This window comes from Porphyromonas sp. oral taxon 279 str. F0450, assembly GCF_000292995.1.
In the GTDB taxonomy this organism is placed as follows: domain Bacteria; phylum Bacteroidota; class Bacteroidia; order Bacteroidales; family Porphyromonadaceae; genus Porphyromonas; species Porphyromonas pasteri.
In genome coordinates this window covers 403700-461370 of record NZ_ALKJ01000019.1, presented here as the reverse complement: position 1 = coordinate 461370, position 57671 = coordinate 403700, and the positions used below count along the sequence as shown (strand labels likewise).

Below are 57671 nucleotides of genomic sequence, written 5' to 3'. Positions count from 1 at the left end.
AGAGCACGGTGATAGTCGTGGTGAAGCGACGGATAAGGCGTATCTGATCGATCGTGAGGGCTGTACCCGAAGAAGAGACGACGTTCTCAATCCCCGCCTGATACATGGATAGGACGTCGGTGTAGCCTTCGACGAGATAGCACTTGCCGAGCTTGGAGATCGCGCTCTTTGCCCAATAGAGGCCGTAGAGCTCACGGCTCTTTGAGTAGATGAGGCTCTCGGGGGAGTTGACGTACTTGGCTGTCTTAGCCGTCTTACTCATCACGCGTCCACCGAAGGCAACATAGCGCCCACTGAGGTTGCGCACAGGGAAGATGACGCGCCCACGGAAGCGGTCGATAGCCTTGCCGGGGTGGTCTTCATATTCGATGGATAGCCCGACTTCGGCGAGGCGCTTCAGCGGATAGCCCGACTTGATGGCTTGCTCCGTGAAGGCAGTCTTTGACTCGGGGGCGTAGCCGAGGCCGAAGCGCTCGATGGTCTCAGGGCGGATACCACGCTCGCGGAAGTAGGCAAGCCCCACTGTACGCCCTTCCTCGGTCTCGGTAAGCTGCGTCTGGAAGTACTTCGCTGCGTAGTCATTGATGATGAAGAGGCTCTCACGCTCGCTATTGCGCTGCTTCTCCTCTTCACTTTCTTCACGCTCGACGACCTCGATATTGTACTTCTTCGCCAGGTACTTGAGCGCATCCGAATAGGAGAGCTGCTCGTGCTTCATGATGAAGTTCAGCGGCGTACCGCCTTCGCCACAGGAGAAGCACTTGCAGATGTTCTTAGCGGGATTGACGTAGAAGGAGGGATTCCTATCGCTATGGAAGGGACATAGCCCGACGTAGCTCACTCCTTGGCGGCGTAGGCTGATGAAGTCGCTGACGACATCAAGGATCTGTGCGGAGTCGAGGATGCGCTGTCGGGTCTGCTGATCGATCACGGTCGGGAGGAGGCTATGGGGAGGGATTAGAGAGGAAGGCGCTTGAGGTCTTCGGGCGTATCGATGCCGATGGACTCTTGGTCAGAGAGCATGACACGGATGCGCAGCCCAGCCTCGAGCCAACGGAGCTGCTCGAGACGCTCGCTCTCCTCCAGCGGGGAGGCGGGAAGGCTCTGTATCGTCGGGAGGACGTGAGTGCGGAAGGCGTAGAGCCCGATGTGCTTGAGGAAGGTATGTTCCTTTGCCCAAGGCCTTTCGACTGAGCGGAGATAGGGGATGACGGAGCGACTAAAGTAGAGTGCATAGCCTGTGGAGGTGCTACGTACGAGCTTGACGGCGTTCGGGTTAGCCAGCTCTTCGTTGGTCGCCGTGGAGGGGAAGGGCTGGGCCAAGGTCGCCAGATCTACCGAGGGATCGTCGAAGGCCGAGATAAGGAGGCGGATCTGCTCGTCGGCGATGAAGGGCTCATCTCCCTGTAGATTGATCAAGACATCTGCGGGCTCTGCGAGGAGTTGGTAGGCTTCGAGGCAGCGCTCGGTGCCCGACTGGTGGTCGGGCGAAGTCATCACGGCGCGGTAGCCCTGCTCGGTGACCGTGGTGAAGATCCGCTTATCGTCGGTCGCGACGACGACATCGGAGCACACAGCGAGGGCACGCTCTACGACACGGATGATCATAGGCTTGCCCCCGATATCTACGAGGGGTTTACCAGGGAATCGGGTCGAGGCGTAGCGGGCGGGTATGATGGTCAGGATGCGCATAGCTTGAAGTTGCTTGATTGTCTTGTAGTCGGTGAAGCCTCTGCGGACTCACTGTGCAAAGATACTATCATTCGCGGAGCATCTCGCAGTGTAGGCTGATGTCGGGCTGAGGCGTGTGCAAAGCGAGCACATGCCCGCCGCTTTATCGCGTGAGAGAAGGTGAGGCGGAGTGCCCAAGGCTTGGAGACTGCCCGCTCTATATGCGGGCGGAAACATCTGTATATACGCAGGAAAATTTCCGTATATACGAAAATAAATTTCTGCATATACAAAAAAATATTTCCGCATATGCGAAATTTTATCGCCGTGCACACAGAGATTTATCGCCGCATATTCAGCGCCTTCTCTGCGGGTATGACTGCACCTTTTTTGCCTGCCTCTTCCCAGTCAGAAAGACCATCCCCCTGAAGCGCTCTGAGGAGCCTCCAGGGGGATGTGCTATTAGGGAGAGCCTTGCGCTTACTTGTACTCGGCCCAGCTCTTGATCTGCAGATCCTCGATGGGGAGCGTGCAGAAGGCGGTGATGAAGGCCGAAGCCAGACGAGCGTTGGTCAGCAGCGGGATGTTGAGGTCAATGGCCGCGCGACGCAGACGGTACCCGTTGGTGAGCTCGCCAGCGGTGAGGTTCTTGTTGATGTTCACCACCATGTCGATCTTGCGCTCATGCAGCAGGTCGAGGGCTTGGGGATGCTTCCCTTCGTCGGTAGGCCAGAAGACCAGCGTAGAGGGGATGCCGTTCTCAGCCAGCATGTCGTGCGTGCCCTGCGTAGCGTAGAGCGCATAGCCCTTGTTGTGCAGGAGCTGGGCTGCATCTAGCATGTCGACCTTCTGCTTGTAGCCACCCGTGGAGAGGAGGACGGAGCGCTCGGGGATGCGGTAGCCGACGGAGAGCATTGACTTCAGTACGGCCTCGTTGGTGTCGTCACCGAGGCAACCGACTTCACCCGTACTCATCATGTCGACGCCGAGCACAGGGTCGGCCTTCTGCAGGCGAGCGAAGGAGAACTGCGACGCCTTGATCCCTACATAGTCGAGGTCGAAGGCGCTCTTGTTCGGCTTCTCGACTCGCTGCCCGAGCATGATGCGCGTGGCGAGCTCGATGAAGTTAATCTTCAGCACCTTGCTCACGAAGGGGAAGCTGCGTGAGGCGCGGAGGTTACATTCGATGACCTTGATCTCGTTGCCCTTAGCTAGGAACTGGATGTTGAATGGCCCCGAGATGTGCAGTGCTTCGGCGATCTGGCGGCTGATGCGCTTGATGCGGCGTACCGTCTCGACGTAGAGCTTCTGACCTGGGAACTGAATCGTCGCGTCGCCCGAATGCACCCCAGCGAACTCGATATGCTCGCTGATGGCGTAGGCGATGATCTCGCCACGCTGGGCTACGGCGTCGATCTCGACTTCCTTAGCGTGCTCGATGAACAGGCTTACCACGACGGGGTGCTCCTTCGAGACATCGGCAGCTAGCTCGAGGAAGCGGTAGAGCTCTTCTTGGTTGGAGCAGACATTCATCGCTGCCCCCGAAAGGACGTAGCTGGGACGCACCAGCACGGGGAAGCCAACCTCGGAGATGAACTGGTCGATATCCGAGAGGCTCGTCAGCTCCTGCCAGCGGGGCTGGTCGATGCCGAGCTCGTCGAGCATGGCGGAGAACTTGTGGCGGTCCTCTGCATTATCGATGTCCTCAGCCTGCGTCCCGAGGATGGGGATGCGCTGCGAGTGGAGCTTGAGAGCGAGGTTATTGGGGATCTGTCCGCCCGTAGAGAGGATGACACCGCGTGGCGTCTCCAGATCAAGGATGTCAAGTACGCGCTCGAAGGTCAGCTCATCGAAGTACAGACGGTCGGTGATATCGTAGTCCGTGCTGACAGTCTCGGGATTATAGTTGATCATCACCGAGCGGTAGCCTTGCTCGCGGATCGTCTGCAGGGCGTTGACGCCACACCAGTCGAATTCTACCGAGCTCCCGATGCGGTAAGCACCTGAGCCGAGGACAACGACGGAGCGTCCGTCTCCCTCATAGTTGATATCGCTGTACGTGCCGCTATATGTGAGGTAGAGGTAGTTCGTCTCTGCTGGATATTCGGCGGCAAGCGTATCAATCTGCTTGACGACGGGGATGATGCCCAGTTGCTTGCGCTGGGAGCGCACGGCAAGGGCTTCCTTGTCCCCAGCCTTCATGCCCTTATCTGCGACGACGAAGCGTGCGATCTGGAAGTCGGAGAAGCCCTGACGCTTGGCGCGAAGCAGGAGCTCGTAAGGGAGCTTGTCTATAGCGGCTACTTCGCCGAGGCGCTGGGAGGTGCGGACGATACTCTGGAGCTTGTCGAGGAACCAGCAGTCGATCTTCGTCAGCGCATGGATTTGCTCGATAGTATATCCAGAGTGCAGTGCCTGACTGATGGCGAAGATACGCGTGTCGGTGGGTGCCTTGAGAGCCTTATCCAGCTCGTCAGCGGGGATCTCCTTCGTATTGTTGCCTACGAAGCCGTGCATACCTTGGCCGATCATACGCAGGCCCTTCTGCATCGCTTCCTCGAAGGTGCGGCCGATAGCCATGACTTCCCCGACGGACTTCATGCTACTGCCGAGCTCGCGAGATACGCCGTGGAACTTCCCTAAGTCCCAGCGAGGGATCTTGCACACGACATAGTCCAGTGCGGGCTCGAAGAAGGCGGGGGTAGTGCGCGTCACGGAGTTCTTTAGCTCAAAGAGGCCGTAGCCTAAGCCAAGCTTAGCCGCGACGAAGGCCAGCGGATAGCCCGTAGCCTTAGAGGCCAAGGCTGAGGAGCGTGATAGGCGTGCATTGACCTCGATGACGCGATAGTCTTCGCTCTCGGGGTCGAGAGCGTACTGCACATTACACTCCCCGACGATGCCGATGTGGCGCACGATGCGGATGGCGATCTCGCGGAGCTTATGGTATTCGTTATTTGTCAGCGTCTGTGAGGGAGCGACGACGATACTCTCACCGGTATGGATACCGAGCGGGTCGAAGTTCTCCATATTACAGACGGTGATACAGTTGTCGTAGCAGTCACGGACGACTTCGTACTCGACTTCCTTCCATCCCTTGAGGCTCTTCTCTACGAGGACCTGAGGGGAGAAGGCGAAGGCCTTACTACATAGCTCGTCAAGCTCAGCTTCGTTGTCGCAGAAGCCGCTACCCAAGCCACCGAGAGCGTAGGCGGCACGGATGATAACGGGGTAGCCCAGCTCTTGGGCTGCACGGCGTGCATCTTCGGTAGTCTCTACGGCGTGGCTCTGGATCGTCTTGACGCTGATCTCATCGAGCTTGCGAGCGAAGAGGTCACGGTCTTCGGTGTTCATGATAGCCTCGACGGGCGTACCCAGGACCTCGACGTTGTACTTCTCAAGGACGCCACTCTGGTGGAGCGCTACACCGCAGTTGAGCGCTGTCTGTCCACCGAAGGCAAGGAGGATGCCCTGTGGGCGCTCCTTCTCGATGACCTTCTCGATGAAGAAGGGGGTGACGGGGAGGAAGTAGATCTCGTCAGCAATGCCTTCGGAGGTCTGTACCGTGGCGATGTTGGGGTTGACGAGTACGGTGCGTATCCCCTCTTCGCGCATGGCCTTGAGTGCCTGTGAGCCGGAGTAGTCGAACTCACCAGCTTCACCGATCTTCAGTGCTCCCGATCCGAGGAGCAGTACCTTCTGTATCTTATTCTTGTCGATCATTGTCTCGTGCTATTGGGAGGGGTAATTAAAGCAGGTTGAGGAACTCCTCGAAGATGAAGAGCGTATCGGTCGGGCCACTGCAGGCCTCGGGGTGGAACTGAGCAGAGAAGAAGGGCAGGCGCTCGTGGCAGATCCCTTCGTTCGTGCCGTCATTGAGGTTGACATACTTCTCACGCCAGCCCTCACCGAGAGTGGAGGCATCTACGGCATAGCCGTGATTTTGGCTGGTGATGAAGCAGCGGTTCGTACCTACCTCGCGTACAGGCTGGTTGTGGCTACGGTGTCCGTACTTCATCTTGCTAATCTTTGCTCCTGCAGCTGCAGCGAGGAGCTGATTGCCCATGCAGATCCCGCAGATGGGCTTCTCCTTAGTGAAGGCCTTGCGGATGTGCTCGACGGTGACACTACACTTATTGGGGTCGCCAGGGCCATTCGAGAGGAAGAGCCCGTCGAAATCAATCTGATTAAAATCATAGTCCCAGGGTACGCGGTAGAGCGTGATCTCTGGACGGATGAGGTTGCGGACAATATTGTTCTTCGCACCGCAGTCTACGAGCACGACCTTCTTAGGTCCATTGCCATAGATCGTGACCTCCTTGGGAGAAGCTTCAGCTACGAGGTTACGTGCGTTGGGGTCATCAAACGGGATATCTTCGCAGCCCTCGAGAAGAATCTTCCCCTTCATCGAGCCCTTTTCGCGAAGGGTCTTAGCGAGCTCACGCGTATCAATGCCCGTGAGACCGAAGACCTTCTCACGGCGGAGCCAGTCTCCGAGTGAGCCCTCGGAGTTCCAGTGGCTGTACTCCTCGGAGTAGTCGGAGACGATGATCCCCAAGGGATGTATCTCATCGCTCTCGCGGAAGAAGGCTATACCGTTTTCATCGTGCTTGGGAGAGGGGACGCCGTAGTTGCCCACGAGAGGATAGGTCATCACGAGGATCTGGCCTCGGTAGCTGGGGTCCGTAAAGCTCTCGGTGTAGCCCGTCATGGCGGTGTTGAAGACAACCTCGCCTGCTACGGGGGCTTCGTAGCCGAAGGAATACCCCTCGAAGCGACTGCCGTCATCGAGGATTAGGGTAGCTCTCTTGTAGTCTTGCATAGGATGGATACTTTGTGAGAATGTAGTGTAGAAGGGATTGCTCGAGGCTTTTATAAAGAGAAAAGCCGTCTACCAAGCAGAGCTTGACATACGGCTTTCTTATATCTTGTGTCGCTCGTGGGGAGCGAAGACCTCAGTATCATTGACGTGATTAGTGATGCTACGCAGGGCCTCTTTAGCTCTGCTTTGCACGCAAAGATAGCTAAAAAAGCGGAACCGCCTCGCTCCTTGCTCCACGATTGAAGTGGTAGCGAGAGGGGCGAGGCGGTGTCAATAGGGGGATTAGAGACCGAAGCGCTGGCGGAGCGTGTCTACGTAGTCCAGCTTCTCCCAAGTGAAGAGCTCGACTTCGTGGGCGACATTGCCACGGCTATTCGTCGAGAAGTACTTCGTGATCTTGCGAGGCTCGCGGCCGAAGTGCCCGTAGCTGGCTGTCTCACGATAGATAGGAGCACGGAGCTTGAGGCGCTGCTCGATAGCATAGGGGCGGAGGTCAAAGACTTCGTCTACGAGCTTGGCGATCTCGGCATCGCTGAGAGAGACGTGGCTTGTCCCATTGGTGTTGACGAAGATGCTGATCGGCTCAGCGACCCCGATAGCATAGGCGAGCTGTACGAGTACTTCGTCAGCGACGCCAGCAGCGACGAGGTTCTTCGCTATGTGGCGAGCTGCATAGGCTGCAGAGCGGTCTACCTTAGAGGGGTCCTTGCCAGAGAAGGCACCACCACCATGGGCGGCCTTACCTCCGTAGGTGTCGACGATGATCTTACGCCCCGTGAGACCAGTATCTCCGTGAGGACCGCCGATGACGAACTTACCCGTGGGGTTGACTAAGAGCTTCGTCTCGCTGTCGAAGGCACGCTGTACATCCTCGGGGTAGCGCGCTAAGACACGAGGCAGGAGTACGCGACGGATATCCTCCGTGATACGTGCCTGCATCTCTGCATCAGCGATAGCCTGCGCTTCGGCAGTCGCATCAGTAGGCTGGATGAAGTCGTCGTGCTGGGTGCTGATGACGATCGTGTCGATACGCAGGGGCTTACCTTCCTCAGAGTACTCTACCGTCACCTGGCTCTTAGCGTCGGGGCGGAGGTAGGGCATGAGGTGAAGCTCTTCCTTGCGAATGCGAGCGAGTTCCTCCAGGAGGGCATGGGAGAGATCGAGGGTAAGAGGCATCAGAGAGGGAGTCTCACGGCAAGCATAGCCGAACATGATACCCTGGTCACCTGCACCCTGCTCCTCGGGGGCGGTGCGCTCAACCCCGCGGTTGATGTCGGCACTCTGCCCATGGATGGCTGAGAGTACACCGCAGCTATCGGCATCGAAGCAGTAAGCGCTCTTGTTGTAGCCGATCTCGCGGATGACGTCACGCGCGATGTCCTGCAGCTCTACATAGGCGTCGCTCTTGACTTCGCCTGCCAGCACGACTTGTCCCGTCGTGACGAGCGTCTCGCACGCTACCTTGGAGTGCGGGTCGAGAGCCATGAAGTGGTCAAGGATGGCGTCCGAGATCTGGTCGGCTACTTTGTCGGGATGTCCTTCTGAGACGGACTCAGAGGTGAAGAGATAACTCATCTTATATTGGTTGAATGGGTTGGTTAAATATGTCTCGTACCCTTAGGTGGATGCAAAAAGACCTCAGTTGTTTTAGGGAGGCAACCAAGGTCGAAGCGCTAAGTCTGTCGTAAGGGATGGGAGCTAAGGTATTGGCTCTATCTGGACGACGGGTTTAGCATTTTTTTCTCGTGGTTGCAAGCATCTCAAATCTATCCACGTCCCACCGATGGGGCACTATTTTCGCCTGCAAAGTTAACCTTTTCTTGTTATTTCACCTCCGTAGTGTAAAGAGTGTAGCGGCTCCGTATCAAAATGCGAGGGGTATATCGTGCCTGTTTCTACCACGAAAAAGTAGGTGCTTCGGTGAGATAGTCCCCTAAGAAGCGGAATGTCGTTCCTATCTGATATTCTTCCCCTTGTACTTGTAGTGGTGTGAACCTATATTGCTTGCTGCTCCGACCTATATAGGTCGACGCTGTGACCTATATAGCTTCGCAGGCTGACCTATATTGGTCAGCCCATCGACCAATATAGGTTGATACGACCCCTTCAGGGATGTGCTTCAGAATAGCCTATAGGAGAGGGCTGATGCCAAGCTCTTGCCCGATTCCAAAAGGAAACGCCCTGCTCGCACAGATGTGCGGGCAGGGCGCCGTCCTCTTCTTAGAAGAGATAGATCTGTGGAAGTGATTTACTTCTTCTTACAGCAAGACTTCGTGGAGTCTTGCTTCGTCATATCTTGGCGCTTACAGCAAGATTTTTTGCTGTCCTTCGAGTGCTTGCCTTCAGCTTTGCAGCAGGACTTTGTCGAGTCTTGTACTGCAGCGTGGTGTGCTTCGCATACCTTAGCTCCTTCGGGTGTCGAGCAGGCTGCACCTGCTTTGCAGTCACACTGCTTGCTCTTGCCTGAGCAGCATTTGGCTGTAGCTTCCTTCTTTACTGAGTCCGTCTTGGTGGGGCTTTGGGCGGAGAGGCTGGTGCCGAGCGCGAAGATACACGCTGCAGCGAGGATGAACTTCTTCATTATTCTTGGTAATGAATTATGTAATGAGTGATTAGAAATTATCTAAGGACAAAGGTAGTGAAATTGCTTAGCCGTGTTATCCTATTGGTAAATGGAGCCATTGATGCTATGTATAATGATACTATGAAAAACAATGAGGGAGCGGGTGACCTTCTTCCCTTGGAGAAGAAGGTCACCCGCTCCCTGTGTATGGTATGCTTTTGGGCGCAAATTGAAGCTAAAAGATGAGCGAGATGAGCTGGTAGACTACAGCCCCAGAGATATAACCAGCAAGAGCAAGCAGACTGAAGCGCTTGAAGTAGTAGCCGAAGCTGATTCCTTCGAGCCCCATCACTGTCACCCCTGTCGCCGAACCGATGATCAGCAGGCTACCACCTGTGACGGCACAGTACGCAAGGAAGACCCAGAAGGAGCCATTGACGACGAAGGGTGTGATCGCCCCCGATGTCTCCAGCGGATACATACCGAGGACAGCGGCCACAAGGGCAACGTTGTCAAGCATGGAGGAGAGTACCCCGATGATAGCAGCGAGCAGACCCGTATTGGGAATGAGGGCTGTGACGCGAGTGGAGGCTGCGGCGAGTTGTCCGCCTTCGATCAGTGCTGCCACGGACATCAGGATGCCGAGGAAGTAGAAGATCGTAGTGAGGTCAGCATGATTGAGGAGGGTCGTGACACGGAGCTCTGTTGCATTCTCGAGGCGCTTCTTGAAGCGGAAGAACATCAGCTCAGTGTAGATCCACACGATGACCAGACCAAAGATAACCCCCATGAAGGCGGGTACATCGAAGAAGGTCTGCCAGATAGGTACGAGCATCAGCGAGATGATCCCCAGGACGAGGACGATGATACGTGCGTGCTGAGGGAGGATATCATCCAGTGAGTCTTCGGGGACATCTGGTAGGGCACGCAGCTGAGCATTCTTCTTGAAGAGGAAGTAGTGCGCCAGAAGGGTGGGGACCACCATGTTCACGAAGGCGGGGATGACGAGGTGGAAGATCTGATAGTATGGCGTGATACGACTGTTGTTCCACAGCAAGAGGGTCGTCACGTCACCGATAGGCGACCAAGAGCCCCCTGCATTACAGGCGATGATGCTGATACAGGCATACTTCATTCGGTCCGTGGTGTCGGGGACAAGGCGACGCAGGATAGCGATGATGACGATCGCAGCAGCGAGGTTGTCCAGGAACGCCGAGAAGAAGAACGAGGCAATAGCTACACGCCACAGCAGCGCACGCTTATTCGTCGTAGCGACGATCTTAGCCACGGACTTGAAGCCCCCGTAGGTGTCGATCGTATTCACAAGGACCATTGAGCTGAGGACGAAGAAGAGCGTGCTCGAGACGTCACCGAGGTGCTCGGTGAGCTTGAGGGAGAGGTAGTCGGATAGGCCTCTCTCTTCGGCTGGCGAGAGAGCGCAGGAGGAGAGGAACTTATGAAAGCCCTCTGTCACCGAGGCAATATCCGTATCGATGAGTAGAATGGCCCAAAGCACGACGGCTGTGAGCAAAGCCGTAGCGGTCTTGTTGATCTTGATTTGCTCTTCGAGAGCAATGCCGATGATCCCTAAGACAAAGATCACGGGCATGAGGTAATACCAACTCATAGAATAATAGGATTGTAAGTGAGTAAAGGGCGAGGAGGAATCAGAGGTAGACCTCCAGTGCCGTGCCCCCATAGAACGAGACGGGACTGAGTCCGTACCTCCGCTGAGGGGTAGTAAGGTGATAGGACGAAGGATAGTAGTCCAGCCCGAGGGGTAGGCGCAGACCAAGCTCCTTCGTGAAGCGCCAGCGAGGCGCCAATTCGATACCCATGCCCACCGAGCTTGCGGGCATATACAGCGCAGGCTCATTAGCGGGGAATGTAGTAGCCCGCCCTACGTGCTTACGAAGTGCAGCCGAGGCGGATGCCGAGATATGAAAGCCTCGCCATAGGCGTAGGTCACGCCCGAGGCCTAAGCGTAGGGATAGGTAGTGGTCTTGAGCACTGCGTCCCAGACCATCGCCTCCCTCCTGACCACGGAAGGTCGATAGACCCACATTCCCCTTTAGGTATAGAGGCCACTGCGGGGGAGTGTACTCGATGCCCAGCGCAGCATGTCGCCCCTGGAGGCTCCATGTACCTTCACCCTGCGAAGGGGTAGCGCTTAGCGTAATGGGGGCATAGAGACGGAGGTGAGGAGTAGGCTCCTCATTGTAGTACTTCAGTTGACGTCCTGTGCTGCCAAAGAGGCGGTCGCTTATCCAGTAGCCGATGTGCCCTGAGAGGATGCCAAGTCCAGCCCCCGTGACGACATCACCTATCCAGTGGCGGTTATTGAGAATTCGCCCCAGCCCAGTGATAGAGGCGAGTCCGTAGCTTACGGGAGGAAGCCATGGATAGCGCTCGCCATACTCCAAGCTCAGTAGCGTCGCTGAGGTAAAGGCCATAGCGGTATGCCCTGAGGGGAAGGAGTTTCGAGACGATCCGTCAGGGCGTCTTACACGCGCGGTGTACTTAATCGCCGAGGTGACAGCGAGCATCGTAGCCGTTGCGGCAGCATCAGCCGTGAGCACCTGCCAGGGTGATTTACTTGTACCCTCCACACCCGCAATGCGTAGACCAAGTTGGGCTGCTAATGGGGCGAACTGGAGGTAGTCATCGTAGTGGTGACGGAAGTGAGGATAGTGCCCGTAGCGTATCGTGCGTATCTGCTCGTTGTGAATATTCTGCATCACTCCTATACCTACGAGTGGCGCTGCACTGAGCGCCCCCTGTAGGAGGAGTTGATTCGTTTTCTGCGCATTGCTCAGCGTGTCGGGGCGATATATAGCTGCCGTCGTGTAGCTGAGCGTATCGGCTGCACTCTGCGCTTCAGAGGGAAGAGCCGTGAGGAGGGATAGTAGAGCGAGTGGATAGGCTTTCTTATTCATAAGTCTATTCGAAGCGTCCGAGGGTAAGGGTCTGCCAGTACTCGGACTTGGCTTGGTGGAGGTCGTGGGTGACCATGAGCATCGTTGTCTCGGGGCGTACGACTTGCTCCAGTAGCGACTCGAAGCTTTCCTTATAAGACTTGTCAAGGAAGCTGAGTGGCTCGTCGAGGATCAGAAGCTCGGGATTAGATGCCAGCGCACGACCGAGCAGAGCTCGCTGGAGCTGACCACCGCTGAGCTTGCCGATGGGTTGTTGGAGGAGGTGCGTGAGTCCGATGGCTTCTGCGAGCTTCTCTACCTGCTCTCTACGCACACCGCGCCTCGTGGTGCCTTGGGGGAGACCAGAGTCAATAACCTCGTGGACGTGGATGGGGAAGTGGCGATCGATCTGATTGATCTGTGGAAGGTAGCTGGCGACCAGCTGGTCGGTAGTATGGCCCTCACGGTCATAGCGGAGGAGCTGTCCAGCTTGTAGCGGGATAAGCCCCAGCAGAGTACGCATGAGGGTGGTCTTACCGCTGCCATTCGGTCCCGTGATAGCCCAGCGCTCACCACGACGCACGCACCAGTTGAGGTGCTCAAGTACGACCTTGTCGGGATAGCCGAGGGTCGCATTATGTAGCTCTAAGAGTGGTTGCATAGGGGAGGTCATCTTGTAGGGATAGATGAGGTGGTATCGCTTAGTGCACGAGTGATGAGTAGAAGTTGCTCCTCCCAGTCCCCTCCCAGCGGGTTGATGACGACCATACGCGCGCCGAGCTCTTTCGCAATGCTCTCGATGAGCTTGGAGTCAAACTCCTGCTGGATGAAGACCACGCGTACGCCCAGCCTCCCAGCCTCTTCGATGAGTGCTTGTATATGCTGAGGCGTAGGCTCCTTGCCATCTTGCTCGATGACGAGCTGCTTGAGACCATACTCCTCTGCAAACTCAGAGAGGGACGGATGGTAGATAACGAAGGCACGCGAGGGTATATCGGAGAGTTGCTCTTTTATCGTCCGCTCTACGTGCTCCAGACGATGGACGAAGCGCTGGTAACCCGCATCATACTGTGCTCGGTGCGTCGTATCAATACGGCAGAGAGAGTTGTATATGCTCTTACCCATAGACTGAAGCCCGCGTACACTTGTCCAGTAGTGTGGGTCGTGAAGATGAGCGGAGCTACCGCTGTGGTGATGTGCAGGCCCTACCAAGTCCTGATCGAGACGTACGAGCTGCAGGGCTGGCTGCATCGTATGGATACGCTCCACCCAGCTACGCTCAAAGCCCAGATCACCCATGTAGAAGTAGGCTGTGCTGGAGGCGAGTGCTTGGATGGCCTGTGGTGTAGGCTCGTAATTCTCTGGATTATTCCCCTGGGGGAGTAGTGTCGTCACCGCAACCAAGCTATCAGCGATCTCCGTGATGACCTGAGCTGCTGGTGCTATCGTCGTGGCAATTTGGAGTCGGGTAGACCGCTGCTCGCCCTGCTGACAAGAGGAGGTGAGAAGCCCTATTCCCAGGAGAAGGGCACACAGGGGGCGGTGGAGTGAACTACATATCATCGGAGTAGGAACTGCAATCTGCTTACTTATGCACGAAGCCGTCCAGTGAGGCGGGCGATGAGACGCCCCAACTCACCGATCCAGAGTACTGGGCTAGTGGCTATGAGGAGTGCGATCCAGTAGCTGAATGGGAGAGGAGCTATCTGGAAGAAATCATACGCAAAGGTAGTAATTAAGAACTGCCCTACGAGGATGACAGCTGTGATCAGCAGGAAGTAGCGCGCTCGATCCATGCCTGCGAATGCACTGCGACCCGAGTGGAATGCCTTTGCGTTGAACATATTCCACAGCTGAAGAAAGACAAAGGTGGTGAAGAATACGGATAGGTCGAGTGCCGTAAGTTGCTCCTTCCCTTCAACCCACTGTCCCGTCGTGAGGTCCAAGTGCTCCAACATATAATGTAGAGCAAAGAGCAGAAGGAGGAACAGGCCCCCGACTCCGAATATCTGTCGTGCGAGCTGCGGTGTGATGATCCCAGCAGAGGCCTTGCGTGGACACTCCTTCATGAGATGGGGGCTGGGTGGTAGGGAGGCCAGCGCCAGCGACGCGAAGGTATCCATGATGAGGTTCACCCAGAGCATCTGTGTTACGGTGAGGGGAGACTCCTTGCCGAGGAAGGCACCTATAAGGACGGTGAGGCATGCCACGACATTGATCGTCATCTGGAATAGGATGAAGCGCTGGATATTCAGGTACAGTGAGCGCCCCCATAGTACGGCCTGCGCGATGCTGGCAAACGAGCTGTCGAGGATGGTGATATCGCTGGCTTCCTTAGCTACCGCCGTACCGTCGCCCATCGACAGCCCGACATGTGCTCTATTGAGGGCTGGGGCATCGTTGGTTCCATCTCCGGTGACGGCCACGACTTCGCCCAACTCTTGTAGCAGGCGTACGAGGCGCTCCTTGTCCATAGGGCGTGCGCGTGCCATGATCTTAAGGCGGGTAAGTAGTTCCTTGGCTTCGTCGTCTGTGAGAGCCTCAAAGTCTGCTCCTGTGATGATCTCATCGGTCGTAGAACGATCCGTCCAGAGGCCGATTTGTCGGGCGATCTCTTTAGCCGTGCCAGAGGTATCCCCTGTGATGATCTTCACGCCGATACCTGCCTCTCGGCACTGCTGGATAGCCGCGGGCACTTCGCTACGCACGGGATCCATGATGCCGAAGATGCCTTGTAGCTGTAGTCCTTCTTGGATCAGCTCGTCAAGAGGCTTCTCTTGATCTGTCGGACTCTCGACTATGTGGTAGCCAAGAGCGAGCGTTCGCATAGCGCGTGACTGATACTGCTGTAGTTGGGCTTCGTAGCGGGTACGTACCTCCGTAGGAAGATTACATAGGCTGAGCAGAATCTCTGGTGCCCCCTTGACATAGAGTACGGCCTTCCCTTCGAGCATTGCGGACTGGACTAAAGTTGCCATGCACTTGCGCTCTGTCGAGAAGGGGAGCTGTCGGATGATAGGGGCGGAGTCACGAAGGGTGAGGTAGTCGTACGCTTGCTCTCGTATCCAAAGTAGAAGAGCTCCTTCGGTAGGATTACCCATGACCTCGGGGTGCTGTCGGTCGTGTGTATTGAGGAAGGCGGTTGTGTTGGCTGCTACGGCTTCGGGGAGAAGGCTTTGTGCCTCAGTCGAGGCTTCGCTGAAGAAGCTCTCGACGCGCATTCGATTCTCCGTGAGCGTCCCCGTCTTGTCGGTGCAAATGACGGTGATAGCACCCATCGTCTCGCAGGCGTGCATACGGCGAACGAGGTTGTTGCTACGCATCATGCTACGCATGCTATAGGCCAGAGAGAGACTCACACTCATTGGTAGCCCCTCGGGGACAGCGACGACGATGACTGTCACGGCGAGCATGATCTTTCCGAGGAAGTAGGAGAGTGTAGCATCCCATGGAGCTGCAAAGCCCCCATCGAGAGCATAGATCAGGGTGCTGCCTACGAGGACAAGTGCCGCGAGGATATAGCTGATACGGGCTATGAGACTGCCGAGGTGATCAAGTTGCCGATTCAGTGGAGTATCTACGGAGGCATCTATCTGGATACCTTCAAAGATCTTCCCCTGTTCGGTCGCATCTCCGACGACCTGTACGCGACAGACGGCATGTCCCTCGAGGATGGTCGTGCCACGACATATATAATCGGTAGGGTAAGTGGCTTCGCTGTCTTGATCGTCAGGGTGTACGCTCTTGATCGTCATCGGCTCACCCGTGAGGGTTGACTCATCTACCGAGAGTGTGACAGCCTCAAGGAGCTTGGCATCGGCAGGGATCTCCTCCCCCGTCTCCAGATAGAGCAGGTCGCCGACGACGATCTCGCGCTTCGGGATCTGTATGATCTCACCATCGCGCATGACCTTGTAGCGCACCTCGTCGCCTACCTGGCTCAGGAGCTCGAACTCCTTCTCGCTCTTTAGCTCGAAATAGAAAGCTATGCCTGTGGAAAGTAGTATCGCTAAGAAGACTCCGACAGGCTCAAAGAATCCAGCTCCTGTGGGATCAGTCTTGGTGATAAAATACTCATAGCTGGCAGAGAGGAGGGAGAGTACCATAGCGATGAGCAGGATGATGATGATGGGATCCTCGAATTTCTCGAGGAAAAGCTTCCAGTGTGAGGTGCGTGGGCGGGGTGTCAGCTCATTGCTGCCGTGTTGTAGCCGGCTCTTTTGTGCCTGCTCGGAGGTTAGTCCTATATGCGGAGTAGGGATCTTGTCCATTATATATTAATGTATAGGGGTAGGGGTGAGAGATCGAAGTAGGGACCTCTCCTGCCATCTCCTTCGCCTGCAAAAATAGCGGAAGACCACCACATGATCATCCTATCACTTCTTAGACGGATTCAGAGACTTTCTTATACTCCTAAGATGTACCAGTACTGATTGATTTTACTCTTCTGCAAAGGTCTATTCTATAAGGGGAGGGGGATGTAGTGACAGATAGGGATAGGGGGGCTGGCATAACAAAGGCCTACCTCTTCATGAGACTGTTGCCGCGAGTCCTGCCCTCGATTCAGAGAGCTAAGGCATTGCGCACCCAGATCCCCGATATGCCTCTCCAAAGTGACCGAGCAAGCCCTTCACCTTACCGCACGTATTCCTCTTATCCAGCGGAGGGAAAAGTGTCCTTCTCGTGAAGAAAAAAGCGCCTTCACGCAGTGGTCTTCCTCTGTCTACGCACGTAGTCTTAAAGACCAGGCACATAAATCCAAATATCCACGTACGTAGATATTAGATCCACGTACGTAGCTCAAACTTATCTACCATTCGTCCACAACTTTTCTCCCTACGCGGACCAATAACCTAATAGAGGTCACTTCACAAAGCTATATAGGAATCAGTCCAGAGCTATATAGGAATCCAAGCAAAGCTATATGGCTTTCTTCGCCATCCTATATAGCTCTACCCACACCCCCATATACCTATATACGGAGCCATTGCGCAAGCCTACTTCTTCATTGCTTGTACCTTCTTGCCTCGAAAATCGGAGCCTTTAGGCTGAGAAGACCGAAGTTAGGAAAGTGTAAGCGGTGAAGAGATGGCCTTGCACAATGGTCTCTTCATGGGATCGGCTGGTGAAAATGGGAATTATTTGGAGGCTTGGAAAACTTATACTATCTTTGCAACGCAAATCAGCAAGCACGGTGTGGTAGTTCAGCTGGTTAGAATACCTGCCTGTCACGCAGGGGGTCGCGGGTTCGAGTCCCGTCCATACCGCCAAAGAAGAGAGCATAGTTAAAGCTGTGCTCTCTTTCTATATAGATACCTGTCACATCTTGATAACCTTAGCTGTTATTTACTCTAAGTATATAGTAGTCTCCTACTCACATTAAGGAATGTGTGGTGGTGGTGTTTGATGGGGTAACAAGCTAATACTAAGGCGGTAAACTTTGTAAGATATTTTTGTAAATCATTGAGGTACAACGAGCCTGCAAAATACCTACCTTTGGTACGCTGTAGATAGATCAGCGTACGACTACTATAACAATACTTAAGCTAACGTTCGCCAATGAACACCAATGACTTTTCCATCCGCCACATAGGCGTGGGGCAGCACGATGCCGATGAGATGCTTCGTACCATCGGGGTGAAGACCTTAGATGAGCTCATCAACCAGACTCTACCCTCCAACATCCGATTGGACAAGCCTCTGGATCTCCCCGAGCCTATGACTGAGCGGGAGTTTGCTGAGCATATCGCAGACCTTGCATCTAAGAACGAAGTCTATACCTCCTACATCGGCCAAGGCTGGTACGATACCGTACTCCCCCCGGTCGTCCAGCGTAATGTACTGGAGAATCCCGTCTGGTACACATCCTATACTCCCTATCAAGCAGAGATCTCTCAGGGTCGCCTTGAAGCGCTCTTCAACTTCCAGTCGGTCATCACAGACCTGACGGCACTCCCCTTGAGTAACTGCTCCCTCCTCGATGAAGCAACGGCTGGGGCTGAAACCGCCTTCCTCCTCTTCAATGAGCGCTCTAAGGCTAAGGTGAAGCTCGGTGCACGCAAGCTCTTCGTCGACAAGGACGTCTTTGCTTCCACTCGTGATGTCATCCTCACGCGCTGTATCCCTCAGGGGATCGAGGTTGTCCTCGGCAAGTGGAACGAGTTCGACTTCGGTGACGAGTTCTTCGGAGCAATCGTACAGTACCCAGGCTCACTCGGTGGTGTCAATGACTACTCTGAGTTTGTGACCAAGGCTCACGACGCAGATATCAAGGTTGGGGTCGCTGCTGACCTCCTCGGTCTTGTCCTGCTGACGCCTCCAGGAGAATGGGGGGCTGACGTCGTCTTCGGCTCAGCTCAGCGCTTCGGTGTGCCCATGTACTTCGGTGGTCCCTCGGCTGGATACATCGCTTGTCGCATGGAGTACAAGCGTACGCTACCAGGCCGCATCATCGGTCTGAGTAAGGACCGCCTGGGCAAGGAGTCCTATCGCCTCGCCCTGCAGACTCGCGAGCAGCATATCAAGCGCGAGCGTGCTACGAGTAATATCTGTACCGCTCAGGCTCTGCTGGCTTCGATGAGTGGCTTCTATGCCGTCTACCATGGTCCCGAAGGCCTGAAGAATATTGCACGCCGTGTCCATTCTTACACGGGCTTCCTCGCAAAGAAGCTTCAGGATCTCGGCTATCGCCTCCTGCATGAGAACTTCTTCGATACACTCTGCGTCATCCTCCCCGAGGAAGCAGGCTTTGCAGCTAAGCTCCGTGAGATCGCAGAGGAGTGTCGTGTGAACCTCTTCTATGCTCCCTGTGGTACGGTCGCTCTGCTTAGCATTGACGAAACGACACTGCCCGAAGACCTCAGCGTCCTCTGCTACATCTTCGCTTCTGCTCTTGGCAAGGAGAGCAACTTCAATGACGAAGTCGGCGAACACACGATCCACATTGATCGCAAGTTCGTACGTACCTCGCCCTTCCTCTCCTACGAAGTCTTCAACAAGTACCATACGGAGACCGAGATGATGCGCTATATCAAGCGTCTTGAGCGTAAGGATATCTCCCTGACGCACTCGATGATCTCTCTCGGCTCATGTACGATGAAGCTCAATGCTGCCACGGAAGTCATACCTCTCAGCAACCCAGCCTTCTGCAATATCCATCCCTATGCTCCTGCTGAGCAGGTACAGGGCTCCCTCGAGCTGCTGGAGAACCTCAAGGGTCTCTTAGCTACGATCACGGGGCTGCCCGTCGTATCGCTCCAGCCTAATTCGGGTGCTGCTGGTGAATATGCCGGTCTGCGTACGATCCGCTCTTACCACGAAGCTCACGGAGGTGGTCACCGCAGTAAGATCCTTCTACCTGCTTCTGCTCACGGTACGAACCCTGCTTCGGCTTCACAGTGTGGCTACCAGTGCGTCATCGTAGCATGCGATGCGCATGGTAATGTCGACTGGGAAGACTTCATGAAGAAGACCGAGGAGCATAAGGATGACCTCGCTGCGATGATGATCACTTATCCCAGTACGCACGGGATCTTCGAGACGAACATCATCGACCTCTGTAAGCGTATCCATGATTGTGGAGCCCTCGTCTACATGGATGGTGCGAATATGAATGCTCAGGTAGGTCTTACTAACCCTGGCTTCATCGGTGCAGACGTCTGTCACCTCAACCTGCATAAGACCTTCGCTATCCCTCACGGTGGTGGTGGTCCTGGTAGTGGTCCTATCTGTATGACCGAGGCTCTCGCTCCTTACCAGCCTACGCATGGCTATGGCGTCGACTACGAGCCCATCGAAGGGAACGTCGTCTCTGCTGCTCCTCTCGGTAGTGCTGGTATTGATGTCGTCTCCTATGCTTACATCCGCCTGCTGGGTACGAAGGGGCTTGAGCGTGCTACTCGCACGGCAATCCTCAATGCCAACTACATGGCTGTCCGTCTCAAGGATACCTATGGTATCGTCTACACGGGGGCAACGGGCCGCGTCGGTCACGAGCTGATCCTCGACTGCCGCAAGCTCAAGGAAACCTACGGTGTCGACGAGAGCGATATCGCTAAGCGCCTCATGGACTTCGGCTACCATGCTCCTACGCTTTCCTTCCCTGTACATGGCACGCTCATGATCGAGCCCACCGAAAGTGAAAGTAAGGCTGAGCTGGATCGCTTCCTTGATGTGATGCAGTGCATCTGGGGTGAAATGCAGGAGATCAAGGACGGTCGTACTGACGCCGAAGACAACGTGCTGAAGAATGCTCCTCACCCTGAGTACGAGGTAGTCTCTGACTCTTGGTCACACAGCTACCCTCGTGAAAAGGCTGCTTATCCGCTGCCTTACCTGCGTGAGAATAAGTTCTGGATCAATGTCGCTCGCGTAGACAATGGCTTCGGCGACCGCAATCTGATCCCCGCCTTCTGTGCTTGTATCGCTCCTACGATAGAGGAATAAGCACTAAGGTCTAAGTAAGTAATGCCCCTCCCTTCGTCCTATCGGGACGAAGGGAGGGGCTTCTTTTTGCACAGAACTTAAGGTGTAAGCTTGCGAATTATACATTGGTCGACTACTATCTCTCATGCTTGCTACTTTTATATAGAGGAGGAGGTCGCTGCCTCTATCCTTGGTAGTATTTCCCCTTCTCAAAATATTTTAGATATTCAGTCTCTATGTTAGCACCTATAGTGTGGTATAGAGTGGGGGAGAGAGCTAAGGGATGAGAGTAGCCCTATTGCGGTGCTATATGCTATGATTCAGTAGATTGTCTCCCTCTTTTTGATGACTCTTGAGGCCCTTTGAAGAGCTTCTTCGGAGCATCCCAAAAGAACTCTTGGGGAAAGCTTTGATATATAGATACAATTCTTATCTTTGCCTTGTAGAGATAAGAATACACTCAGTAAGTACAATAGCACGAAGCACAAGAGTACATCACTCAACTATATCCATCCAAACAATAACACGTAAGAAACTATGAACGACTCCGCTATCTTCACTCTGATTGAAGAGGAACGTCAACGACAACTCAAGGGTATTGAGCTCATTGCCTCTGAGAACTTTGTCAGTGAAGAAGTCATGAAGGCTATGGGTAGCTGCATGACCAACAAGTATGCAGAAGGCTATCCTGGTAAGCGCTACTATGGTGGTTGCGAAGTAGTAGACAAGTCTGAGCAGCTCGCTATCGACCGCATCAAGCAGCTCTTCGGTGCTGAATGGGCCAACGTACAGCCTCACTCAGGTGCTCAGGCAAATATGGCCGTTCTCCTCGCCTGTCTCAACCCTGGCGATACCTTCATGGGGCTGAACCTCGCCCATGGTGGTCACCTCTCCCACGGCTCTGCTGTCAATAGCTCAGGCATTCTCTACCATGCTATCGACTACAATGTCAGCGAAGAAACGGGTCGCGTGGACTACGATCAGATGGAGCAGCGTGCTCTCGAGCACAAGCCTAAGCTCATCATCGCAGGGGGCTCGGCTTACTCTCGCGAATGGGACTACAAGCGTATCCGTGAGATCGCAGATAAGATCGGGGCTATCTTCCTCGTCGATATGGCTCACCCCGCTGGGCTCATCGCTGCAGGTCTTCTCGATAATCCTGTCAAGTTCGCTCATATCGTCACCTCCACGACGCACAAGACGCTGCGCGGTCCTCGTGGTGGTATCATCCTTATGGGTAAGGACTTCGATAATCCTTGGGGCAAGACTACGCCTAAGGGTGAGATCAAGAAGATGTCCGCACTCCTCGACTCTGCAGTCTTCCCAGGTGTACAGGGTGGTCCTCTGGAGCACGTCATTGCAGCTAAGGCAGTAGCCTTCTACGAAGCTCTCCAGCCCTCATTCAAGGAATACGGTCGTCAGGTCAAGAAAAATGCTCAGGCTATGGCTGAAGCCTTCGTACGCCGTGGCTACGGTGTCGTATCTGGCGGCACGGACAACCACTGCATGCTCATCGACCTGCGTGGTAAGTTCCCCGAACTGACCGGTAAGGTGGCTGAAAAGGCTCTTGTAGCAGCTGACATCACGGTGAACAAGAATATGGTTCCCTTCGATAGCCGCTCGGCTTTCCAGACCTCGGGTATCCGTGTCGGTACGCCTGCTATCACTACTCGTGGTGTCAAGGAAGATAAGATGGAGTACATCGTCTCCCTCATCGACCGCGTCCTCTCTGCGCCCGAAGATGAAGCTGTCATCGCTGCTGTCCGCAAGGAAGTCAACGAAATGATGGCTAACTATCCTATCTTCGCTTGGTAGATCTTACCGATCAGGTCGGGCCAGTCGGCGTGAACCTGAGTTAACAAGTGACCCGAGGCTATTGCCCGGAGTAGTGTACGCTACTCCAGCGCAAGCCTCGGGCTACTCGTTTTTCCATATATTTGCATTACAGCGTTTGATGAGTCTTTCCTTAAGGCTTTATCAGTAGCGCTGATCATATCATTCAAATAGACTCAATGAAGAAGTTATTTACAAGCATGGCCTGTGCGTTGGCTCTCTGTATAGGAGGGACTGCTGCGTGGGCTGCCAGCGCTCTCTCTCGAGTGTCTATCCCCGTGCCTTCGTATGACAAGGGGATCAACATTATCCCTCGTCCTAAGCAACTCCAGGAGCTCAAGTTCCCTGCTTTTCGCCTGACAGCGACTACACCTGTCATTGCCTCTGGTGATTCAGCTGTGACGATCGCTCGCTTCTTCACCGAAAAGATTAATCGCTCTACGGGCTTCTCACTGCGTGTAGTACCTGGTGCTAAGGCTACTCAGCAGGCTATCTTCGTTCGCATTGATCCTAAGCTCGCCCTTGGCGATGAGGGCTATACGCTGAACTCTTCTTCCCGCGGTGTCGAGATCGTTGGTCGTTCGGCGAAGGCTCTTTTCTGGGGCTTCCAGAGCTTGATGCAGCTACTCCCTGCAGAGGTCGAGTCTGCAGTTAAGGTCGGGACTCTCCCCACGGCATCTTGGACGATCCCTGCCGTTCGTATTTCTGATGAGCCTGCCTTTGAGTATCGCGGTGTGATGGTCGATGTATGCCGCCACTTCCTCACGGTAGACGAGATGAAGAAGCACATTGATATCATCTCTATGTTTAAGATCAATAAGCTCCACTGGCACCTCACAGAGGACCAGGGCTGGCGTATTGAGATCAAGAAGTATCCCCGCCTTACTGAGGTCGGTGCTTGGCGTATCGAAGGAGATGGCAGTCGCTACGGTGGCTTCTATACGCAGGATCAGGTCCGCGAGATCGTTCGCTATGCACAGGATCGCTTTGTGACGATCATCCCTGAGATTGAGATGCCAGGTCACGGTATGGGTGCTATCGCCTCTTACCCTGAGCTTACCTGCTTCCCCAACCGTCGTAAGTATATCGTACGTAATATTTGGGGTATCGAAGATGATGTCTATTGCGCTGGTAAGGAGTCGACCTTTGAGTTCATCCAAAATGTACTCGACGAAGTCGTACCCCTCTTCCCAGGCGAATACTTCCACATCGGTGGGGACGAATGTCCTAAGGATCGCTGGAAGGAATGTCCCAATTGCCAGAAGCGCATCAAGGCTGAAGGTCTGAAGGATGAGCACGAGCTCCAGAGCTACGTCATCCGCCGTGCAGAGAAGATGCTCGCTAAGTATGGGAAGAAGCTTATCGGCTGGGATGAGATCCTCGAAGGTGGCCTTGCTCCTACGGCTACCGTTATGAGCTGGCGTGGTGAAGATGGTGGTATCCAGTCTGCCAATATGGGCCACGACGTGATCATGACCCCTGGTAGCGGTGGCCTTTATATTGACCACTATCAGGGTGACCCCAAGATCGAGCCCGTAGCTATCTGCTGCTATGCTCCTCTTGAGAAGGTCTACAACTACAATCCGATCCCCGAAGCTATCGCTCCAGATAAGCGTCACCACATCAAGGGGGCACAGACCAACCTCTGGGCTGAGTATCTCTATACCCCAGAGATCATGCAGTACCGTGCCTTCCCTCGTGAGATCGCTCTTGCAGAAGCCGTCTGGTCGCCCATCTCTGGTCGTGACTTCAAGGACTTCAATCGCCGTCTTGACAATGCGTATGTCCGCCTTGATATGCATGGTGCGAACTACCATATCCCTCAGCCAGAGCAGCCTCTGCCTAACGTAAATCCTAAGGATAGTTACGAGAAGACGGTTGCTTCGCTCAACTTCATCGCCTTCACCGATAGCGCTGAGCTGTCTCTCAAGACGACCCGCCCTATCCGTATCGTCTATACGCGTGATGGTAGCACGCCCACGCTGTCCTCTGAGAGCTACACCATGCCTCTCAAGGTCACCAAGAGCGAAGTCATCCGTGTAGCTTCTATCCTTCCCTCAGGTAAGACAAGCCCCGTACGTGAGATTACCTTTGAGAAGCAGACTCTTGCTCCTGCAGCTACCGTTGCTAACCTCAAGCCAGGTCTGGCTACGAAGACCTCTATTGGAGACTACTATCAGGCTACTGATCTTATTGGTGTGACGAACTGGACTAAGGGTATCGCCAAGCATCCTCAAGACCTTCGTCCTGACGTCGTTAAGAATCACATGGCAGAGATCAAGCCTAAGGCTGTCATCGGTGATGGCTATGTGAAGATTCCCAAGGATGGTGTCTATGTCTTCTCTACGGACCTTGATCAGATGTATATCGATGGCAAGCTCCTCATCGACAATAGCGGTGAAGTAGCTAAGTCGAGCCGTCGAGACAAGAGCGTAGCTCTGAAGGCTGGCTGGCACAAGATCCGCCTGATCTTCATCGGAGCAGTTCGTGGTGGCTTCCCCACGTATTGGGATGGTGCTGCTGTTGCCTACCGTAATATCAAGGACAACAAGTTCACCAACATCACCGAAGATATGCTGGCACATTAAGCCGCTTCGCACACCTCTTCCAATACTTTCGACTGAGCCCTCGCCTCTCTCCTTCCGCTGGAGAAGGGCGGGGGCTCAGCCTTCTCTACTACTTTCACCTTAGCATCTATGCCTTCCAGCCTTACTCCGACCGAGCGGACCTATACCATTGCACTCTCCCTCACTAAGTACGTCGGCCCTCGCTCTGCTATTGAGCTCATCGAAGCCCTTGGTTCTGCTACGGCTCTCTTCACTGATGCGGAGCTTCGTGCTCGTATCCTTCCCCGACTGCCTCAGCGTATAGCGCAGCAGCTGGCTTCGCCTACTATGGTTGAAGAGGCTCTGCGTATCGAGGAGCGTTGTCAGAGGGAAGGTATTCGCCCCATCTTCTTTCTTAGTGAGGACTATCCAGCGCCTCTTCGTGAGATTGCCGTTCCACCCATGGTGTTGTATGTGCGCGGGGAGTATGTAGCTTGGGCGGAGCGTAAGCATGTGAGTGTCGTCGGTACGCGAAGTATCTCCGACTATGGCCGTGTACTTACCCAGCAGGTGGTGAGAGAGCTGTCGGCTACTTGCCCTGCATCTACGATTGTCAGTGGGCTGGCCTACGGAGTCGATATACAGGCTCATGAGGTTGCGCTAAATCTGAGTCTTCCGACGGTGGCTGTGCTCGCCCATGGGTTGGATACGCTCTATCCGAGTGCGCACTGGCGGATCGCCGAGCAGATCCTGCGTGATGGAGGTGCTTGGGTAAGCGAATATCCGCCAGGGGTAAAGCCCTATCGTCAGGCTTTCGTTGCGCGTAACCGTATCATCGCCGGGCTAAGTGCCGCAACTATCGTCATCGAGGCGGGCGAACATAGTGGGTCGCTTTCTACGGCAAGCTATGCTCTGGAATCGGGACGCGAAGTCTTCGCCTGTCCTGGTCGCTTGACCGATCCTGAGAGTATTGGATGTCATAAGCTCATCGAGGAGCAGCGTGCCCATCTCTATCTTGGAGCGTCCTCGATGATAAAGGAGCTGGGGTGGGGGGCTTTGGATGAAGGAGTAGAAGCACATCCCTTCTCTACCCCTCTTGTAGAAAAGCCAGCTCTCCCTTCTCCCGCGAGGGAGTATCCACCTCATCCTTTGCTCGCTATCTTGATAGAGCAGGGTGTGCTTTCTGTCGATGAGCTATCCCGCCTATCGGGTATGGACTTGATGACCGTCCGAAGTGAGCTCTTTGATCTCGAGCTGGATGGTTGGGTACAAGCCCGAGCGGGAGGTTGCTACAGCTTGTGCTGAAGGCGATGAAATAAGAAGAAGCCCTTAGGACTGATCAGTCCTAAGGGCTTCGCTTATTTGATACGTTCGGGGCTATTTACCGAAGCTCCATTTGAGGGCGAGTGTCGGTGCTACGAGCCACTGAGGGGCATCAACATTTTTCGATATGCGCACTTCGCTACCTATGCTGAGATTGAAGTCTGGTGCGACACCTGGGATCTTATTGAGGTTGCACCACACCTGTGGCTGCGACATGAACTTGAAGTCTGTGCCCCAACCGATGCGGGGATCCTTCTGATGCCACCAGCTGAAGAAGCCCGTAGCGGTGATGAGACCATTGCCAGGAGCGAACTTCCACACTCCGCAGAGCTCATAGTTGTGTGGCTGGGCAATCCCACGTATATACTTGTAGAGTGGGGTGAGGCTGAGCATCGTGCGACGCTCGGGGCTGAGGTAGGTGTAGGTCACCCCCGTCATGAAGGCATCATTGAGCGAGATCGCACGTGAGCCCACAGGTTCGGGAGCATTGGCATTGATGAAGCGCAGGCCGCCGTCATAGCGCACGTGCCAAGAGAGTGGACCCTGCCAAAAGCGTAGGTTGCGCATGAACTTCCAGTTGGCATTCACTGCTCCCTGCTGGAGGAAGGACATATCGACGAAGTAGAACGTATCGCCGAAGCGGTCAAGGCTCTGCTGCTCTACGGTCATCGTCATGCGCGGACGGTCAGCCTGTACCTTGGGGTAGAGGTAGCGACCCAGGTCATAGTGCAGCTGGATATTCTGCCCCATGGCGGGTACAGAGAGGAGGGAAAGACTCGTGAGGACGAGAGCCCGAAGGCCGAGGCGAAGGCTTTGTTTCATCTACGGATTAAGTGTGTTAAGCTAAGGATGGTGGTCATCTCGTGCATTCGTCTGCAAAGGTACAAGAACTGAATGGATTAGAAGAAGGTGGGTGATAATTCATCCAGGGATATATCCCCTTATAAGGGGAGTTTTAGGCATTCTTTTATTCATGATGGCCGTGAATCTATATTGGTCACTGGCTCAACCAATATGAGACTGTTGCCTCAGAGTCCTTCCCCCTACTAATCGTGCTAAGGCATCGTGTGCTCAGCTCCCCGATAATGCCCCTCCGAAGAGATACACAAGCCCTTCGCTTTATCGCGAGTGCTCCTCTTATCCAGCGGAGGAAAAAGTGTCCTTCTCGCGAAGAAAAAGCACCTTCCTGTAGTGGTTTTCTTCTATCTACGCACGTAGTCTTAAAGACCAGGCACGTCAATCCAAATATCCACGTACGTAGATATTAGATCCACGTACGTAGTCCAAACTTATTTGCCACTCGTCCATAACTTTTATCCCTACGCAGAGCAACGACCTAATAGTAGGTTGACCCGCTGACCAATATAGGTTGCTTTATTGATCAGTATAGTCTTATTCCTATACTACTCTGGGTAGCCCTTTTTTCGTCTGTTAGAGAGCTGATCCTATCTGGTCGAGTGTGGCTTAGCCCTCGGAGGTGGTATCGTCTGTGGTAGGGCGAATGAAGCGACGGACTGCGCTTGAAGTAGAAGCGGTGTCTATGGGCAAGGTGAAGTTGTCTCGCAGATCACGCATCGTGCGCTGTAGGCCCGCAAGACCTGCTCGCTTGACAGCTGTGCCAGCAAAGAGAGCTAAGTACTCTTCTTCGCTCATCGCTTCGAGCTCCTCGGGGGAGAGGGAGAGCAGGGCTTCGCGTGGAGTGTAGTCGGCGATGGTCGTGGGTCGAGCATAGCGGTTCCATGGGCAGCACTGCTGGCAGGCATCACATCCGTAGACCCGACGTCCCATGCGTTCGCGGAGTTCGGGGGGGATCTCACCCTTCTGCTCGATGGTGAGGTAGCTGATGCATCGGCGTGCATCGATACGCCCAGGCTCGAGGAAAGCCTCTGTCGGGCAGGAGATCTGGCAGCGCTCACAGCGTCCGCAGAGGTTGCGCATCGGGCTGTCCGTCGGTAGCTCTATGTCGATGAGAAGCTCACCCAAGACGAAGTAGCTCCCTGCACGTGGGATGATGAGTAGGCTGTTCTTTCCGCGCCAGCCAAGCCCTGCCTGCTCGGCCCAATAGCGCTCCATGATCGGTGCGGAGTCAGAGAAGGCGCGCCCTGTGACGGGGAGCTGTAGCTCGGAGCGCATGAAGGCTAAGAGTTGGTCAAGCCTTTTCTTGACGACCTTATGGTAGTCTCGCCCGTAGGCATAGTAGGCGAACTGTGGGGCTTCGGGGGCTTGCTTCGTCTCAGGGTAGTAGTTCATCGCTACCATGATGAGTGTCTTTGTCCCAGGGAGAAGCACGCGCGGGTCACTTCTTAGCTCACGATTGCGGGCTAAGTAATCCATATCACCATGGTAGCCCGTCTCGATCCATGAGTCGTATTCCTGCAGAATAGCTTCGGGGACAGCGCCGGCTTTTGCGATGCCACATGCAGAGAAGCCGAGGCGAAGGGCCTCGGCTTTAATCTGTGTGACGATGTCGTGTGGGGAGATGGACTCCACTTGTATGGAGAGGAGCTGCTGTCGTCTTGGGAGCAGCTAAGTCTTAGTTGTTGTGGAAGACCCACGCTGAGCGGTGGGCAGGATGCTCCTTCACCAGCTCGTTGAGGTAAGCATAGGCCTCAGCAGAGGAATCAAAGGAGGTAAGTGCAAGACGAATCGTGCGACCATGGGGAGAACGCAGTGCTGTGAGCGAGGCTTCGGGGAGGGTAGTGCGAGCCTGCTCTACGTAGGTCTGGATACGCTCCTCGGTGCGCTCGGTAGCGATGATGATATAGTAGCGGCCGTCCTGCTCGGTAGACCAGCGGAGGTTGCCTTGTTCGTCCTTGGCTGTGGCTTCGGTAGAAGCATCGACCTTCTTCTCCTCACCGAAGAGCTGGCGTGCCACTTCGACGGAAGGAGTGAAGCCTGCCTGATAGTGCTGCTCCGTCTCGACCTTGTTCCCCCAGGGGAGGAGTGCAAGGATGGCGATGACGACGGCAGCTGCATAGCCCAGCGCACGCTTGGGGAGGCGCAGGGAGATATAGCGGCTGTCCTGCTCGCTCAAGAGTGCTCGTCTGCTGCTGATCGCCTGAGGCAGTGTGGGGAGAGATAGGGGGGCATAGCCGTAAGCACTGGCGCTTGTAGCCAGGGCGGCGCTATCTGGCGTGAAGCTGAGGTGCCCTTCGCGGGAGAGCTGGAGCTCCCCGATGCCTGAGAGATGATACGTGCCCTGCTGGATGAGCTGGTGACGCAGCTGGCTTACTTCCTCCTCGAGTACGAGGCGAGCACGACGAAGTGATAGCCCCAGGAGAAGGGCATAGCGCTCCTCGAGAAGCCCATCGCTGTGGGTCATCTCGGCGTTGAAGTGGAGCTCGGCAGAGGGAGGGTAGGCCAGATGCTTGCTACGGTCATAGCTGGCGGGGAGCTTCTCTCTGATGAATCCACCCAACTGGGGTACGACGACGTACTCGTGGCGTAGTAGGAGGTAAGATATCTGCTCGGCGAGGCGACTATTCATACTCTTAGTGCATTATATATACTGTCACAAAGATAACGATAATAGCCATAAGTGCTCATAATTACGTACATTTGTGGGCAATTCAAGTAATGTATTATTAGCTCAATTACTCTATGACGATTGATCAGTTCAACTTCGCTGGTAAGAAGGCTTTCGTCCGTGTGGACTTCAACGTGCCCCTCGACGCAGACTTCAACATCACCGACGACACGCGTATCCGCGCTGCTCTCCCTACCCTCAAGAAGATCCTCGCTGACGGTGGCTCGGTCATCATCGGCTCTCACCTTGGCCGTCCTAAGAAGGTCGAGGATAAGTTCTCCCTCCGCCACATCCTCGCTCACGTGTCTAAGTGCCTTGGCGTCGATGTCAAGTTCGCTCCCGACTGCGTAGGTGAAGAAGCTCGTGAGCTGGCTGCTAACCTCAAGCCCGGCGAAGCTCTCCTTCTCGAGAACCTCCGCTTCTACGCTGAAGAAGAAGGCAAGCCCCGTGGCTTGGCCGAAGATGCTTCTGACGAAGAGAAGGCTGCTGCTAAGAAGGCGATCAAGGAAAGCCAGAAGGAATTCACCAAGAAGCTCGCTGCTCTTGCTGACGTCTATGTCAACGATGCCTTCGGTACGGCTCACCGCGCTCACGCTTCTACGGCGCTCATCGCTGCTTACTTCGATGCTGACCACAAGCTCTTCGGTTACCTCATGGGTAAGGAAGTAGATGCTGTGAACAAGGTCATGCAGGATATCCAGCGTCCCTTCACCGCTATCATGGGCGGCTCGAAGGTCTCTTCTAAGATCGACATCATCGAGAACCTCCTCGGCAAGGTAGACAACCTCATCCTCACGGGTGCTATGACCTACACCTTCGCTAAGGCTGCTGGTGGCAACATCGGTGCTTCCCTCTGCGAAGATGATAAGCTGGATCTGGCTCGCGAGATCGTCGCTAAGGCTAAGGCTAACGGCGTGAACCTCGTCCTCTCTACAGACTCGAAGATCGCTGATGCCTTCAGCAATGATGCTAAGACGGACTTCGCTCAGAACGATAATATCCCCGCTGGCTGGATCGGTATGGACATCGGCCCCGACAGCATCAAGGCTTATCGCGAAGTCATCCTTGGCTCGAAGACCATCCTTTGGAACGGTCCTACGGGGGTCTTCGAAATGGACAACTTCGCTGATGGCTCACGTGCTGTAGCTGCTGCTATCGCTGAAGCTACGGCTAACGGTGCCTTCTCACTCGTCGGTGGTGGTGACAGTGTCGCTTGCGTAAACAAGTTCGGTTACGCTGACAAGGTCTCCTACGTTTCCACGGGTGGTGGTGCGCTTCTCGAAGCTATCGAGGGCAAGAAGCTCCCCGGTATCGCGGCTATCGAAGGCTAAGCGAAGACATAGCTTCGGCTACCTCTTTTCATAAGGCGCTCCCCGCATTCGGCTGTCTCAGCTGGATGCGGGGAGCGCTCGTTTTGCTTGTCCGAGCACTCTGATCATAGCTGTCGGAGCGAGGGCAAAGGGGCTTCGTCGTAGAGCTGAAAGGGAGGTGAAAGATGAGCGTATATACAGCGATTTCCTTGGGTATATGCGGAAGAAAATTTCCGTATATGCAGAAATATTTTTTCGCATATACAGAAGTTTATTTTCGTATATACAGAAATTTCGCTGCGCATATACGGAAGTTTCCCTCCGCATATAAGGCGCTCTTACCAGGGCTTAGCGCGCCCAGATTGGAGGAGCTGTCTATTCCCCTCCAGCGAGGGGAGGCGGTCGGTGTGGGGAGGGAGTGCGAAGATCGGGCGGTGGTACCTTTCGGCGAAGCGCACGGTGTGCATCGTGCCGCTTTGGGCACCGCATTCGATGACGAGAAGCTCGGCGCTGAGGGCGGCTTGCAGGCGGTCACGAGCAACGAGGCGGTACGTGTCGACGGGCGTAGCCAGCGGATATTCGGAGAGCACAAGCCCCCCCGAGGCGATGATCTGATCTTGGAGTGCTTGATGTGCCTCGGGGTGTGCGCGGTCAAGGCCCGTGGCGATGACGGCGATGGTACGCCCTGTCGCTTCGAGTGCCCCGTGGTGGGCTGCGGCGTCACACCCATAGGCCAGGCCGCTTAGGATGACTCGCCCCTTCTCCGCCTCTTCGTAGGCTATGCGGTGGGCAGCGGCGAGACCTTCGGGACTTGGCTGGCGTGTGCCGACTATGCCGAGGATGGAGGCGGGACTTTGAAGTAAACCAAGGTCGCCCTTAGCATGGAGCAGCACGGGGCGCGCTCCGCCCAAGGCGTGAAGAGCTACGGGGTAGTCGCTGGTGAAGTAGGGGAGTAGTGTGATGTCCGCTTGACGACAGCGAGCGAGCTCCTCCTCGGCCAGAGGAAGGGCTCGCTCGATCATCTCACGATAGCAATCGATGTCAGTCGGTAGATCTAAGGGAAGTTCGGCAGGCTTAGCTTCGTCCGAGAGGAAGAGGCGAAGGAGCTTGCGTGGCGGAAGGCCCGCTGCTCGTAGCGCCAAGAGCTCCAAGAGCTGGGCTTCGCTGGTCGCTCCTTCCTCGTTGAGCATAGCTGGGCTATTCTTCGGCCTCGCCTTCATCCTCGTCTTCGGCGAGGGTGAAGATGGAGAAGTTGACCGAGCCATATTCGCGGTGCTCTGCGAAGTGGGGGAGCTCGGAGAAGTCATACGTGCCAGGATGCTCCACGACGACGACGCCGTCGTTCTTGAGGAGCCCTGAGCTAAGGATCATCTGCGGGAGGGTAGCGATCTCCTTCAGCTTGTAAGGTGGGTCGGCGAAGATGAAGTCGAACTGCGACCTTCCGCCCTTCGAGGTCTGGAGGTAGCGGAAGACATCGGACTGCAAGACCTGCAGGCGCCCCTCCTCCTTCAGCTCGCGAGCGATGGAGCGAATGAAGAGTGCGTGCTCCCGTCGCTGCTCGAGCGCGATCACACGGCTACAGCCTCGGGAGATGAGCTCTGCCGATATGCTGCCCGTCCCGCTGAAGAGGTCAAGAGCCGTGGCATCCTCAAAGTTGATGTAGTACTGAAGGACGTTGAAGAGGTTCTCCTTGGCGAAGTCTGTCGTGGGGCGGGCGTTGAAGCTCTTGGGTACGTCGAAGCGGCGGCGCTTGTACTTACCTCCGATGATGCGCATGTTCTCTTAAGCTTGTGGGGATGTGGCTGCCTCGCTCCCAGCGTGTGGAAGGCTACGGTAACCCTGGATGGTGATCTGTGAGATATAGGGGCGAAGCAGTTCGCTCGCCTCGCGGGCCGCTCCTTGGAGCTGTGCAAGTGCAGGGGCTTTCTCTTCCTCACTGAAGGCTATCGTGAGGCGGTCTGCATTCCCCTCAAGAGCGAAGTGGCGCCAGAAGGCGAAGGTGTAGAAGACGACTTCGCCTGCTACGATCTCCTCATTGTGCCCCGAGATGATGGGAGCGCTATTATATGCCTCGACTTCTCCGCCTGCGATGATGAAGAGGTCCATTGCACTGGAGCGAAGGAGGAGAAGGAGCTCACGTCCTTGGGCCGCTCTACTCTTCGACCGCTCTTCCTCTACTATGGGTGCGAAGTGTGGCTCGGGCTTGACAAGCAGGAGCGTGCGGCGAAGGAACTGATAGGCTTCGCGCTGCCAGCTGAGGACGAAGGTCTTCGCGTCGTCTGGGAGCGTGTAGCGTAGGGCGCTCAAGGCCTCACCTTGTCGTGACCCTGCAGCGTCCTCGGAGTGGGGGAGCCAAAGCTCATCTCTTCCCTCTTGCAGAAGGGACGTGGGGACAAGTACAGCCTGCTCAGGCTCATAGAAGAATTGGACGGAGCGGTAGGGGTAGCTGAGGAACTCATACGTGAAGTACAGCTCCTGCAGAACCTCGTAGACGGAGTGTGCCGAAGCCGATGCCTCGAGTCTCCCGCTATGGATGCAGCGGGGAGCATCGGCACCCTCCGTCCCTTCGGAGGTGATACAAAAAGCAAGTCCACCCGAAGTGGTTCGGATGGACAAGCTGTAGTGAGCAGCCTCAGCTGCTGTGATCTGTGGTATCGGAGTCATTACTCCCAGTTACCGTTCGTCTTAGCTTCGGTCAGAGAGCCGACACGAAGACCGGGGAAGGCGTTCGTCTTAGCCTTAGCAGCTTCGACCTTCTCACGTACACGACGCTCGTTCTTCAGAGGATTCAGGTAGCTTTCGTAAGAAGCTGATGCCTGGAAGACGGGCATCTGGATCTTCAGTTCGCCCACTTCCTGCTCGATAGAGCTGGCTACGACCTGGATAGAAGAGTCGGGGTTGTTGGGGATGATGAAGAGCTTAGCCAGATCCGTGCCGTCGTTCAGCAGGGTATCCTTAGCTGCGACCCAGACGGTGTCACGACGGATGAGCCCGCGACGAGCTGCATCTTCTTCGGTGAGGCCCTGGTCACGCATGGCGCTGGTGTAGTCGCCCTCTGCACGGATGTAGAATACACGACCATTCTGTACGAAGTCGATCAGCTCTTCCTTGTTGGCGTACTTGTCGTAGACGCTCTTGTAGGCTTCTTCAAGGCTTGCGATCTTCTTGAGCTGCTTCTGGAGCTCTACCTCAATCTTCTTCTGCTTCTTGTCGAAGGTTACTGGTGCCAGCACGCTCTGGATCGTGATGTAGGCAAGTGCCACTACGGCCAAGGCTACTAATGCGAGGATAACTTTCTTCATTGTTGGATCTATGTAGTAGTTTGAGTTAGACGAGTCTCATTGCGTGGAGCTACTAAGACCGTTCCTATGCCTATAATTCGTAACTTCACACGGACAAAGATAGAAATTATTATTACATGCCGTATACAGCGCTCCTTAGCGCCCTCAGCTCTCTTCCGCTGGATGGCTATACCAGCGACCAGCGGGAAGCACTGGGTACCCTTTACGAATATATAGAAGAGCCCTCGCCCTATGCGCTCTTCCTCCTCACAGGCTATGCCGGTACGGGAAAGACGTTCCTTCTGCGTACGATAGCTGATCTGGCTCAGCGAGCGGGTTTGCGTGTGGAGCTCATGGCTTCGACGGGCCGAGCTGCAAAGGTCTTGTCCGCCTCTACGGGTCGCCCTGCCTCGACGATTCACCGCACGATCTATCGTGCCTCAACGCAGATGCAGGAGGAGGGTGGAAGCTTTCAGCTGGGACGAGTAAGCGGGGCGACTCCGACACTCTTCATCGTCGATGAGGCATCGATGATCTCAGGGGATATGGGTGAGATGACGCCCTTTGGCTCGGGCAACCTTCTTGATGACCTCCTGTCCTATGTCTGGTCTGCGGATGAGGCTAAGCTCATCTTTGTCGGTGATACGGCTCAGCTCCCTCCCGTGGGTACTCCTCTCAGCGATGCGCTCAATGCAGAGGTCCTTACCTCACGCTACGGGCTCCATGTCTACGGGATGGAGCTGCGTGAAGTCGTGCGTCAGAAGCGTGGGGGGATCCTGCATAATGCTACCCAGCTCCGTGAGCTTCTGGACGAATATGCTGATGAAGATCCCGAGGAGATCCTGCCGATTCATCTGGAGACAGAGGGATGGCGAGGGATCTTCCCAGTTGAAGGCGGGACGTTCATCGAGAGGCTGGATGAGGCTTACCGCAAGTATGGGGAGGAAGAATGCTTGGTCATCTGCCCATCGAATAAGCTCGCCCTGGAGTGCAACCATGCTATCCGTAGCTCTGTCCTCTTCTATGAGGAAGAGCCTGTGGTGCGAGGTGAACGCCTCATCGTCGCTCGCAATAACTACCATTACACCAAGCGCCCCGACCGATCTGACTTCATTGCCAACGGTGAGATCATCGAAGTGCAGCGTATCGGTCGCCACTACTACGAGTATGGCCTGCACTTCGCCGATGCTACCATTTACCTCCCCGATCGAGATGACTCGCTGGAGGTGCGCCTCCTGCTTACTTCGCTCGAAGATCCCACTCCTCAGCGCACTCAGGCTGAGCGTCAGCGACTCTTTGAGCTAATCGCAGCAGACTATGCTGATATCCCTTCGGTCACGGATCGCCGAAAAGCTATACGCCGTGATCCCTTCTGGGGGGCGCTGGAGGTGAAGTATGGCTATGCCGTCACGGCACACAAGGCACAGGGGGGACAGTGGGCTTGCGTCTTTGTTGACCTAAGCTTCGTCGGCTACCTCCCCGAAGATCGCAATTTAGTTCGCTGGATTTATACGGCGATCACACGCGCTACGAAGCGGGTTTACCTTTTGGGATATCCCGCAGGTCTCGTAGACTAAATGCCTATTCTTCTCTCATTCTTAATCCCAAGATTGAGCTTGTCTGAGTATGGTACGCTTGCGGGAGCTGTATAAGGGTGAAAAATGAACCCGTGGAGCCTGTCGCTTCAGAGTCCAGTCCTCTATTTCGGGTGCTAAGGCATCGAACGCCCAGCTCACACCGATATGCCTCTCCGAAGAGATACATAAGCCCTTCGCCCTATCGCGCGTATTCCTCGTTATCCAGCGGAGGGAAAAGTGTCCTTCTCGTGAAGAGAAAAGCGTCTTCCCGTAGTAGTTTTCTTCTATCTATGCACGTAGTCTTAAAGACCAGGCACGTCAGTCCAAATATCCACGTACGTAGATATTAGATCCACGTACGTAGCCCAAACTTATCTGCCACTCGTCCGTAACTTTTACCCCTACGTGGAGCAACAACCTAAATATAGATCACCTCACAAAGCTATATAGCTTCGCACCGAAAGCTATATAGGAATCCAAGCAAAGCTATATAGGAATCAGTCCAAAGCTATATAGCTCTACTCCACGCACCCATATACCTATTCAGACCATTGTGCAAGCCCGCCTTTTCATTACTCGTACCTTCTACCCTTGGAAATCGGAGGCTTTAAGCTGAGAAGTCCGAAGGAGGAGAGTGCAAGCTGTGAAGAGATGGCCTTGTGCTTCGCTCGTGGGTAAACTACTTTCAGCGTAGCGAAAAAAGGTACGACTGCCTGCGCATCAGATAGGGTTATCTAATGCATCTCTTTGGCTTGCCTTCAAAGCCTGCAGAGATCCACTGGGTGTCGGCGCTTTTTTGCTATCTTTGGGCACTTCGAATTTGGAACAATAGCACGCTTACTCATCATTATTATATGGAAGAACAAACCCTTACTACAGAGGTGTCCCGCGCGAAGCGACGTAACCCCATTGCTTGGGTACCCAGCGTCTACTTCGGTATGGGGCTACCATACGTTGCTCTCTCGCTTGTCTCCGTCCTCATGTTCACTGACCTCGGTATTGACAAGGAGGCGGTGACTTTCTGGACCTCGCTCTTAGTCCTACCTTGGTCGCTGAAGCCCCTCTTCTCCCTCGTTATGGAGCTCTTCGGGACGAAGCGCCAGTATATCTATATCACCGAAGCGATCTCAGCCCTGATGTTCGGCTTGGTTTGCTTCTCGCTACCCCTGCCGAGCTTCTTCTCTATCTCTATCGCTCTGATGGGGGTGCTGGCTATTAGTGGCTCTATGCACGATATCGCTGGGGACGGGGTATATATGCAGGAGTTGAGCCCAGCAGAGCAGGGACAGTTCGCTGGCTGGCAAGGTGCCTTCTATAACCTCGCTAAGATCCTGACTAATGGCGGGCTTGTCTATCTGGCTGGCTACCTCTCGAAGAGTATGGGGCTGGAGAAGGCTTGGATGGTCATCATGGGGATCTGTGCTGTGCTGATGCTCGCACTTGCGCTATATCATATGCGTAGCCTTCCCCGCGAAGCTGCACGCGTACGCCGCTCTGCGGACGAGAGCTGGAAGGAGCTCGTTCAGGTCTTCATCTCATTCTTTGAGAAGAAGCACATCTATCTCTATCTGATCTTCATCTTCCTCTATCGCTTGGGCGAAGGCCTTGCGATGAAGATCGCTCCGATCTTCCTCAAGGATGAGATCTCTAAGGGTGGGATAGCACTCTCCAATGAGAACTATGGTCTGATCTATGGCACGGCAGGTACGATTGCCTTTATCCTCGGCTCCATCCTCTCAGGCTACTATATCTCGCACTTTGGTCTGAAGAAGACACTCTTCTCGCTGGTCTGTATCTTCAATATTCCCTTCGCTGTCTACCTGATCTTGGCTATCTTCCAGCCCTCTAACCTCTGGTGGATCGGTACGGGTATCGTCTTCGAATACTTCAGCTATGGCTTCGGGTTCGTCGGGATCACGCTCTTCATGATGCAGCAGATCGCTCCAGGGAAGTATCAGATGGCTCACTATGCTTTTGCTAATAGCTTGATGAACCTGAGTGTCATGGTGCCAGGGATGCTCAGCGGTAAGCTCGCGACGGCCTTCGGCTACCAGACCTTCTTCATCATCGTCCTCTTGGTCACGCTGCCAGCTATCATCATGGCGATTCGCCTGCCCTTTGCTCACGCAGTAGAGGCTAAGAAGTCCGACTCAAAATAGATTCTCAACTACTCCAATATTATATAGTACGTACAATGAGTGAACTTAAGATCGTAGGGCAAGCCCTACCCAACATGCCTTGGGAAGATCGTCCCGAAGGCTGTAAGGATGTCGTCTGGCGCTACAGTGCCAACCCCATCATCCCACGCGACCTGCTGCCTACCTCCAATAGCATCTTCAATAGCGCTGTTGTTCGCTTCGGCGAAGGCTATGCAGGGGTATTCCGCTGCGACGATACGAACCGCCGTATGCGTCTGCACGTCGGCTTCAGCGATGACGCGATCAACTGGAATATCAACCCCGAGCCTCTGACCTTCGAATGCGAAGACAAGGAGATCGGTGAGTGGGTCTATGGCTACGACCCTCGTGTCGTCTTCATCGAAGACCGCTACTATGTCACGTGGTGTAATGGCTACCACGGTCCTACGATCGGTGTCGCCTATACCTTCGACTTCAAGACCTTCCATCAGCTGGAGAATGCCTTCCTTCCCTTCAACCGTAATGGTGTCCTCTTCCCCCGTAAGCTGAATGGCAACTTCGCTATGCTTAGCCGCCCCAGCGACAATGGTCACACGCCTTTCGGTGATATCTTCTACAGCGAATCTCCCGACCTCGAGTACTGGGGCCGTCACCGTCACGTCATGTCTCCTGCTCCCTTCGAGGATAGTGCATGGCAGTGCACGAAGATCGGTGCAGGTCCTATCCCCATCGAGACGAGCGAAGGCTGGCTCCTGATCTACCACGGCGTACTGGCTTCGTGCAATGGCTTCGTCTATGCCTTTGGCTCTGCGCTGCTTGATCTCGATGAGCCTTGGAAGGTGAAGTTCCGCTCTGGCCCTTACCTCATCTCTCCTCGTGAGCAGTATGAGTGCATGGGTGATGTCCCCAACGTGACGTTCCCCTGTGCCGCTCTACACGATGCTGAGACGGGTCGTATCGCCATCTACTACGGCTGTGCAGATACGGTCACGGGTCTTGCCTTCGGCTATATCGACGAGATCGTCGAGTTCACGAAGAAGCACTCGATCATCTAAGCTCTCCGAGCATAGACTCCCCCTATAAGAAGAGGCGCATAGGTGTATCACTCCTATGCGCCTCATTGCCTTTATTTATAGTGCTCTCGCGGACCCTATATATCATATAATCTTATTATCTTTGCCACAGATATTTGGAGCCCACAGACCCTATGACGGCCCTGCACCAAGAGGGTGAGTGGCTGATGGGCTTATCTGGACGACAGACCAGTGGAGAGCCGAGAGGCTGTCCTCAACACCCTCAGACAAGTATAAGTATACAAAACAAGACCCCACATGGCAGACGAAAAGGAGTTCGCTCCTCGACCAAACCACAGTAGCTCCGAGGAGACTACCCAGCGCCCAGCTACTCGCGCGCGACGCGTACCTGCGGCCTCTACCGATGGACAGCACATCTCATCCACCCCTAACTCAGGGACCCCCACACGACGCAGACGCGTCTTCATCGTCTCCGAAGAGGAGCAGCAGATGCACACTGGACGTCCTGCTGCTCGCCCCTCGCGTGCAGAGCACTCCAACTACGACGGCTCTTACTCCTCCTCGGTAGAGCGCTCTCGCTACGAAGAGCGCTATCAGGCTGAGCGTGCCGATGGCCGCTATAGCTACAACTACAACCGCTCCGAGCGCCCCCATCGCTCTGTAGCCCCAGGTCAGCCCGGTGAGGGTCAGCCTCATAGGGGGAAGTATGCAGGCAAGGGTCCCAAGAAGGGCGGTCCATCTGCAGCACCTAAGGCAAAGAAGAAAAAGAAGCAGCCACAGCTCCCCGTACCCGTAAAGTACGAGGAGATCGTCGATCCATCGCAGGATCTGCGTCTCAATAAGTTCCTCGCTAACGCTGGGGTCTGCTCACGCCGTGAGGCGGATGCCCTCATCGCCGCAGGTGAGATCACGGTAAATGGCGTCGTTGTCACAGAGCTGGGCTCACGTGTTACCCGTATCGACGAAGTCATGTATAAGGGCATGTGTGTCTCGACCCAGAGTAAGGTCTATATCCTTCTTAATAAGCCTAAGAACTGTGTCACCACGAGCGACGACCCCGAATGCCGTCGTACGGTGATGGATCTCGTCAAGGGCGCTTGCGAAGAGCGTATCTATCCTGTCGGTCGTCTTGACCGCAATACTACGGGCGTCATCCTCATCACGAATGACGGTGATCTGTCCAGTAAGCTCACGCACCCCTCCTTCATGAAGAAGAAGATCTATCACGCATGGCTGGATAAGCCCGTCTCTGTGGAGGATATGCAGCGCATCGCTGAGGGTATTGAGCTCGAGGATGGTGAGATCCATGCTGACGCACTCAGCTACGTCAGCGAAGAGGACTTGAGCCAGGTAGGTATTGAGATCCATTCGGGTCGTAACCGTATCGTCCGTCGTATCTTCGAGCACCTGGGCTACCACGTCGTCAAGCTGGACCGCGTCTACTTCGCTGGTCTGACAAAGAAGAACCTGCCCCGAGGTCGCTGGCGCTACCTCACAGAGCAGGAGGTCAACAACCTGCGTATGGGTTCCTTCGAGTAATAGCTACTTGTCGACATCTCACCTCGCACACACCACTCAATCATACATCTATGAAACGTACCAGAATCATCGAGCTTCTTCAGGGCTCACTCGTTGGACAGCAAGTGAACGTCAAGGGCTGGGTCCGTACCCGCCGTGGCAATAAGGCTATTAGCTTCATCGCACTGAATGACGGCTCGACGATCCATAATATCCAGATCGTCGTCGACCTCACGCGCTTCGACGCTGATCTCCTCGCTAAGATCACCACGGGAGCAAGCCTCAGCGTGGTCGGCGAACTCGTCGCCTCTCAAGGTCAGGGGCAGAGCGTAGAAATACAAGCAAACGAACTCGAAGTCCTCGGGACGGCAGATCCCGCTACCTATCCCCTGCAGAAGAAGGGGCACTCGCTGGAGTTCCTCCGTGAGATCGCCCACCTGCGTCCTCGCACGAATACCTTTGGGGCGATCTATCGCATGCGTCACCACATGTCGATCGCTATCCATACGTTCTTCCATGAGCGTGGCTTCTTCTATGTGCACACGCCGCTGATCACGGCGAGTGATGCCGAAGGTGCTGGGCAGATGTTCCAGGTCACGACACTCGACTTGGACAACCTCCCACGTACCGAAGACGGTCAGATCGACTATAAGGAAGACTTCTTCGCTCGTCATACGTCGCTCACCGTATCGGGTCAGCTCGAGGGTGAGATGGCTGCGCTGGCACTCGGCGGTATCTACACCTTCGGGCCAACGTTCCGTGCGGAGAACTCCAATACACCTCGTCACCTCGCAGAGTTCTGGATGATCGAGCCCGAAGTAGCCTTCCTCGAGATCCAGGAGAATATGGATCTGGCTGAGGAGTTCATCAAGTACTGCGTGCAGTGGGCGCTTGATCACTGTATGGATGACCTGACGTTCCTCGCTGAGCACTTCGACAAGGAGCTCATTGATCGTCTGCGCTTCGTACTGGATAAGCCCTTCAAGCGTATGACCTATACCGAGGGGATCGAGATCCTCGAGGCAGCGGTCAAGGCTGGTCGCAAGTTCGAGTTCCCCGTCTATTGGGGGGCCGACCTGGCGAGCGAACATGAGCGCTATCTCGTAGAAGAGCACTTCCAGCGCCCCGTCATCGTCACCGACTATCCTAAGGAAATCAAGAGCTTCTACATGAAGCTCAACGACGACGGCAAGACCGTCCGCGGTATGGACGTCCTCTTCCCCAAGATCGGGGAGATCATCGGTGGCTCCGAGCGTGAAGCTGACTACGACAAGCTCGTACAGCGTGCACAGGAGGTAGGTGTTCCCGAGAAGGACCTCTGGTGGTACCTTGACTCACGTCGCTACGGTACGGCTCCTCACTCGGGCTTCGGTCTGGGCTTCGAGCGCCTGCTGCTCTTCGTCACGGGTATGGCTAACATCCGCGACGTCATTCCCTTCCCCCGTACGCCTCGCAACGCAGAGTTCTAAGTCGCGACGGAGTACCTGCTCCTTCGCACCACATACAGAATCAAGTCGGGCCGATTCCCTTGGGAGTCGGCCCGACTGCTATTTGGTCGGGCACTGGCTATGAACAAAAGTCCGCCCCCACGTATTATCTCTATGCGCTGCAGTCGTAGCGCATCCAAATATTTACCCCAATGAAAGTACTTGTTATCTATTCGCACTCTTATCACGACACCAGCCACGCTGGGAAGGTTATCCTTGACGTCTTCAAGGCACAGCCTGACTTTGAGGTTCGTAATCTCGAAGAGATCTACCCCAACTGTGCTCCCATCGATATCGCCCTTGAGCAGCAGCGCTTGGTAGAAGCTGACGTTATCATCTTCCACCATCCCATCTTCTGGTTCAACATGCCAGCAGGCCTCAAGCACTATATGGACAAAGTCTTCCAGTATGGTTTCGCCTATGGTAGCACGGGCGGCAAGCTCCGTGGAAAGAAGTTCATTCACTCCTATACGACCGGCGTTGGCGCAGCGACCTTCGCAGGGGAGCTGGGCGAAGTCCTGCCTGCAGCGCTCAAGGCTTCGGCTGGCTTCTGTGGTATGGACTATCAGGGTGCCTTCCCGCTTTATGGTCAGATGGCTCTGACGAATCCGAACGTGCCTGCCGAGGCGAAGGCACACGCTGAGCGTATCGTGGAATTCGTTCGCTCGCTCTAAGGTCTCTGCCTTTATTCCCTTCGAGGAAAGCCTCCAGCCGCTCCCTCACTGACGAAGCCCGTCAGTGGGGGAGCGGCGCTTTGTGTAAGGCCACTTGCGGAGTGAGTAAAGTCTGGGCGCTTTGCGAGGAATATACCTCGCTGTCGTAAGGAATATGCCTCGCCGTCGTGAGGAATATACCTCGCTGTCGTGAGGAATATACCTCGCTGTCGTGAGGAATATACCTCGCTGTCGTGAGGAATATACCTCGCTGTCGAAAGGTATATACCATTTGCTCGAAAGGTATATACCATTTGCTCGAAGGGTATATACTATTTGCTCGAAGGGTATATACCTTTCGTCTAAAAGCTCCTTATGAGGGGAGGGGAGTGAAGCCTTTTTTCCCTGTCTACACGGGGAAATTCGGGGAATGGCCTCTTATTCGGTATCTTTGCTTAGGCAAGCCCCAGACGTGGGGACACCTTTATCCGCTTAGAATTGATGCAAACAGATACCTATACGAGTGCCCATGGGGCCTCTGTGACTCGCTTTGCCGACGTGGAGATCCTCCGCTATGAGATCCCAGGCTTCGAAACCTTGCCACTGGAGCGCAAGCTTTTTGTTTACCATTTAAGTGAAGCTGCCCTTGCTGGCCGCGATATTACCTTCGACCAAAATGGGCGCTATGGCCTGCGCTTGCGTGCGCTCTTCGAGGGCATCTACCTCGGCTACGAAGGCGATCGTACGAGTGTGGACTTCCGTGGTGTGGAGGAATATCTCTTCCGCCTGTGGTTCTCCTCGGGCATCCATCACCACTACGGCTCGGAGAAGTTCGAGCCGCATTTCTCCGAAGCCTATCTCCGTAGCTGCATCGAAGAGCTACAGCGAAGCAAAGGACAGCTCCTCCGCTTCCGTGGGAGAGAGCTTGACGAGCTCCTCGCAGTGGTCTTCGACCCCGAGCGTGAGCCACGCCGCACGGTACAGAGTGGCGAAGGCGACCTGGTGCAAGCTTCTTCGGCGAACTTCTATGCTCCCGACGTCACGCAAGCCGAGGCCGAAGCCTTCTACCGTGCAGCTTATGACTACCTCACCGAAGAGGAGCGCCAAGAGCCTCCTTCTCTCGGCCTGAATAGCCGCTTAGCAAAGACCGAAGACGGCCAGCTCTACGAAGAGGTCTACAAGCAGGACGGGCTCTACGGTGAGGCCTTGAGCCAGATCATCGCCCACCTCAAGGCCGCTGTGGCTTATGCTGAGAGCGAAGCCCAGCGCAAGACTATTCTTTCGCTCATCGAATACTACAAGAAGGGTGAGCTGGAGGAGTACAACCGCTATTCTATCCATTGGGTCGGCGATACGGAGCCTGTCGTGGACTTCATCAATGGCTTCACCGAAGTCTATACTGACCCCCTCGGGATGAAGGGGATGTGGGAATCGCTCGTGCATATCCGTGACGAGAAGGCGAGCGAGCGTACGGTGAAGATCTGCAGTGAGGCTGCGTGGTTCGAAGCGCATGCTCCCATTGATGCCCGCTTCAAGAAGGAGAATCCCCGTGGCGTATCCGCTACGGTCGTCTCGGTAGCTATGCTCGCTGGCGACTCTTATCCCGCTACGCCCATCGGTATCAATCTTCCGAACGCTGACTGGATACGTGCGACCTACGGATCGAAGTCCGTCACCATCGACAATATCCACGAAGCCTATCGCTTGGCAGCTCGTCACAGCGGGATGGATGCTGCCTTCGTCCCCGATCCTGCTACCCGTGCCCTGCTTGAGAAGTACGAAGGGGTGACGGAGCACCTACATACCGACCTGCACGAATGCTTGGGGCACGGCTCAGGAAAGCTCCTGGACGGCGTCTCGCCTGATGCTCTCGGCGCTTACCATTCGACGCTGGAGGAGGCACGTGCCGATCTCTTTGCCCTATACTATATGGCTGATGAGTATCTCGTAGAGTTGGGGCTCCTTCCCGATACGGAGGCGTACAAGGCATGCTACTATCGCTACCTGCTCAACGGGCTTGTCACGCAGCTTGTACGTATTCGCCCAGGGCACGTCCTTGAGGAAGCCCACATGCGCAATCGTGCTCTCATCGCTCGCTACGTACTGGAGCGTGCCACTGCTTCGGGCGCTGCTGAGCTTCGCGGCCTGGAGCTTATCGTCCACGACTATGCAGCTCTTCGCCCCATCATCGCCGAACTTCTGGCTGAGGTACAACGTATCAAGAGCGAGGGAGATCAGCCTGCAGGTCGCGCCTTAGTGGAGCGCTACGCTATCGACGTAGATCCCAAGCTTCACGCCGAGGTGCTGCGTCGCTACGCTACGCTTAATATCGCCCCCTACAAGGGCTTTGTCAATCCCCGCCTTGAGCTTGTCTACGATGCCGAAGGCGGTATCACCGATGTCCGTGCGACCTATACCGAAGGCTATGCCGAGCAGATGCTTCGCTACAGCCGTGAGTATGCCACGCTCCCCGAAGATCCAACGACAGCCGAGCAGGTTCGTCACCCCGAGCCCTCCGATGCTACACTGGAGGCGGCTAAGGCTCTACGCGGAAGTCTGCGCCATGCTATGGACGGGCAAGTCGCTTCGTCTATGCGCTCGAAGGGGCTTTATTACGGCATCAACTTTGGCCTTACGCTGGACTATATCCTTCGCCTGGCGGAGAAGCAGCCGAAGTCTGCCGATCTGGCTCGCTATATCCTCAGCCGAGATGTGCGTGAGCTGAAGATCATCGGGCAGCTTATCTATCCCGAGGAGGCCGTGACGTACGAAGTGGCTACGCAGCTGGCTCTCTCATCCTTCTCTAACCCTGAGCTGCGTGACTATCTGGCAAAGCACTTCTTTGACCGCATACCCGAGGCTCCCTATTGGGCGCTTGACTGGATCTTCACAGAGCATTCACAGCGCTGGGAAGATTTACTCCCCGTGGCCTTTACGATCTTAGCACGCTGGCTCTCGCAGGGCTTCCACATCGAGCATGAAGCGCACCGCAAGCGCTTGCTCTCGGAAGTCCTGGAGATCCTCTCCGATAGCGAAGTGCCTTTCCCCACGCCTCTTCAGCGCACGGCTCTGCTTATGCTCAAGCGCTGGGGACGCTCGGATGAGGCGCTACGTAGCGAAGTCCTTGCCTCGCCGCTCCTCAAGGCTTGGGCTGAGGGAGAAGCTCCCGTGCAGCGCGAGTTCGCTGACGACCTGACGTTTGAGTTCGAAGAATTTATCACTAACCCATCATAACCCTTTATGAAGACCTTCCTCTTAGCCTCGGCTTGCTTGCTGCTTGCCTCGGGGACTTCCCTTCCCGCAGCAGCTAGTAGCACGATCGCCCTCGTGAGTGTTAGTCCGGATAGCACGGCGCGCTATCAAGAGCATGGGACGAATGCCAGCCTCATCGGGCGTGGCTTCGACCAAGCGCTCTTCACCTTTACGCTCCCCGTGGCTGTCGGCTCTACGCTGGAGTCCGTGACGATTGATCTCAGCGGTACCTCCCGTATTAAGGATGTCCGTCAGCTGAAGCTCTATCGCACGAAGAACAAGGATCGCTTTGACCATCGCACGCCCGGGCAGCTCGTAGCCTCTGCGCCCGTCAAGCGTGCTTCTCGCGTCAAACTCGATCTCTCTCCACGTACGACGATCTCGAGCGATGATGCCTTCTGGGTTGTCTGTGATATAGCCCCTTCGGCGCAGGAGGGTGGGGAAGTCGTCTCTCGCCTTAGTGCGCTGAAGACGTCGAGCTATGAGCTCTCTGCACTCCCCGATGCGAAGGAGCACCGCCATGGTATCGTCCTGCAGCGTAGCTTGGTCTGGGCACCTGGCGAAGGTGGCTCACTGCACTACCGTATCCCCGGTGTCGTCCGTCTCTCGGATGGAACCCTCGTGGCAAGCATTGACCGCCGCAAGAAGAATGTCAATGACCTGCCAGGAGATATCGACGTGGAGATCAAGCGCTCGATAGATGATGGTAAGACTTGGAGTGCGCCTATCACGGTGGCTCGCGGTACGTCTGAGCACGGCTACGGTGATGCTGCCATGGCTACCGACGGACGTACGATCTACATGGTGATGGTCGGTGGCGCTGGTCTTTGGCATTATCCTTCGCATGCCACGCATCCTATCCAGATGTACTTCACTAAGAGCACAGATGGTGGCCGCACATGGGAGCCTGTGACCAATATCACGAAGTCTATCTACCGTGATCGCTTCGAGTACGGTGGCTTCTTCGCTTCGGGCAACGGGATCATTACCTCCACGGGCCGCATCATCTTCGTTGCGGCTATCCGTACGGAGGAGGCTTGGGGGGGACGCGCTGATAACGTCTTGGCTTACTCTGACGACCAGGGGAAGACATGGCAGATCTCCGAGACCGCTCGCGTCAATGGCGACGAGTCAAAGATCGTCGAGCTCTCCGACGGCTCGCTGCTGGTCTCTTGCCGCAATCGTGCTGGTGGCCTGAATGCGCGTACCTACGTACACTCCAGCGATGGCGGCAAGACGTGGTCTGAGCCCAAGCAGTGGAATGAACTGATGGGTAATGCTTGTAATGGTGGCTTCGCCCGCTACGCACCCGTCGGTAGCAAGAAGAATGCAAACCTCCTTCTGCACACCCTCCCCGCCAGCGCCACGCGCGACCACCTGAAAATCTTCCTTAGCGAAGACGAGGGTAAGACTTGGCCTTATTCGCGTGAGCTCTGCCGTGGCGAGTCGGTCTATAGCGAACTGATGATCTTCCCCGACGGGACGATCGGGATCATCAGCGAAGAGGATGATAACCCCGGCTTCGATATCTACTTCACGCGTGTGAGCCTTGACTGGATCCGCAAGGGTAATGCGCCTCGCAAGAAGTAGCACTCCCCAAGCAGAGGTACGCTCATAAGCCTTTCCGCTCTCGGAAGTAGGCATAGAATTAAAGGGCTGATTTCGCACTGGCGAAGTCAGCCCTTTAATTCTAAGCGCCCGAGGAAGCGATCGTATATGGGGCGTAAAACTTCCGTATATGCGCCGCTAAATTTCCGTATATGCGCCGCTAAATTTCCGTATATGCGAAAATAAATTTCTGCATATACGAAAAAATCTTTCTGTATATACGGAAATTTCCCTCCGTATATACACCGTGGAATGCCCGCATATATGGCGTGATATTTCCTCGGTATTTGCATAGTAAAGCGCCCCGCCTGCAGGTCTGTCTGCGGGCGGGGCGCTTTGGCTTTTAGGGGATAGGGCGACTACTTGCGGTAGCGCTTCGTAAGGTCTTCGAAGTAATCAATGCGTCGGTCGCGCAGGAAGGGCCACCAGCGGCGTACCGATTCGCTTCGGGTGAGGTTGACTTCGACGATCTGGATCGCTTCTTCTTGCCCCAGCTCGCAGAGCAATTCCCCCTGTGGGCCAGCGACGAAACTATGACCCCAGAAGCGGATACCCTTGGTCTGACCCGATGGGTCTTCTTCGTGGCCCACACGGTTCACCGCGATCACGGGGAGGCCATTGGCTACGGCGTGACCGCGCTGGACGAGCTGCCAGGCATCGCTCTGACGGCTCTGCTCTTCGACGACGTCGCTACTTTCGTAGCCAATAGCCGTGGGGTAGATGAGCATCTCGGCTCCCGAGAGTGCCATGAGGCGGGCTGCTTCGGGATACCACTGGTCCCAGCAGACGAGTACACCGAGCGTACCGACAGAGGTCTCGATGGGCTCGAAGCCCAGATCCCCAGGGGTGAAGTAGAACTTCTCGTAGTAGGCGGGGTCATCGGGGATGTGCATCTTGCGATACTTCCCAGCGATGGAGCCGTCGCGCTCCAAGACCACGGAGGTATTGTGGTACAGGCCTGCGGCACGACGCTCAAAGAGCGAGAGGACTAAGACGATCCCCAGCTCGGCAGCCAGCGCACCGAACTCCTCCGTGCTTGGCCCAGGGATGGGCTCCGCTTGGTCGAAGACGTTGACATCCTCCGTCTGGCAGAAGTAAAGGCCGTTGTGAAGCTCTTGCAGTACGACCAGCTCTGCGCCTTGGGCTGCTGCCGAGCGGATGGCTTCCTTCAGACGGCGCTTGTTGTCGGAGTGGTCGGCGGTGTTGGCCTGCTGAATGAGGCCGACGCGAAGTATTCTCTTTTCGGACATAGGTCTTATCTCCACTTATTCTTGTTGATGAAGCCACGGGGGAACTGCATCGTGGCGCAGTGTAGGCTACCATGCTGGTAGATGAGTGCACGGCTGGGCACGGCGACGATCTCGCGGTCGGGTACAGCAGCTTTCAGGCGCTCAAGTGCTACGGCATCGGTCTCGACGTCGTAGGTAGGTACGAGGAGCGCACCATTGACGAAGAGGAAGTTGGCATACGTGGCGGGTATGCGCTCTCCTTCCTCATCATGCAGGGCGGGAGGCAGGGGCAGAGGGATAAGCTCGTAGGGAGCACCGTCCTTCGTACGCAGTGCTTCGAGCTCCTTCTTCATGCGCTCCAGCTCGTGGTAGTGGCTATCCTTAGGATCTTCGCAGCTGACATAGGCAATGGTCGTCGGAGTGAGGAAGCGAGCGAGCGTGTCGATATGCCCGTCGGTATCGTCGCCCTCGATCTGGCCGTTGGTGAGCGTAAGGAGACGCTCGCCCCCCAGGATCTCAATGAGGTACTGACGGAGGGCTTCGTCATCGACGCCCGCATTGCGGTTGGGCTCGACGATTACGCTCTCGGTAGAGAGTAGCGTCCCAGCGCCATCACTTTCGATACCGCCGCCTTCGAAGACAAGGCTAAGGGCATTGGTATATGCCGTCTCGGGGACGAAGGCACGCGAGAGGTAGAGGGCACGCGTAATCAAGTTGTCCTTGTCGGCTGCGAACTTCATTCCCCAGCCGTTGAAGGTGAAGTCCACGATCATGGGGCGCTCGTTGCCCTCTTCGTCCGTAAGCAGGAGCGAGAGGGGAGCATAGTCGCGGCACCAGGTATCATTGCAGTCCATCTCCATGATGAAGAGCTCGTGCTTGTGCTCGCGGTCAGAGAGGAGGCTGCGCACATGCTCGGGATCCTTGGCGAGGATGAGGAGGTCTTCGTAGGCGAGGATGCTCTCAGCCATCTGCTTGTAGCAAGCTTCTATTTGGGGCAAGCGCGAAGCCCAGTCCATCGTCTCATTGGGCCAAGAGATCAGGACGAGGTCTTGCTCCACCCACTCGGGGAGGAAAGTTAGACGTGGGGTCATAGGGATACTTATTAGGATTGTAGGGAAAGAAGCTGTGCTCGGAGCTCTTCCCAGAGCTCGGGGACAGCTGTCTCAGCGCTGCGGTCTTCTCCACTCAGTGCAGCTTCACGTAGCTCGGTCGCAGCCAAGTCCATTTGTGGAGCTTCGGGGTGGAGATGTAGCATCGCTTCGGGAAGGGCTGCAGGGTCAATGTCCTCCAGCGGATAGCCTGGGCGAGGATAGACGTGCAGGGGGATAATCCTCAAGAGCCGCTGGTAGTCATACCAGCGGTCTATGAGGCGGAGGTTGTCACTCCCGATAAGGAGCGAGAAGTCATATTCGGGATAGAGGAGGCGTAGCGCTCTTATGCTCCGCACCGTATAGTGGGGTAGCGGCAGTAGCTCCTCCAGCGTGATCAGTCGTAGGCGTGGCTCACCGTGTATGGGACGGCGTATATAGTCTGCTCGCCAAGCGAAGGGGAGCTGTGATGCACGGTCCTTGAGTGGGTTGAGCGGGCTCAGCACGAGCCATACTTCATCGCACGGCAGGCTATCCAGCGCAAACTGTGCCAGATGTAGGTGGGCACGATGCAGTGGATTGAACGAGCCAAAGTAGAGGCAGACGCGTCTCCGTGAGCTAACCACAGGTACTATATCTGTACGGGCAGCCCGAGAGTACGCTGAGCGAGCTCGATCTCTTCGGGCTCACCGGTGTGCTTGCCATCGACGTCGCTGAGCTTGACGCAGGGATTCCAGCGCTCCTTCTCTGTCATCTTGCACTTCCAGAGCTTCATGACGATGTTCATAGGGCGCACACCATTGCCGACGTCATTGGAGAAGTTCGTGCCGATACCGAAGCTGGCACCGATACGGCCCTTGCAATAGTTGGCGATCTCGATAGCGCGCTCAGGATCGAGGCCATCGGAGAAGATGATGTACTTGATGGTGGGGTCTACGCGCAGCTCTCGGTAGCGAGCGATGACTTTCTCCGTGAACTGGAGTGGATCCCCGCTGTCGTGGCGCAGGCTGGTGAAGAGCATAGCGTGCTTCTTACTGAAGTTGCGCATGAAGACATCCGTCGTGTAGGTATCTGTAAGTACCGTACCGAGGTCTCCGTCGTAGACATTGATCCAGTCTTCCATAGCCATGTAGTTAGCCATCTTGTAGCCGAACATAGCGCCGTGGAACTGAATCCACTCGTGGGGATGAGTCCCCGATACGCGAAGGCCATGCTTATAAGCATAGTAGACGTTGCTCGTGCCGAAAAGGTAGCCAGCAGCGTGCTCCTTGAGAAGCTCCGTCACGCGGTCTTCGATAGCAGCACTGAAGCGACGACGCATACCGAACATTGAGAACGTGATGCCGTGCTCAGCGAGCTTACGAGCCTTGCTGATGATCGTGCGCTCGGTGTACTCCATGTCGGGCTGAGCACCGAGCATCTTATAGTAGAGCTCGCTCACGAGAGCAAGGATAGGCGTCTCCCAAAGTGTGACGCGATAGAGCAGGCCTTCGGCGATGATAGACAGGTGGCCCTCAGCATCCTGCTCAACCTTTACTTCCTCGGGGTCAAAGCGGAAGCCTCGTACAAAGTCAATGTACGTCGGGGGGAGGTAGGGGAGTTCGCGATATAGGAAGCTCGCCTCGTCCTTAGTCAGGGCGAGCTTAGACATCTCTTGGATCTCCTTCTTTAGCTCTTCGGCAAAGCCCTGAGGGTAGGTCGTCTTCTCACGGTCGATGAAGCGGAACTGCCCATAGGCTCGAGGGTAGAGCTTGGAGTAGGCATAGCTCGTGGTGAACTTATAGAGGTCTGTATCTAATACGCTTTGGATGATAGCCATGATGTGGTAGTATTATTTGTGACTATGTTATGCTCGCAAAGATAAGGATATATAGTGTCACTACCTTATCTGATATAGGCAGATACATAAAAGCCCCACCCCTACGGCTCTGTGCCTTGATGGGGTGGGGCTTATATTATAAGGTATAGGGAGATCGGGCTTACTTGATCTTCTTGAGGCTTTCGAAGCCTTCGCCATAGACGCCCTTTACAGCTCCATTGGAGACGAAGGCCTTGGGGTCAATCTCTTCGATGATGCGCGAGATAGCTACAGACTGCTGCTTGCGCACTACGACGAGGAGGACCTTCTGAGGCTGGCCCGTGTAGCCCCCCGTAGCTTCGAGCAGGGTACAGCCACGACGCAGACGAGAGGTGATCGCATCATTGATCTCTTGATACTTCGAGCTGAAGATCATGAACTGCACCGACTGGCGGTTGCCACTCGTGTACCAGTCCATCGTCATCGCCAGGAGTACGACCTCGATGAAGGACATGACGAGCTTGTCAAAGGCCACCAGCGGGTCGATCTTGATGTCTGCCAGATAGACGTTGGCAAAGTAAGAGAAGAGTACCACCGTACCGTCCACTGCGACGAAGATGCGCCCGAAGGACATATTGCGGTACTTGCTGATGAGTGCGACGATGACATCCGTCCCCCCAGAGCTACCATTCACAGAGAAGATGAGCCCCAGCCCGAGACCACACATCATAGACCCGAGGATGAGAGCCAGCAGAGGCTGATCCTTGAGGACCATCAGATGCCACAGCTCTTCGACACGTGGGTCGGGAATAGCGGTACGCGTAGCGATGGGCACGAGCACAGCAAGGAGACCAATCCCGATGAGGGTCTTGATGAAGAAGTTCTTATCCAGGAAGAGGAAGGCTATGACAAGGAGGCTGATGTTGATGATGTTGTACGGGATGTCAACCTTGATCCCTGTGATGATCGTGATGATGTTACAGATCCCCATGAGCCCTCCCGTGGTGACACGCTGCGGATAGATGAGGAAGCTGAAGCCTACAGTGTAGAGGAGTACACCCATCAGCACGATCAGGAGGTCTTTCCAGAAGTACTTGGAGACCGCTTGATGAGAGAGTTCATGGAAGAGATCCTTGAACTTCTGGCCGAGGAACGTCAGCAGATTGAAATTCTGTGCCATTGTTACTTGTTAGTGAGGTTGGTAGAGGTTAAGCTATTGTGATTACTATAATACGATGTTGATGATGCGGCCGGGGACGATGATGACCTTCTTAGGAGTCTTGCCCTCGAGCCACTTCTGTGCTTCGTCAGCCGAAAGTACGGCCGCGCGGATCTCATCCTGAGATGCTTCACGTGGCAGCTCGATGGTGAAGCGTGTCTTCCCATTGAAGCTCACGGGGTACTTGAAGCTATCCTCGACGAGGAGCTTCTCATCATACTCGGGCCACTGGGCAGCGACGATGGTCGTCTCTTCACCGATGGCATGCCAGAGCTCTTCGGCGATGTGAGGAGCGAAGGGGGCGAGGAGGATGAGGAGAGGCTGGAGTACCTCGCGAGAAGACGTCTTCAGACCCTGCAGCTCGTTGATACAGATCATGAAGGCAGCTACGGAGGTATTGAAGGAGAACTGCTCGACGTCCTGCGTCACCTTGCGGATCAGCTTGTGCAGGCTCTTGAGTTCTTCCTTGGTAGCGGGTGTGTCAGTGACACGTAGGCCGTCGGCAGAGTAGTACAGCCCCCACAGCTTGCGGAGGAAGCGGTGTACGCCGTCGATACCATTGGTGTCCCAAGGCTTGCTCTGCTCAAGAGGACCGAGGAACATCTCATACAGACGGAGCGTGTCGGCACCATAGCGCTCGACGATCATATCGGGGTTGACGACATTGTACATCGACTTACTCATCTTCTCGACGGCCCATCCGCAGATGTACTTGCCATCCTCGAGGATGAAGTCAGCCGTAGCGTACTCGGGGCGCCAAGCACGGAAGGCTTCGAGATCGAGCTGGTCGTTGTAGACGATATTCACATCCACGTGGATGGGGGTCGTGTCGTACTGATCCTTGAGGCCGAGGGAGACGAAGGTATTCGTGTCCTTGATGCGGTAGACGAAGTTGGAGCGACCCTGGATCATCCCCTGATTGACCAGCTTGCGGAAGGGCTCATCCTCTACGACGAGGCCGAGGTCATAGACGAACTTATTCCAGAAGCGGCTATAGATGAGGTGACCGGTAGCATGCTCTGCACCTCCGACGTAGAGGTCTACATGGCGCCAGTAGGCATTCTTATCGCGACCGACAAGTGCCTTGTCATTGTGTGGATCCATGTAGCGGAGGTAATAGGCGGAGCTACCAGCGAAGCCTGGCATTGTGCTTAGCTCGTAGGGGAAGCCTTCGGCGGTGTGCCAACCCTTAGCACGACCAAGAGGGGGCTGACCATCGGAGGTGGGGAGGAACTTATCTACCTCGGGGAGGCAGAGGGGCAGTTCATCTTCGCTGATGGTATGGGCTGTCCCCTCGGCATCATAATAGATGGGGAAGGGCTCGCCCCAGTAGCGCTGGCGGCTGAAGATAGCATCACGCAGACGATAGTTCGTCTTGACCTGTCCCAGCCCTTCGCTCGTGATGTGTGCCTTCATCTTGGCGATGGCATCCGTGACGGAGAGACCAGTGATGATACCTGAGTTGATGAGTACACCGCTCTTGCTGTCCTTGGATTCCTCCCAAGTCGCAGGATCGGTAGCTTCTTCGCCTTCGGGGACGACAACCTGAATGATAGGCAGGCCGAAGTGACGAGCGAAGGCAAAGTCTCGGCTGTCGTGAGCGGGTACGGCCATGACGGCTCCCGTCCCATAGCCTGCTAAGACGTAGTCACTGATCCAGATGGGGATCGCTTCGCCTGTCAGCGGATTAGTCGCATAGGAGCCAGAGAAGACCCCAGAGACGCGACGATCAGAGAGACGGTCACGCTCGGTGCGGCGGCGAGTGGCTGCCAGGTATTCGTCTACGGCAGCCTGCTGCTCGGCGGTAGTGACCATGGGTACATAGTCACTCTCGGGGGCTAAGACCATGAAGGTAACCCCATAGATCGTATCGACACGCGTAGTGAAGACGGAGAGCTCTGCTCCATCACCACCCACGAGAGGGAAGCGAACCTCTGCACCTTCGCTCTTACCGATCCAGTTGCGCTGTGATTCCTTGAGGGATTCACTCCACTCGAGGTCGTTGAGGCTGTCGAGTAGGCGGCCAGCATAGGCCGAGACGCGCAGACACCACTGCTGCATCTTCTTCTGCTCTACGGGATGGCCTCCGCGTTCGCTCACACCGTCGTGGACTTCGTCGTTGGCCAGTACAGTGCCGAGAGCAGCACACCAGTTGACCATCGTCTCTCCGAGGTAGGCCAGACGATAGTTCATCAGGGTCTGCATCTGCTTCTTCTTATCCCAGCTACGCCATTCTTCGGCGGTGAAGGAGAGCGCTTCGCTTTCGGCTACATTGATTCCCTTAGTCCCTTCGGCCTCAAAGTGGGCGATGAGCTCAGAGATAGGAGCAGCCTTGCCTGTAGCATTATTATAATAGGAGTGGAAGAGCTTGATGAAGACCCACTGCGTCCACTTATAGTACTCGGGATCGGAGGTGCGTACTTCGCGTGACCAGTCAAAGCTGAAGCCAATCTGATCCAGCTGCTCACGGTAGCGACGGATATTCTCCGTAGTCGTTACTTCAGGGTGCTGCCCCGTCTGGATCGCATACTGCTCAGCGGGAAGCCCGAAGGCATCGTAACCCATGGGATGGAGTACATTGAAGCCACGAAGTCGCTTGTAGCGGGCGAAGATGTCCGAGGCGATATAGCCTAATGGGTGACCGACATGCAGGCCTGCTCCCGAGGGGTAGGGGAACATGTCCAGGACGTAATAAGGGGGGCGGCTGGGATCTTCCGTGACACGATATACGTCTTCTGCTCGCCAGTACGCTTGCCAGCGTGCTTCGATAGCTCTAAAGTTATATTCCATCTATAGGTAGTTGACTTGTCTTTAATGAACACGCAAAGGTACGTTATTTGCTTCAAAATGTTGCGACTTCAATCCTGCTTTTGATGCCCTCACAGATATTTCTCTTGAGGAGGTTTGTCAGGCTTGCGAAGGGCGTCTTTTAGAGGGTGGTAGCTTGCCTTGATATGGCTCTATGGAATGTATAGCTATGGGAGGGTAAAGTAACCAGTACTGCTCGACGAGTTGACCAGTACTGGTTGGTAATAGTGACCAGTACTACTTCGCTTCGTGACCAGTACGGGTCAGAACGCCGACCAGTACTGGTTTGATTTTACTCTATTGCAGAGCGGCTTGGGATAGGAGGCAAAGTGATTGATACATAGTGAACTGGTGGTATCCCGTTTTGAGATACTTTCTACAGTGCTATTCGTCGTAAGATGGGTGCTACCTGAGTGGCTGTCTACGTCGCTTGAGTCGATTCGTAAACGACTACTGATCTGCGTGCGAATGACTATAAGTTCAGGGGCTAAACGACTATTTGTTTCGTATATGAACGACTATTGGTTTGTACTTGGAGTGACTACTGGTCTGAGATCAAACAACTATTGCAGCAGTTTTACCTTTCAATTGCTTCGCTTCACTTCCTCCCAAGGTAGGTCAATTGAAAAGCTGTGTTGAGCTTAGCTATAGCAATGCACTTAGAAAGCAGCAGGGCTCCCGCATCAAAATCCGAGTACTTGCTCGAGGTAGTCTATGCGCAGGCTGCATTTTGAAGCGGGAGCCCTGGCTGGAGAATTGGGGCAAAAGGAAAAAAATGTTTAGCTTTGTAGTGAGCAAGATTTTCAGTCCTTATTATACCTCTTCGAAGGCTTTTGCATACAGTCTCTCCAGGGGGTAGAGTAGGGATGGGATAGCACTATAATATAGAAGAGAATGACTATGGAACTCCAGACACCAGACCAAGCACAGCTTGACCACACTGCCCCCGCAGCACAAGACGCGGCTACACCACTCGATCAGACTCCCTCCTACCAGTCTATGAGCCCTCAGGAGCTCGTCGATCATTTGGCTGTACTCCTCCAACAAGAAGAACTTCCTGAGCGTAAGCTCGTCGAGAATATCCGTGGTCAATTCATTCGTCGTCGTGAACGCCTTGATCCTAATGACACGGAGCAACGTGAATCCTTCGAAGTGCAGGAGCTCCGCCTCGAAGGCCTACTCTCGACCTTCCGTGAGCACGACAAGAAGCGTCAGGAGGCCTTAGAGCAGCTCTATGCTGAAAACAAGGTCAAGAAGGAAGCCCTCCTTCAGCGCTTCGAGGATCTCTTCAAGAGTAATGAGGAAGGCGCTGAATTTGGGAGCCTTTACTCGACTTTCACTGCTATCCGTGATGAGTGGAATGCCCTGGGGCAACTGGATCCCAAGGATGCCACTGTACTCAACCGCCGTTTCTATGAGCTACGTGATCAGTTCTATGATCTCAAGGCTATCAACGATGACCTGCGCCAGATCGACTTCAAGAAGAATCTGGAGGCAAAGCAGGCTATCCTTGCAGAGCTCCGTGAGCTCGATAGCGTGAAGGATACGATCGCGGCCTATCGCCGTCTGCAGGAGCTCACCGCGCAGTGGCACGAACTTGGCCCTGTATCAAAGGAGCATCGTCAGGAGATCAACACCGAATTCAAGCAGCTGGCTACGGCTCAGCATAAGCGTCATCAGGAGTTCCACGACCAGCGTAAGGCCACTGAGGAAGAGAACCTCCAAGGTAAGGAGCGCCTCTGTCTGCAGGTGGAAGAATTGCTTTCTTCCGCTCCGCTCTCCTCGCACTCTGCCTTCAACAAGGCTGTCGAGCAGATCAAGGCTATGCAGGAAGAGTGGCGTAAGATCGGCCGTGCTCCCCGTAAGGACAACGAATCCATCTACCAGCGCTTCCGTGCCGGTATCGATGCTTTCTTCCGCCGTCGCAATGACTTCTTCAAGGCTAATCACGAGCATACCGAAGAGATCCTGCAGAAGAAGCGTGCGCTCATCGAGCGTGCTGCTGCTCTGAAGGATAGCACCGCTTGGGAGGAAACGACCAACGCACTCAA

Annotated in this window: 38 protein-coding genes and 1 tRNA gene (2 of these 39 running past the window's edge); 15 read left to right on the top strand and 24 right to left on the bottom strand. The window is 55.1% G+C overall.

All coding sequences use genetic code 11. The annotated features are described in order from the left end of the window. The 11 genes from dnaG to HMPREF1323_RS05665 form a co-directional block, all read right to left on the bottom strand. Window positions 1-931, bottom strand: partial view of a DNA primase gene (gene dnaG / locus HMPREF1323_RS05715; RefSeq protein ID WP_009433121.1) — the 5' portion only. 1187 nt of this gene lie to the left of the window's left edge; only the first 931 of its 2118 coding nucleotides appear in the window; its start codon is at window positions 929-931; the stop codon falls past the left edge of the window. Between the two features lie 26 nt (window positions 932-957). Next, complete coding sequence (kdsB, locus tag HMPREF1323_RS05710) at window positions 958-1692, bottom strand: 3-deoxy-manno-octulosonate cytidylyltransferase (protein WP_009432937.1); 735 nt, start codon at window positions 1690-1692, stop codon at window positions 958-960. Between the two features lie 459 nt (window positions 1693-2151). Next, window positions 2152-5391 carry a carbamoyl-phosphate synthase (glutamine-hydrolyzing) large subunit gene (carB, locus tag HMPREF1323_RS05705; protein ID WP_009433057.1) on the bottom strand — a complete coding sequence of 1080 codons (3240 nt, stop codon included), beginning with the start codon at window positions 5389-5391 and terminating at the stop codon, window positions 2152-2154. A gap of 25 nt (window positions 5392-5416) precedes the next feature. Continuing rightward, window positions 5417-6490 (bottom strand): glutamine-hydrolyzing carbamoyl-phosphate synthase small subunit, encoded by a 1074-nt coding sequence (gene carA, locus HMPREF1323_RS05700; RefSeq protein WP_009432882.1) that lies wholly within the window; start codon window positions 6488-6490, stop codon window positions 5417-5419. A 282-nt stretch (window positions 6491-6772) separates the two neighbouring features. Then, window positions 6773-8065, bottom strand: a complete 1293-nt coding sequence (gene metK / locus HMPREF1323_RS05695) for a methionine adenosyltransferase (protein ID WP_009433077.1) — start codon at window positions 8063-8065, stop codon at window positions 6773-6775. Between the two features lie 673 nt (window positions 8066-8738). Continuing rightward, complete coding sequence (locus HMPREF1323_RS05690; protein ID WP_009433017.1) at window positions 8739-9071, bottom strand: hypothetical protein; 333 nt, start codon at window positions 9069-9071, stop codon at window positions 8739-8741. Window positions 9072-9288: 217 nt separating this feature from the next. Next, on the bottom strand, window positions 9289-10680 hold the full coding sequence (nhaD, locus tag HMPREF1323_RS05685; protein WP_009432907.1) for a sodium:proton antiporter NhaD: 1392 nt from the start codon (window positions 10678-10680) through the stop codon (window positions 9289-9291). A 40-nt stretch (window positions 10681-10720) separates the two neighbouring features. Continuing rightward, window positions 10721-11989 (bottom strand): phosphatase PAP2 family protein, encoded by a 1269-nt coding sequence (locus HMPREF1323_RS09010; RefSeq protein ID WP_009433087.1) that lies wholly within the window; start codon window positions 11987-11989, stop codon window positions 10721-10723. Between the two features lie 4 nt (window positions 11990-11993). Next, window positions 11994-12629, bottom strand: a complete 636-nt coding sequence (locus tag HMPREF1323_RS05675; RefSeq protein WP_009433068.1) for a metal ABC transporter ATP-binding protein — start codon at window positions 12627-12629, stop codon at window positions 11994-11996. 8 nt (window positions 12630-12637) lie between these two features. Next, the gene (locus HMPREF1323_RS05670; RefSeq protein ID WP_009433132.1) at window positions 12638-13531 is read right to left on the bottom strand and encodes a metal ABC transporter solute-binding protein, Zn/Mn family; all 894 of its coding nucleotides are present in this window, start codon (window positions 13529-13531) and stop codon (window positions 12638-12640) included. Between the two features lie 26 nt (window positions 13532-13557). After that, complete coding sequence (locus tag HMPREF1323_RS05665; protein WP_009751917.1) at window positions 13558-16239, bottom strand: calcium-translocating P-type ATPase, PMCA-type; 2682 nt, start codon at window positions 16237-16239, stop codon at window positions 13558-13560. Window positions 16240-17161: 922 nt separating this feature from the next. Between HMPREF1323_RS05665 and HMPREF1323_RS05660 the strand changes: the two genes are divergently transcribed. The 5 genes from HMPREF1323_RS05660 to dprA all read left to right on the top strand — a co-directional run bounded on the left by HMPREF1323_RS05660 (window position 17162) and on the right by dprA (window position 26076). Beyond that, window positions 17162-17238 (top strand) — tRNA-Asp (locus tag HMPREF1323_RS05660). Window positions 17239-17527: 289 nt separating this feature from the next. Next, a complete protein-coding gene (gene gcvP / locus HMPREF1323_RS05655) occupies window positions 17528-20413 on the top strand; it encodes an aminomethyl-transferring glycine dehydrogenase (protein ID WP_009432922.1) in 2886 nt (961 codons plus the stop codon). A gap of 516 nt (window positions 20414-20929) precedes the next feature. Then, window positions 20930-22207 (top strand): serine hydroxymethyltransferase, encoded by a 1278-nt coding sequence (gene glyA / locus HMPREF1323_RS05650; protein ID WP_009433095.1) that lies wholly within the window; start codon window positions 20930-20932, stop codon window positions 22205-22207. Between the two features lie 197 nt (window positions 22208-22404). Next, window positions 22405-24813 carry a family 20 glycosylhydrolase gene (locus tag HMPREF1323_RS05645; protein ID WP_009433098.1) on the top strand — a complete coding sequence of 803 codons (2409 nt, stop codon included), beginning with the start codon at window positions 22405-22407 and terminating at the stop codon, window positions 24811-24813. 108 nt (window positions 24814-24921) lie between these two features. Further along, the gene (dprA, locus tag HMPREF1323_RS05640) at window positions 24922-26076 is read left to right on the top strand and encodes a DNA-processing protein DprA (RefSeq protein WP_009432923.1); all 1155 of its coding nucleotides are present in this window, start codon (window positions 24922-24924) and stop codon (window positions 26074-26076) included. A gap of 72 nt (window positions 26077-26148) precedes the next feature. Here the strand turns inward: dprA and HMPREF1323_RS05635 are convergent, their stop codons facing one another. The 3 genes from HMPREF1323_RS05635 to HMPREF1323_RS05625 all read right to left on the bottom strand — a co-directional run bounded on the left by HMPREF1323_RS05635 (window position 26149) and on the right by HMPREF1323_RS05625 (window position 29581). Then, window positions 26149-26916 carry a DUF5020 family protein gene (locus HMPREF1323_RS05635; RefSeq protein WP_009433006.1) on the bottom strand — a complete coding sequence of 256 codons (768 nt, stop codon included), beginning with the start codon at window positions 26914-26916 and terminating at the stop codon, window positions 26149-26151. 642 nt (window positions 26917-27558) lie between these two features. Then, a complete protein-coding gene (gene queG / locus HMPREF1323_RS05630; RefSeq protein ID WP_009433076.1) occupies window positions 27559-28584 on the bottom strand; it encodes a tRNA epoxyqueuosine(34) reductase QueG in 1026 nt (341 codons plus the stop codon). A gap of 43 nt (window positions 28585-28627) precedes the next feature. After that, window positions 28628-29581, bottom strand: a complete 954-nt coding sequence (locus HMPREF1323_RS05625; RefSeq protein ID WP_009433192.1) for an HU domain-containing protein — start codon at window positions 29579-29581, stop codon at window positions 28628-28630. A 113-nt stretch (window positions 29582-29694) separates the two neighbouring features. On the opposite strand from HMPREF1323_RS05625, the gene HMPREF1323_RS05620 reads away from it, so the two are divergent. After that, window positions 29695-30951: a phosphoglycerate kinase gene (locus tag HMPREF1323_RS05620; RefSeq protein ID WP_009433108.1), complete on the top strand. Its 1257-nt coding sequence runs from the start codon at window positions 29695-29697 to the stop codon at window positions 30949-30951. 317 nt (window positions 30952-31268) lie between these two features. Here HMPREF1323_RS05620 and HMPREF1323_RS09005 read toward each other — a convergent pair whose 3' ends face one another. The 4 genes from HMPREF1323_RS09005 to HMPREF1323_RS05600 are packed head-to-tail and all read right to left on the bottom strand — an operon-like array spanning window position 31269 to window position 34232. Beyond that, a complete protein-coding gene (locus tag HMPREF1323_RS09005) occupies window positions 31269-32120 on the bottom strand; it encodes a DNA-processing protein DprA (protein ID WP_009432975.1) in 852 nt (283 codons plus the stop codon). A gap of 7 nt (window positions 32121-32127) precedes the next feature. Continuing rightward, a complete protein-coding gene (gene rsmD / locus HMPREF1323_RS05610; RefSeq protein ID WP_009432921.1) occupies window positions 32128-32706 on the bottom strand; it encodes a 16S rRNA (guanine(966)-N(2))-methyltransferase RsmD in 579 nt (192 codons plus the stop codon). A gap of 6 nt (window positions 32707-32712) precedes the next feature. Continuing rightward, the gene (locus HMPREF1323_RS05605; protein WP_009433038.1) at window positions 32713-33594 is read right to left on the bottom strand and encodes a DUF3822 family protein; all 882 of its coding nucleotides are present in this window, start codon (window positions 33592-33594) and stop codon (window positions 32713-32715) included. Further along, window positions 33594-34232, bottom strand: coding sequence for a hypothetical protein (locus HMPREF1323_RS05600; protein ID WP_009433130.1), 639 nt, complete (start codon window positions 34230-34232; stop codon window positions 33594-33596). The genes HMPREF1323_RS05605 and HMPREF1323_RS05600 overlap by 1 nt, the downstream gene beginning before the upstream one ends. 116 nt (window positions 34233-34348) lie before the next feature. On the opposite strand from HMPREF1323_RS05600, the gene HMPREF1323_RS05595 reads away from it, so the two are divergent. From HMPREF1323_RS05595 to HMPREF1323_RS05560, 8 genes are all read left to right on the top strand, one after another. Beyond that, on the top strand, window positions 34349-35788 hold the full coding sequence (locus tag HMPREF1323_RS05595) for an ATP-dependent DNA helicase (protein WP_009433223.1): 1440 nt from the start codon (window positions 34349-34351) through the stop codon (window positions 35786-35788). An 854-nt stretch (window positions 35789-36642) separates the two neighbouring features. Further along, window positions 36643-37947: an MFS transporter gene (locus HMPREF1323_RS05590; protein ID WP_044124079.1), complete on the top strand. Its 1305-nt coding sequence runs from the start codon at window positions 36643-36645 to the stop codon at window positions 37945-37947. Window positions 37948-37982: 35 nt separating this feature from the next. Continuing rightward, on the top strand, window positions 37983-38981 hold the full coding sequence (locus HMPREF1323_RS05585) for a glycoside hydrolase family 130 protein (RefSeq protein WP_009433021.1): 999 nt from the start codon (window positions 37983-37985) through the stop codon (window positions 38979-38981). Between the two features lie 276 nt (window positions 38982-39257). Further along, on the top strand, window positions 39258-40499 hold the full coding sequence (locus HMPREF1323_RS09110; protein ID WP_009433007.1) for a pseudouridine synthase: 1242 nt from the start codon (window positions 39258-39260) through the stop codon (window positions 40497-40499). A gap of 50 nt (window positions 40500-40549) precedes the next feature. After that, window positions 40550-41947, top strand: coding sequence for an asparagine--tRNA ligase (asnS, locus tag HMPREF1323_RS05575; protein ID WP_009433100.1), 1398 nt, complete (start codon window positions 40550-40552; stop codon window positions 41945-41947). A 170-nt stretch (window positions 41948-42117) separates the two neighbouring features. Continuing rightward, window positions 42118-42639, top strand: coding sequence for an NAD(P)H-dependent oxidoreductase (locus HMPREF1323_RS05570; RefSeq protein ID WP_009751918.1), 522 nt, complete (start codon window positions 42118-42120; stop codon window positions 42637-42639). 480 nt (window positions 42640-43119) lie between these two features. Then, entirely contained in the window at window positions 43120-45852 is a 2733-nt protein-coding gene (locus HMPREF1323_RS05565) for a dipeptidyl-peptidase 3 family protein (protein WP_009432935.1), read from the top strand. A gap of 6 nt (window positions 45853-45858) precedes the next feature. After that, entirely contained in the window at window positions 45859-47460 is a 1602-nt protein-coding gene (locus tag HMPREF1323_RS05560) for a sialidase family protein (protein ID WP_009433014.1), read from the top strand. A gap of 377 nt (window positions 47461-47837) precedes the next feature. Here the strand turns inward: HMPREF1323_RS05560 and HMPREF1323_RS05555 are convergent, their stop codons facing one another. The 6 genes from HMPREF1323_RS05555 to leuS all read right to left on the bottom strand — a co-directional run bounded on the left by HMPREF1323_RS05555 (window position 47838) and on the right by leuS (window position 55602). Continuing rightward, a complete protein-coding gene (locus tag HMPREF1323_RS05555) occupies window positions 47838-48728 on the bottom strand; it encodes a carbon-nitrogen hydrolase (RefSeq protein ID WP_009433156.1) in 891 nt (296 codons plus the stop codon). 5 nt (window positions 48729-48733) lie between these two features. Further along, window positions 48734-49798: an agmatine deiminase family protein gene (locus tag HMPREF1323_RS05550; RefSeq protein ID WP_009432893.1), complete on the bottom strand. Its 1065-nt coding sequence runs from the start codon at window positions 49796-49798 to the stop codon at window positions 48734-48736. 11 nt (window positions 49799-49809) lie between these two features. Then, on the bottom strand, window positions 49810-50421 hold the full coding sequence (locus HMPREF1323_RS05545; protein ID WP_009433170.1) for a nicotinate-nicotinamide nucleotide adenylyltransferase: 612 nt from the start codon (window positions 50419-50421) through the stop codon (window positions 49810-49812). A 5-nt stretch (window positions 50422-50426) separates the two neighbouring features. Beyond that, a complete protein-coding gene (gene pncB / locus HMPREF1323_RS05540) occupies window positions 50427-51614 on the bottom strand; it encodes a nicotinate phosphoribosyltransferase (protein WP_009433137.1) in 1188 nt (395 codons plus the stop codon). Between the two features lie 160 nt (window positions 51615-51774). After that, the gene (locus HMPREF1323_RS05535) at window positions 51775-52773 is read right to left on the bottom strand and encodes a YitT family protein (RefSeq protein WP_009433201.1); all 999 of its coding nucleotides are present in this window, start codon (window positions 52771-52773) and stop codon (window positions 51775-51777) included. A gap of 45 nt (window positions 52774-52818) precedes the next feature. Further along, window positions 52819-55602 carry a leucine--tRNA ligase gene (gene leuS, locus HMPREF1323_RS05530; RefSeq protein WP_009433058.1) on the bottom strand — a complete coding sequence of 928 codons (2784 nt, stop codon included), beginning with the start codon at window positions 55600-55602 and terminating at the stop codon, window positions 52819-52821. A 918-nt stretch (window positions 55603-56520) separates the two neighbouring features. Between leuS and HMPREF1323_RS05525 the strand changes: the two genes are divergently transcribed. Then, window positions 56521-57671, top strand: the 5' portion of a protein-coding gene (locus HMPREF1323_RS05525; protein WP_009432968.1) for a DUF349 domain-containing protein. Its footprint extends 646 nt past the window's final position; only the first 1151 of its 1797 coding nucleotides appear in the window; it begins with the start codon at window positions 56521-56523; the stop codon falls past the right edge of the window.

Bases quoted from the DNA above. Each gene is read 5' to 3' on its own strand.
- kdsB (WP_009432937.1), bottom strand. From the start codon at position 1,692: ATGCGCATCCTGACCATCATACCCGCCCGCTACGCCTCGACCCGATTC.
- carB (WP_009433057.1), bottom strand. From the start codon at position 5,391: ATGATCGACAAGAATAAGATACAGAAGGTACTGCTCCTCGGATCGGGA.
- carA (WP_009432882.1), bottom strand. From the start codon at position 6,490: ATGCAAGACTACAAGAGAGCTACCCTAATCCTCGATGACGGCAGTCGC.
- metK (WP_009433077.1), bottom strand. From the start codon at position 8,065: ATGAGTTATCTCTTCACCTCTGAGTCCGTCTCAGAAGGACATCCCGAC.
- HMPREF1323_RS05690 (WP_009433017.1), bottom strand. From the start codon at position 9,071: ATGAAGAAGTTCATCCTCGCTGCAGCGTGTATCTTCGCGCTCGGCACC.
- nhaD (WP_009432907.1), bottom strand. From the start codon at position 10,680: ATGAGTTGGTATTACCTCATGCCCGTGATCTTTGTCTTAGGGATCATC.
- HMPREF1323_RS09010 (WP_009433087.1), bottom strand. From the start codon at position 11,989: ATGAATAAGAAAGCCTATCCACTCGCTCTACTATCCCTCCTCACGGCT.
- HMPREF1323_RS05675 (WP_009433068.1), bottom strand. From the start codon at position 12,629: ATGCAACCACTCTTAGAGCTACATAATGCGACCCTCGGCTATCCCGAC.
- HMPREF1323_RS05670 (WP_009433132.1), bottom strand. From the start codon at position 13,531: ATGATATGTAGTTCACTCCACCGCCCCCTGTGTGCCCTTCTCCTGGGA.
- HMPREF1323_RS05665 (WP_009751917.1), bottom strand. From the start codon at position 16,239: ATGGACAAGATCCCTACTCCGCATATAGGACTAACCTCCGAGCAGGCA.
- gcvP (WP_009432922.1), top strand. From the start codon at position 17,528: ATGAACACCAATGACTTTTCCATCCGCCACATAGGCGTGGGGCAGCAC.
- glyA (WP_009433095.1), top strand. From the start codon at position 20,930: ATGAACGACTCCGCTATCTTCACTCTGATTGAAGAGGAACGTCAACGA.
- HMPREF1323_RS05645 (WP_009433098.1), top strand. From the start codon at position 22,405: ATGAAGAAGTTATTTACAAGCATGGCCTGTGCGTTGGCTCTCTGTATA.
- dprA (WP_009432923.1), top strand. From the start codon at position 24,922: ATGCCTTCCAGCCTTACTCCGACCGAGCGGACCTATACCATTGCACTC.
- HMPREF1323_RS05635 (WP_009433006.1), bottom strand. From the start codon at position 26,916: ATGAAACAAAGCCTTCGCCTCGGCCTTCGGGCTCTCGTCCTCACGAGT.
- HMPREF1323_RS05625 (WP_009433192.1), bottom strand. From the start codon at position 29,581: ATGAATAGTCGCCTCGCCGAGCAGATATCTTACCTCCTACTACGCCAC.
- HMPREF1323_RS05620 (WP_009433108.1), top strand. From the start codon at position 29,695: ATGACGATTGATCAGTTCAACTTCGCTGGTAAGAAGGCTTTCGTCCGT.
- HMPREF1323_RS09005 (WP_009432975.1), bottom strand. From the start codon at position 32,120: ATGCTCAACGAGGAAGGAGCGACCAGCGAAGCCCAGCTCTTGGAGCTC.
- rsmD (WP_009432921.1), bottom strand. From the start codon at position 32,706: ATGCGCATCATCGGAGGTAAGTACAAGCGCCGCCGCTTCGACGTACCC.
- HMPREF1323_RS05605 (WP_009433038.1), bottom strand. From the start codon at position 33,594: ATGACTCCGATACCACAGATCACAGCAGCTGAGGCTGCTCACTACAGC.
- HMPREF1323_RS05600 (WP_009433130.1), bottom strand. From the start codon at position 34,232: ATGAAGAAAGTTATCCTCGCATTAGTAGCCTTGGCCGTAGTGGCACTT.
- HMPREF1323_RS05595 (WP_009433223.1), top strand. From the start codon at position 34,349: ATGCCGTATACAGCGCTCCTTAGCGCCCTCAGCTCTCTTCCGCTGGAT.
- HMPREF1323_RS05590 (WP_044124079.1), top strand. From the start codon at position 36,643: ATGGAAGAACAAACCCTTACTACAGAGGTGTCCCGCGCGAAGCGACGT.
- HMPREF1323_RS05585 (WP_009433021.1), top strand. From the start codon at position 37,983: ATGAGTGAACTTAAGATCGTAGGGCAAGCCCTACCCAACATGCCTTGG.
- HMPREF1323_RS09110 (WP_009433007.1), top strand. From the start codon at position 39,258: ATGGCAGACGAAAAGGAGTTCGCTCCTCGACCAAACCACAGTAGCTCC.
- asnS (WP_009433100.1), top strand. From the start codon at position 40,550: ATGAAACGTACCAGAATCATCGAGCTTCTTCAGGGCTCACTCGTTGGA.
- HMPREF1323_RS05570 (WP_009751918.1), top strand. From the start codon at position 42,118: ATGAAAGTACTTGTTATCTATTCGCACTCTTATCACGACACCAGCCAC.
- HMPREF1323_RS05565 (WP_009432935.1), top strand. From the start codon at position 43,120: ATGCAAACAGATACCTATACGAGTGCCCATGGGGCCTCTGTGACTCGC.
- HMPREF1323_RS05560 (WP_009433014.1), top strand. From the start codon at position 45,859: ATGAAGACCTTCCTCTTAGCCTCGGCTTGCTTGCTGCTTGCCTCGGGG.
- HMPREF1323_RS05555 (WP_009433156.1), bottom strand. From the start codon at position 48,728: ATGTCCGAAAAGAGAATACTTCGCGTCGGCCTCATTCAGCAGGCCAAC.
- HMPREF1323_RS05550 (WP_009432893.1), bottom strand. From the start codon at position 49,798: ATGACCCCACGTCTAACTTTCCTCCCCGAGTGGGTGGAGCAAGACCTC.
- pncB (WP_009433137.1), bottom strand. From the start codon at position 51,614: ATGGCTATCATCCAAAGCGTATTAGATACAGACCTCTATAAGTTCACC.
- HMPREF1323_RS05535 (WP_009433201.1), bottom strand. From the start codon at position 52,773: ATGGCACAGAATTTCAATCTGCTGACGTTCCTCGGCCAGAAGTTCAAG.
- leuS (WP_009433058.1), bottom strand. From the start codon at position 55,602: ATGGAATATAACTTTAGAGCTATCGAAGCACGCTGGCAAGCGTACTGG.